Source organism: Pseudomonas sp. R151218B TE3479, assembly GCF_053629195.1.
In genome coordinates this window covers 4,525,745-4,582,788 of sequence record NZ_JBRJHV010000001.1, presented here as the reverse complement: position 1 = coordinate 4,582,788, position 57,044 = coordinate 4,525,745, and the positions used below count along the sequence as shown (strand labels likewise).

At 61.6% G+C, this 57,044-nt stretch carries 49 protein-coding genes and 3 pseudogenes (1 of these 52 cut by a window edge); 22 read left to right on the top strand and 30 right to left on the bottom strand.

The window, feature by feature from the left end; translation table 11 throughout:
- The 3 genes in view from AB7M32_RS19635 to AB7M32_RS19625 are tightly spaced (at most 17 nt apart) and all read left to right on the top strand, a layout consistent with a single transcriptional unit that may run on beyond the window.
- Positions 1-388, top strand: partial view of a SphA family protein gene (locus AB7M32_RS19635; RefSeq protein ID WP_454251032.1) — the 3' end only. It extends 545 nt beyond the left edge of the window; the window shows 388 of its 933 coding nt (coding positions 546-933); its start codon lies off the left edge, out of view; its stop codon occupies positions 386-388.
- 10 nt (positions 389-398) lie between these two features.
- Complete coding sequence (locus AB7M32_RS19630) at positions 399-1,655, top strand: MFS transporter (RefSeq protein ID WP_454251031.1); 1,257 nt, start codon at positions 399-401, stop codon at positions 1,653-1,655.
- Between the two features lie 17 nt (positions 1,656-1,672).
- On the top strand, positions 1,673-3,130 hold the full coding sequence (locus AB7M32_RS19625) for an amidase (protein WP_454251030.1): 1,458 nt from the start codon (positions 1,673-1,675) through the stop codon (positions 3,128-3,130).
- A gap of 175 nt (positions 3,131-3,305) precedes the next feature.
- Here the strand turns inward: AB7M32_RS19625 and AB7M32_RS19620 are convergent, their stop codons facing one another.
- Entirely contained in the window at positions 3,306-4,793 is a 1,488-nt protein-coding gene (locus tag AB7M32_RS19620; protein WP_454251029.1) for an aldehyde dehydrogenase family protein, read from the bottom strand.
- Between the two features lie 207 nt (positions 4,794-5,000).
- Between AB7M32_RS19620 and AB7M32_RS19615 the strand changes: the two are divergent.
- Both AB7M32_RS19615 and AB7M32_RS19610 read left to right on the top strand, forming a co-directional pair.
- Positions 5,001-5,663 (top strand): annotated as a pseudogene (locus AB7M32_RS19615) (PAS domain-containing protein); the annotation flags it as partial.
- Positions 5,664-5,768: 105 nt separating this feature from the next.
- Positions 5,769-5,960, top strand: a pseudogene (locus AB7M32_RS19610) (methyl-accepting chemotaxis protein); the annotation flags it as partial.
- Between the two features lie 150 nt (positions 5,961-6,110).
- Here AB7M32_RS19610 and AB7M32_RS19605 read toward each other — a convergent pair.
- The gene (locus AB7M32_RS19605) at positions 6,111-7,439 is read right to left on the bottom strand and encodes a hypothetical protein (protein WP_454251028.1); all 1,329 of its coding nucleotides are present in this window, start codon (positions 7,437-7,439) and stop codon (positions 6,111-6,113) included.
- A gap of 292 nt (positions 7,440-7,731) precedes the next feature.
- Between AB7M32_RS19605 and AB7M32_RS19600 the strand changes: the two genes are divergently transcribed.
- The 3 genes from AB7M32_RS19600 (at position 7,732) to feaR (ending at position 10,891) form a co-directional block, all read left to right on the top strand.
- Positions 7,732-9,231: an APC family permease gene (locus tag AB7M32_RS19600; protein ID WP_454251027.1), complete on the top strand. Its 1,500-nt coding sequence runs from the start codon at positions 7,732-7,734 to the stop codon at positions 9,229-9,231.
- Positions 9,176-9,796 carry a DUF3156 family protein gene (locus tag AB7M32_RS19595; RefSeq protein WP_454251026.1) on the top strand — a complete coding sequence of 207 codons (621 nt, stop codon included), beginning with the start codon at positions 9,176-9,178 and terminating at the stop codon, positions 9,794-9,796. Before AB7M32_RS19600 ends, AB7M32_RS19595 begins: the two co-directional genes overlap by 56 nt.
- Before the next feature lie 123 nt (positions 9,797-9,919).
- Positions 9,920-10,891: a transcriptional regulator FeaR gene (feaR, locus tag AB7M32_RS19590; RefSeq protein WP_454251025.1), complete on the top strand. Its 972-nt coding sequence runs from the start codon at positions 9,920-9,922 to the stop codon at positions 10,889-10,891.
- A gap of 169 nt (positions 10,892-11,060) precedes the next feature.
- Here the strand turns inward: feaR and AB7M32_RS19585 are convergent, their stop codons facing one another.
- From AB7M32_RS19585 to AB7M32_RS19560, 6 genes are all read right to left on the bottom strand, one after another.
- Positions 11,061-11,828, bottom strand: coding sequence for an SDR family oxidoreductase (locus AB7M32_RS19585; RefSeq protein WP_454251024.1), 768 nt, complete (start codon positions 11,826-11,828; stop codon positions 11,061-11,063).
- Positions 11,821-12,621 (bottom strand): SDR family NAD(P)-dependent oxidoreductase, encoded by an 801-nt coding sequence (locus AB7M32_RS19580; RefSeq protein ID WP_454251023.1) that lies wholly within the window; start codon positions 12,619-12,621, stop codon positions 11,821-11,823. The genes AB7M32_RS19585 and AB7M32_RS19580 overlap by 8 nt, the downstream gene beginning before the upstream one ends.
- Positions 12,614-13,435: a molybdenum cofactor biosynthesis F family protein gene (locus AB7M32_RS19575; RefSeq protein ID WP_454251022.1), complete on the bottom strand. Its 822-nt coding sequence runs from the start codon at positions 13,433-13,435 to the stop codon at positions 12,614-12,616. The genes AB7M32_RS19580 and AB7M32_RS19575 overlap by 8 nt, the downstream gene beginning before the upstream one ends.
- Before the next feature lie 79 nt (positions 13,436-13,514).
- Complete coding sequence (locus AB7M32_RS19570) at positions 13,515-14,174, bottom strand: helix-turn-helix transcriptional regulator (RefSeq protein ID WP_454251021.1); 660 nt, start codon at positions 14,172-14,174, stop codon at positions 13,515-13,517.
- Positions 14,175-14,226: 52 nt separating this feature from the next.
- Complete coding sequence (locus AB7M32_RS19565; RefSeq protein ID WP_053122428.1) at positions 14,227-14,592, bottom strand: cupin domain-containing protein; 366 nt, start codon at positions 14,590-14,592, stop codon at positions 14,227-14,229.
- Between the two features lie 44 nt (positions 14,593-14,636).
- A complete protein-coding gene (locus AB7M32_RS19560; RefSeq protein WP_060742161.1) occupies positions 14,637-15,935 on the bottom strand; it encodes an NAD(P)/FAD-dependent oxidoreductase in 1,299 nt (432 codons plus the stop codon).
- Positions 15,936-16,245: 310 nt separating this feature from the next.
- Between AB7M32_RS19560 and AB7M32_RS19555 the strand changes: the two genes are divergently transcribed.
- The 3 genes from AB7M32_RS19555 to hpaR (AB7M32_RS19545) all read left to right on the top strand — a co-directional run bounded on the left by AB7M32_RS19555 (position 16,246) and on the right by hpaR (AB7M32_RS19545) (position 19,118).
- Positions 16,246-17,415, top strand: coding sequence for a p-hydroxyphenylacetate 3-hydroxylase oxygenase component (locus AB7M32_RS19555; protein WP_454251020.1), 1,170 nt, complete (start codon positions 16,246-16,248; stop codon positions 17,413-17,415).
- Positions 17,416-17,472: 57 nt separating this feature from the next.
- The gene (locus AB7M32_RS19550; RefSeq protein WP_454251019.1) at positions 17,473-18,414 is read left to right on the top strand and encodes a p-hydroxyphenylacetate 3-hydroxylase reductase component; all 942 of its coding nucleotides are present in this window, start codon (positions 17,473-17,475) and stop codon (positions 18,412-18,414) included.
- A gap of 281 nt (positions 18,415-18,695) precedes the next feature.
- Positions 18,696-19,118: a homoprotocatechuate degradation operon regulator HpaR gene (hpaR, locus tag AB7M32_RS19545; RefSeq protein WP_454251018.1), complete on the top strand. Its 423-nt coding sequence runs from the start codon at positions 18,696-18,698 to the stop codon at positions 19,116-19,118.
- A gap of 42 nt (positions 19,119-19,160) precedes the next feature.
- Here the strand turns inward: hpaR (AB7M32_RS19545) and hpaI are convergent, their stop codons facing one another.
- The 8 genes from hpaI to AB7M32_RS19505 form a co-directional block, all read right to left on the bottom strand.
- Positions 19,161-19,958 carry a 4-hydroxy-2-oxoheptanedioate aldolase gene (gene hpaI, locus AB7M32_RS19540; RefSeq protein ID WP_454251017.1) on the bottom strand — a complete coding sequence of 266 codons (798 nt, stop codon included), beginning with the start codon at positions 19,956-19,958 and terminating at the stop codon, positions 19,161-19,163.
- Between the two features lie 14 nt (positions 19,959-19,972).
- On the bottom strand, positions 19,973-20,776 hold the full coding sequence (hpaH, locus tag AB7M32_RS19535) for a 2-oxo-hept-4-ene-1,7-dioate hydratase (protein ID WP_060742166.1): 804 nt from the start codon (positions 20,774-20,776) through the stop codon (positions 19,973-19,975).
- 12 nt (positions 20,777-20,788) lie between these two features.
- Positions 20,789-22,093: an MFS transporter gene (locus tag AB7M32_RS19530; protein WP_454251016.1), complete on the bottom strand. Its 1,305-nt coding sequence runs from the start codon at positions 22,091-22,093 to the stop codon at positions 20,789-20,791.
- Positions 22,094-22,144: 51 nt separating this feature from the next.
- Positions 22,145-22,537: a 5-carboxymethyl-2-hydroxymuconate isomerase gene (locus tag AB7M32_RS19525; RefSeq protein WP_454251015.1), complete on the bottom strand. Its 393-nt coding sequence runs from the start codon at positions 22,535-22,537 to the stop codon at positions 22,145-22,147.
- An 84-nt stretch (positions 22,538-22,621) separates the two neighbouring features.
- Positions 22,622-23,479, bottom strand: coding sequence for a 3,4-dihydroxyphenylacetate 2,3-dioxygenase (gene hpaD, locus AB7M32_RS19520; RefSeq protein WP_454251014.1), 858 nt, complete (start codon positions 23,477-23,479; stop codon positions 22,622-22,624).
- 219 nt (positions 23,480-23,698) lie between these two features.
- Positions 23,699-25,159 carry a 5-carboxymethyl-2-hydroxymuconate semialdehyde dehydrogenase gene (gene hpaE / locus AB7M32_RS19515; RefSeq protein ID WP_454251013.1) on the bottom strand — a complete coding sequence of 487 codons (1,461 nt, stop codon included), beginning with the start codon at positions 25,157-25,159 and terminating at the stop codon, positions 23,699-23,701.
- Between the two features lie 5 nt (positions 25,160-25,164).
- Positions 25,165-25,935, bottom strand: a complete 771-nt coding sequence (locus tag AB7M32_RS19510; RefSeq protein ID WP_454251012.1) for a fumarylacetoacetate hydrolase family protein — start codon at positions 25,933-25,935, stop codon at positions 25,165-25,167.
- Positions 25,932-26,609, bottom strand: coding sequence for a fumarylacetoacetate hydrolase family protein (locus AB7M32_RS19505; protein ID WP_454251011.1), 678 nt, complete (start codon positions 26,607-26,609; stop codon positions 25,932-25,934). Before AB7M32_RS19505 ends, AB7M32_RS19510 begins: the two co-directional genes overlap by 4 nt.
- A 185-nt stretch (positions 26,610-26,794) precedes the next feature.
- Here AB7M32_RS19505 and hpaA point away from each other — a divergent pair, with 185 nt between their 5' ends.
- Together hpaA and hpaR (AB7M32_RS19495) are read left to right on the top strand one after the other, a co-directional pair.
- Positions 26,795-27,700, top strand: coding sequence for a 4-hydroxyphenylacetate catabolism regulatory protein HpaA (hpaA, locus tag AB7M32_RS19500; protein WP_454251010.1), 906 nt, complete (start codon positions 26,795-26,797; stop codon positions 27,698-27,700).
- A gap of 62 nt (positions 27,701-27,762) precedes the next feature.
- Positions 27,763-28,185, top strand: coding sequence for a homoprotocatechuate degradation operon regulator HpaR (gene hpaR / locus AB7M32_RS19495; RefSeq protein WP_060742174.1), 423 nt, complete (start codon positions 27,763-27,765; stop codon positions 28,183-28,185).
- Positions 28,186-28,353: 168 nt separating this feature from the next.
- Here hpaR (AB7M32_RS19495) and AB7M32_RS19490 read toward each other — a convergent pair whose 3' ends face one another.
- The 6 genes from AB7M32_RS19490 to wecB all read right to left on the bottom strand — a co-directional run bounded on the left by AB7M32_RS19490 (position 28,354) and on the right by wecB (position 37,216).
- Entirely contained in the window at positions 28,354-28,641 is a 288-nt protein-coding gene (locus AB7M32_RS19490) for a phage infection protein (RefSeq protein WP_454251009.1), read from the bottom strand.
- A 200-nt stretch (positions 28,642-28,841) separates the two neighbouring features.
- Positions 28,842-29,624, bottom strand: a complete 783-nt coding sequence (locus tag AB7M32_RS19485; RefSeq protein ID WP_454252176.1) for a hypothetical protein — start codon at positions 29,622-29,624, stop codon at positions 28,842-28,844.
- A 177-nt stretch (positions 29,625-29,801) separates the two neighbouring features.
- On the bottom strand, positions 29,802-31,610 hold the full coding sequence (locus tag AB7M32_RS19480; protein ID WP_454251008.1) for an NfrA family protein: 1,809 nt from the start codon (positions 31,608-31,610) through the stop codon (positions 29,802-29,804).
- Entirely contained in the window at positions 31,607-33,721 is a 2,115-nt protein-coding gene (locus tag AB7M32_RS19475; RefSeq protein WP_454251007.1) for a glycosyl transferase family protein, read from the bottom strand. Before AB7M32_RS19475 ends, AB7M32_RS19480 begins: the two co-directional genes overlap by 4 nt.
- 12 nt (positions 33,722-33,733) lie before the next feature.
- Positions 33,734-35,947, bottom strand: a complete 2,214-nt coding sequence (locus AB7M32_RS19470; RefSeq protein ID WP_454251006.1) for a hypothetical protein — start codon at positions 35,945-35,947, stop codon at positions 33,734-33,736.
- 36 nt (positions 35,948-35,983) lie between these two features.
- Positions 35,984-37,216, bottom strand: a complete 1,233-nt coding sequence (wecB, locus tag AB7M32_RS19465) for a non-hydrolyzing UDP-N-acetylglucosamine 2-epimerase (protein WP_454252175.1) — start codon at positions 37,214-37,216, stop codon at positions 35,984-35,986.
- A gap of 893 nt (positions 37,217-38,109) precedes the next feature.
- On the opposite strand from wecB, the gene AB7M32_RS19460 reads away from it, so the two are divergent.
- From AB7M32_RS19460 to AB7M32_RS19450, 3 genes are read left to right on the top strand one after another with little or no spacing between them, the layout of a single operon-like run.
- Positions 38,110-38,664, top strand: a complete 555-nt coding sequence (locus AB7M32_RS19460) for a TRAP transporter small permease (RefSeq protein WP_454251005.1) — start codon at positions 38,110-38,112, stop codon at positions 38,662-38,664.
- Complete coding sequence (locus AB7M32_RS19455) at positions 38,661-39,941, top strand: TRAP transporter large permease subunit (RefSeq protein WP_454251004.1); 1,281 nt, start codon at positions 38,661-38,663, stop codon at positions 39,939-39,941. The genes AB7M32_RS19460 and AB7M32_RS19455 overlap by 4 nt, the downstream gene beginning before the upstream one ends.
- 50 nt (positions 39,942-39,991) lie before the next feature.
- A complete protein-coding gene (locus AB7M32_RS19450; RefSeq protein ID WP_454251003.1) occupies positions 39,992-41,011 on the top strand; it encodes a TRAP transporter substrate-binding protein in 1,020 nt (339 codons plus the stop codon).
- Between the two features lie 291 nt (positions 41,012-41,302).
- Here the strand turns inward: AB7M32_RS19450 and AB7M32_RS19445 are convergent, their stop codons facing one another.
- On the bottom strand, positions 41,303-42,091 hold the full coding sequence (locus tag AB7M32_RS19445; protein ID WP_092476613.1) for a transporter substrate-binding domain-containing protein: 789 nt from the start codon (positions 42,089-42,091) through the stop codon (positions 41,303-41,305).
- A 92-nt stretch (positions 42,092-42,183) separates the two neighbouring features.
- Positions 42,184-42,837 (bottom strand): TetR family transcriptional regulator, encoded by a 654-nt coding sequence (locus AB7M32_RS19440; RefSeq protein ID WP_454251002.1) that lies wholly within the window; start codon positions 42,835-42,837, stop codon positions 42,184-42,186.
- Positions 42,838-42,978: 141 nt separating this feature from the next.
- Between AB7M32_RS19440 and AB7M32_RS19435 the strand changes: the two genes are divergently transcribed.
- Positions 42,979-44,208 (top strand): arabinose transporter, encoded by a 1,230-nt coding sequence (locus AB7M32_RS19435; protein WP_454251001.1) that lies wholly within the window; start codon positions 42,979-42,981, stop codon positions 44,206-44,208.
- A gap of 57 nt (positions 44,209-44,265) precedes the next feature.
- Positions 44,266-45,135, top strand: a complete 870-nt coding sequence (locus AB7M32_RS19430; protein WP_454251000.1) for an SDR family oxidoreductase — start codon at positions 44,266-44,268, stop codon at positions 45,133-45,135.
- Positions 45,136-45,170: 35 nt separating this feature from the next.
- Here the strand turns inward: AB7M32_RS19430 and AB7M32_RS19425 are convergent, their stop codons facing one another.
- Positions 45,171-45,803: a response regulator gene (locus AB7M32_RS19425; protein ID WP_024619432.1), complete on the bottom strand. Its 633-nt coding sequence runs from the start codon at positions 45,801-45,803 to the stop codon at positions 45,171-45,173.
- A 31-nt stretch (positions 45,804-45,834) separates the two neighbouring features.
- Entirely contained in the window at positions 45,835-47,196 is a 1,362-nt protein-coding gene (locus tag AB7M32_RS19420; protein WP_454250999.1) for a cache domain-containing protein, read from the bottom strand.
- Between the two features lie 325 nt (positions 47,197-47,521).
- Here AB7M32_RS19420 and AB7M32_RS19415 point away from each other — a divergent pair, with 325 nt between their 5' ends.
- A complete protein-coding gene (locus AB7M32_RS19415; RefSeq protein WP_454250998.1) occupies positions 47,522-49,582 on the top strand; it encodes a carbon starvation CstA family protein in 2,061 nt (686 codons plus the stop codon).
- A gap of 15 nt (positions 49,583-49,597) precedes the next feature.
- Entirely contained in the window at positions 49,598-49,795 is a 198-nt protein-coding gene (locus tag AB7M32_RS19410; RefSeq protein ID WP_003182142.1) for a YbdD/YjiX family protein, read from the top strand.
- Positions 49,796-49,980: 185 nt separating this feature from the next.
- On the opposite strand, the gene AB7M32_RS19405 is transcribed toward AB7M32_RS19410, so the two are convergent.
- Positions 49,981-50,850, bottom strand: coding sequence for an AraC family transcriptional regulator (locus tag AB7M32_RS19405; protein ID WP_454250997.1), 870 nt, complete (start codon positions 50,848-50,850; stop codon positions 49,981-49,983).
- A gap of 113 nt (positions 50,851-50,963) precedes the next feature.
- On the opposite strand from AB7M32_RS19405, the pseudogene AB7M32_RS19400 reads away from it, so the two are divergent.
- Positions 50,964-51,229, top strand: a pseudogene (locus AB7M32_RS19400) (hypothetical protein); the annotation flags it as partial.
- Here AB7M32_RS19400 and AB7M32_RS19395 read toward each other — a convergent pair.
- Positions 51,134-51,469, bottom strand: coding sequence for a fructose-bisphosphate aldolase (locus tag AB7M32_RS19395; RefSeq protein ID WP_454252174.1), 336 nt, complete (start codon positions 51,467-51,469; stop codon positions 51,134-51,136). The pseudogene AB7M32_RS19400 and the gene AB7M32_RS19395 overlap by 96 nt on opposite strands.
- Positions 51,470-51,544: 75 nt before the next feature.
- Positions 51,545-53,341 carry a methyl-accepting chemotaxis protein gene (locus AB7M32_RS19390; protein ID WP_454250996.1) on the bottom strand — a complete coding sequence of 599 codons (1,797 nt, stop codon included), beginning with the start codon at positions 53,339-53,341 and terminating at the stop codon, positions 51,545-51,547.
- Positions 53,342-53,594: 253 nt separating this feature from the next.
- Here AB7M32_RS19390 and AB7M32_RS19385 point away from each other — a divergent pair, with 253 nt between their 5' ends.
- Positions 53,595-55,679, top strand: coding sequence for a TonB-dependent siderophore receptor (locus AB7M32_RS19385; protein WP_454252173.1), 2,085 nt, complete (start codon positions 53,595-53,597; stop codon positions 55,677-55,679).
- Positions 55,680-55,746: 67 nt separating this feature from the next.
- Here AB7M32_RS19385 and AB7M32_RS19380 read toward each other — a convergent pair whose 3' ends face one another.
- Positions 55,747-56,742 carry an acyltransferase family protein gene (locus tag AB7M32_RS19380; RefSeq protein WP_454250995.1) on the bottom strand — a complete coding sequence of 332 codons (996 nt, stop codon included), beginning with the start codon at positions 56,740-56,742 and terminating at the stop codon, positions 55,747-55,749.
- Between the last annotated feature and the right edge of the window lie 302 nt (positions 56,743-57,044).

Here is a 57,044-nt window from a genome sequence, read left to right as displayed (position 1 = left end):
CCACTGGACCTTCTCGCCAATCCTCAACTCCACGTACATCACCGACAGCGGCTTCGAGGTGTCTTCGAGTTTCGAAGCCGACATCAATACCCGCAACCACGCCACCGACTACAAGAACGGCGTCGAGTACCGTCACGAATTTGCCGTGGGCCAGCACGTCGGGCCATGGACCTTGGGCGTGGGCGGGTACTACTACCGCCAGTTCACTGATGACGACGCGCCGGGGCTGGAGACCGGCAATCGCGCCCGGGTGTTGGCCGTCGGGCCGGCGGTGAGCTACTTCAAGCCAGGCATCCCACCAGTGTGGCTGCACGTCTACAAGGAGCTTGATGCGCGCAACCGCGCCGAAGGCTACACCGCCGCGTTACGTATCTCTCAAAGCTTCTAAGGGGCTCGTCATGAACCAATCAAGTTCCGTTTCAACGGCTGGCGCTCCATTGCGCCAGGCCGGTCGAGGCGAAGGGCTGGTGCTGATGCTGGGCAGCAGCCTGACCATCATGGGCTCGGTGATGGTCGCGCCCATCCTGCCCCGGCTGGGCGCCGAATTCGGTCCCCTGGAGCCTCGAGCCGATCTGCTGGTGCCGTTGGCGATCACCGGGCCAGCCCTGGCGATAGCCTTGTGCGCGCCGTTGGCCGGCTGGCTGGCTGATCGGGTAGGGCGTAAGGCTTTGCTGGTGATTGCTACCTTGCTCTACGCCGTGCTCGGCGCGCTGCCGGCCATGCTCGATAGCTTGCCGTCGATTGTGGGAGCGCGGCTGTTGTTCGGTTGTACCGAGGCGGCGGTGATGACCTGCTGCGCAACCCTGATCGCGGACTATTGGCACGGCGAGGAGCGCCTGCGTTACGTCAACCGCCAGGTGGTGACCATCGGCCTGGTCGGCGCACTGTTTTTCGTGGTGGGCGGAGCGCTTGGGGAGCACTCGTGGCGTTCGCCGTTCCTGTTGTACTTGCTGCCCCTGTTGCTGGCGCCGGTGATGATGAAGGTGCTGTGGGAGCCACCCGTGGTGAAGCGGCGGGCGGTCGAGCAGCAGGTCGATGAATCCGGACCGGCCAAGGTCGCGGTGCTGCAACTGGTGGTCGGCTACTTGATGATTCTGGGCGGCATGGTGCTGGCCTTCGTCATGGCCATCCAGGCACCGACATTGTTGGTTGGCCTGGGCATCACCTCGAGCACGATGATCGGCATGGCGGCGGGGTTGAGCCTGTTGGCAACCTTGGGGGGGTCGTTGGCGTGGCCGCTGTTGCGCCGTCGCTTTGGCATCGCCGGTTGCAACGCCTTGTTGCTGGGGTTGATGGGGATCGGGCTGTGGCTGCTGATGCGCGCGCAAAGCTACAACGCGGTGCTGGTGGCCGCGCTCATCCAGGGCCTGGGTTCCGGCTTGCTGGTGCCTAACGTCATGGCGCCGGTGATGAATGCGTTGACCGCCCGCACCCGTGGTCGCGGCTTGGGTGGGTTCACCTCGTTTCTTTACTTCGGTCAGTTCGTCAGCCCGCTGGTGGTGGCCGCGGTGGCCGCGTTCACCGGTGACCTTCGCCAGGCCATCCAGTGGCTGGCGTTCGCCAGTCTTGCTGGGGCGTTGCTTTGGGTGACCGTTGGCCTGCGAGCGCGGGGCCACGACCAGGCCAATACCCTCGGATCACGTCAATCGTCATGAAATAAGGAACCTGAAGCATGGGTATGCAAGACATTCACCAATTGATGGACAACGAAGACGCCACCGGGCTGGCCGAGTGGGTCAGGCGCGGCGAAGTCCAGCCCGGCGAACTGCTGGAAACCGCCATCGAACGCCTGGAGCGGGTCGAGCCGCAGCTCAATGCGGTGGCCGAGCGCTTGTACGATTCGGCCCGGCAAGCAGCGCGCACGCCACAGGCTGGCCAAGGCCTGCTGGCCGGTGTGCCGACCTTGATCAAAGACCTGTTTTCGCCGGTCCACGGCGCGGCGATGACCAACGGCTCTCGTGCACTGGGCGACGTTCGGGCGGATTTCGAATCGGAAATCGTGACACGCCTGCGCCGTGCCGGATGCCAAGTGATGGGCACCAGCACTTCGCCGGAGTTCGGCACGTCGTACTCCACCGAGTCCGCGCGCTTCGGTGCCACCCGCAACCCTTGGAGCCGCGAGCACAGCGCCGGTGGCTCCAGCGGCGGCGCGGCGGCGTTGGTGGCGGCCCGCGTGGTGCCGTTCGCCCATGGCAACGACGGCGGCGGTTCATTGCGGGTGCCAGCTTCTTGTTGTGGTGTGTTCGGGTTCAAGCCCAGTCGCGGCCTGATGCCGTCGGGGCCGATAGTGGGCGAGGGCTGGGCGGGGATGGGTACACCCCATGCGATTACCTTGTCGGTGCGCGACAGTGCGGCGCTGCTGGACGCCACCGCCGGGATCGACCTGGGGGCGCCCTATGCCGCGCCGGTCCAGGCGTTGCCGTATGTGATGGCGGTGCAGGCTGATCCCAAGCCGCTGCGCATTGCCCTGGTCGAGCAGCTCGGCCCTTGGCCGACCGCGCCGCAAAGCCTCCAGGCCGTGGGCGAGGCGGCCCGGTTGTGCGAGGCCCTGGGGCATTGTGTCGAACCGGTGAGCCTGCCGGTGGGGTTGCTGGAGTTTCTCGACCATGTGTTCACCATCATTGGCGCCAGCTCTCGTCACTATGTCGACCTGCTGGGCCAGATGCGTGGGTTTGCCGTGCAGGCCGAAGAGCTGGAGGTGCGCACCCGGATCATCTTGCGGGACAAGGGCAACGTCAGCGGTGCCCAATATGCCGCGGCGGTGGAATGGATTCATGCCCTCGGCCGGCAGTTGGCGGTGTTCATGCAGGATTACGACGTGATCCTGACCCCGGTCCTGACCCGCGAGCCGGTGCTGATTGGCGAGCTGGACCTGCAGGATGTGTGCATGAGCCTGGAGCAACTGATCGAGCGCTACCACAGCTATTCGCCGTTCACCGCGCTGTTCAATGCCAGCGGCCAGCCGGCGATGTCCGTACCGTTGTCCTGGAGTGCCAATGGGTTGCCGATGGGGGCGCATTTTGCCGGGCGCTTTGGTGAGGAAAACACCTTGCTGGCCCTGGCCGCCCAACTGGAACGCGCCCAACCCTGGCGCGGCCGAGTCCCAGCGGTCAACGCCTGCCGGCGGTGAACCTGTGGTGGTCGCGGATACCTTGGACGACTCGGAAAAACTGTGAGAGCGAGCTTGCTCGCGATGGCGTTGTGTCAGTCGGCATCATCATTGCTGACAGTCCGCTATCGCGAGCAAGCTCGCTCACACAAAGGGGGGCGAGGGCTCTTGGGTGTTGCTCCAGAGCCCTTTTTGCTCAGTAGCGGATCATCACCGATTTCAGTTCGGTGTAGTCGTCGATGAATGCACTGCCGAACTCGCGGCCCACCCCGGAAGATTTGCTGCCACCAAAAGGCACGGCCGGGTCGAGCAGGGTGTGCATGTTCACCCATACCGTGCCGGCTTCGATGGCGGGGACCATGCGCAGGGCCTTGCCCAGGTCGTTGGTCCAGAGGCTGGCACTCAGACCGTAGGGCGTGTCGTTCATCAGTTCCAGCAATTCTTCCTCAGTGTCGTAAGGGAAGAACGTGGCGATCGGGCCGAAGGTTTCTTCGTTGAGCAAGGCGTCGTCGCGGCGATTGGCGAGGATGATGGTCGGCTCGACATAGCAACCCGGCCCATCGATCAGCTTGCCGCCGTGGACGATGGTGTTGTTCTGCGCGCGGGCCTTGGCGAAGAATTCCGCGAGTTTGTGCTGGTGCTGGCGGTTGGTTACCGGGCCGAATTCGGTGCGTTCGTCCAGGGGCGAGCCGATGGTGAGTTTGCCCAGGCGCTGGGCCAGTTTGTCCATGATCGACTCGATCTGCGAGCGGTGGACGAAGAACCGTTCCGCCGCCGCGCAGATTTGTCCCGAATGCAGAAAGCCCGCCTCGATGATGCCGTTGACCGCCACCTCGGGGTCGATGTCACGCAGGAACCCCGCCGCATTCTTCCCGCCCAGTTCCAGGGTCGCCCGGGTCAACCCTGCGCCCATGGCCGCCTGGCCCACCGCCAGGCCGGTGGGCACGGAACCGGTAAATGAAACCTTGTTGGTGCCCGGGTGTTCGATCAGCCCTTTGCCCACCTGGCTGCCGCCCGTCAACACATTCAGGGCCCCGGCCGGCAGGCCGGCCTCCATGGCCAGTTCGGCGATGCGCAGAATGGTCAGGGGCGTGAACTCGCTGGGCTTGATGATGACGCTGCAACCGGTCACCAGGGCTGAGGCCAATTTCCAGATGGCGATCATGGTGGAGAAATTCCACGGCACGATACCGACCACCACCCCAACCGGTTCGCGCAAGGTGAACGCGGTATAGCGTTCGCCAGCGAAGGAGGGCAACGAAGGGGTGATCGTCTCGCCATTGATCTTGGTCGCCCAGCCAGCGTAGTAGCGCAGGAAATGTGCCGCCTGGTCGACTTCGAAGGCCCGGGAGATGTGGATGATCTTTCCCGACTGGCAGGTTTCGATCTGCGCCAGTTCTTCGCGGTTGCGCTCCAACAGGTCCGCCAACTTGAGCAGCACATGGCCGCGCACCGCCGGCGCGGTTTGAGACCATTGCTTGAAGCCGCGACGGGACGATTCCACGGCCGCATCGATGTCGCTGGGGTTGGCGTCGCTGACCTGGGCGATGACTTGGCCGGTGGCGGGGTTGAGGACGTCCAGCGTCTGGCGGCTCTGGCTTTCGACATAGCCTCCGTCGATGAACAGGGCGTGGCGTCGACCGAGAAAGGCTTCGACCTGAGGCAGCAGGGCAATATCGCTCATGAGGGTTTCCTGATCGCGAACAAGGGAAAGCCCGAGAGTAATCCCGGCACGACCGCCCGGCTTGACTGTGCCTGCCTCGCGGTATGTCTGTGGCTGCCAGCCCGCGGGGCTGGCAGCCTGGAGCAAGGCCCATGCAGGCAGGGACAAGCCAGCCTGGCCGGTTTGCGATCAGATCCGGTTTCGACTTGATAGGCAAAGGGGCGGGCGATGTTTCTCCAGACCAACAAACAGAAACTGGCGTTGATCGCACAGGTGCAGCGTGTGCTGGCCGGCGAACCGGAGGGCACGCCGACGCTTGACGCCTATCCGCCACTGCGGGCCGTCCTTGAGCAGCACGCGGAGCAAATGACGAGCGTCACTGCGCAGTTGCACCAGGCCGAGACACAAGTGGAAGCGCAAACCCTGCGCTGGCAGCAAAGCGAGCAGGCGTTGCACCTGGCTCGCCAGCAACTGGAGCAAGCCCGCGAGCGTGAGCAGGTGCTTGAGCGTCGTCTGGACGAACACAACCAGCAGCTGCAGCAACATCGCCAGGATGCGCAGATCTGGGAGTTGCTGCAGTCGACCCTGACGGAAGGCTGCTGGGACATTACTGTGGTTGATGGTGATCTCCAGCACCCGGCCAGTGCCATGCGCTTTTCCAGTCAGTTTCGTTCGCTGCTGGGTTACGAGCCCGACGACTTGCCCGATGGCTGGGATGCCCAGGTTGGCATCACTCACCCGGATGACCTGCCCAAGATCATGGCCATTTTCGACCGGGAGATCCTCGGGCCCCAGGGCAGCGGTGAATATGTCTTCGAATACCGCATGCGCCACAAGCGCCGGGATTACATCTGGTGCCGCGAGCGCGGGCGGGCGGTACGCGACCCGCACGGGCAACTGGTTCGGGTCATCGGTGCGGTGCGTGATATCAGCGATGAGCGCTCGGCCCAGTCCACCCATCAGCGCATGCTGGAGCAGAACCAGGTGACCTACGCCCAGATTGCAACCGTGGTAGGGGTGATCAAGGGCATCGCCGACCAGACCAACCTGCTCGCCTTGAACGCCGCGATTGAAGCGGCCCGGGCCGGTGAGGTCGGGCGTGGTTTTTCGGTGGTGGCCGATGAGGTGCGCAAGCTGGCGCAAAGCACCCGTCAGGCGACCCATCAGATCCAGACCATGCTGCACCAGCACAGATAAACAAGGTAATCGCTACCCCGTAGGAGCTGACGAGCGGAGCGAGGCTGCGATCTTTCCCCCGGGCGCTTGAGTCTCAAGCGAATCGAGTCCCAAGCGAAAGATCAAAGGATCGCAGCCTGCGGCAGCTCCTGCGGTTGGTTGTCAGAACGGAACCGCCACCACCAACTGGCTGTAGACGTTGGTGCCGTTGCCGCCGACCTGGTTGCCACCGCTGTCCGCATCCTTCTGCGGCTTGTACAAACCTACCAGCGGCGTGACGATCAGGTGTTCGTTCACCGCCCATTCCACGTACAGGTCCAGTTCCTGCGCGTCGAGGTTCAACGCTTGGCGGCCGTGCAGGGTCTGGTAGTCGAAGAACAGCGCACCAATGGTCACGGTTTCTGCGGGCTTGAGCTTGAGGCCGACGTGTTGGATGGCGGTGTTGCTGTTGAACGGGCCGGCATAGTTGCCCGCCACTTCACCCTGGAACCAGGTGCCATAGCCGCGGCTCTGGCCGTTGAACATCGAGTCCCAGTCTTTGGAATAACGGCTGTAGCGATAAGTCAGGTCCGGCGTCCAGGGCAGGTCGGCGAAGGTGTAGCCGGCTTCGGCGTACCAGGCTTTCTCCGGGCCCGCGTCCTTGTCCTGCCAGGCGTACTCGAAGGCGAAGTGGGCATTTTCGATGCCAGCATTGCCGGCGCCGCGCAGGCTGTAGATATCCATGCCTTCGCGTTGCTTCTGGAAATCGCTGGCATAGCGGTCGTCGACATCGATGCCATGGATATAGGTCAGCCCCAGGGTGCCAGGCGCCGCGGTGTACTCCAGGGTGCCGGCGGCCATTTCGGTGTTGGCCTGGGCGCGGTTGTCGGATTTGAGCCACATCAGGCTGCCATGCACGCCTTCCTTGCCGCCCAGGCGCAGCACGGCGGTCTCGTCGAAGGCATGCCGGGCCGCCAGGTAATAGGCGCCACCGCGGTTGAACTCGCCATCGGCCACGCCTTTGCCCAGGTTCAGGCCATCGTCGTTGATGATGAAACCATCGCCGAGGGTAATCACTTGGCGGCCGTAGGACAGGTCAACGCCGTCCTTGCCCAACACCGGGAACAGATCCCCCGAGCGCCAGCCCGCGAACGCTTCATCAAACTTTGTGGTGCGTTCGGAGCCATCGCTCAGTCCGGCCGCATCGCCGTCGCCCCAGGTCCCGGAACTGACCAGGTTGGCCGTCCCGTAGACACTGCCCAGGCCGCCCAGCGTCTGGTCGATACTCAGGCCATACTTGATAAAACCTTCGCGCCAGCTCGAACCACCGGCGGTGCCGTCGTAGTTCTTGCGGCTGTTGAACAGTCCGTAGACCGCCAGGAAGTTGCCGGTGACGGTGGTGTCTTCGTCGGCGTAAAGCTCATAAGCGTGAGCCGATGAATCGGCGACCAGCAGGGCGATGCCCAGGCCGATGGCATTGCGCAGCAAAGGTGTACGGCGTGTGTGCTCCATGGTGGATTCCCCAGTGAGATAGGACAGCAGAGCGCGCATTAAAGGGAGCGACACCCGGGGAAGTCTTTCACCTGCCTGCCATGGAGTTGATCCAGGCCGCCAGCGCGGCAGCGTTGGCAGGCAGCAACAAAACCGGCGGCAGACACGGGCAAGACGGCCGGGGCGGGCGCGGCGCAGAGTAAGGCTGCACGCAACGCCGTTTCGATCAGGGACCGGTTGGGGAAGGCATGATCGCCGGCTCCTGGACGGCTGTGGCATCCATACTAAAAATCCGCTTTCGAGGATCTGCACGATGTCGATCAATGACAGGCTCACCGAGCACTTGAACCGGGGTTCGGTGGGGTTTCCCACCGCGTTGGCCAGCACCATTGGCCTGATCATGGCAAGCCCCGTGATTCTTACTGCGACCATGGGCTTTGGCATCGGCGGCAGCGCCTTTGCCTTGGCGATGCTGATCGCCGTGGTGATGATGCTGGCCCAGGCGACGACGTTCGCCGAGGCGGCGTCGATTCTTCCGACCACCGGCTCGGTCTATGACTACATCAACTGTGGCATGGGGCGTTTCTTCGCGATCACCGGCACCTTGTCGGCCTATCTGATTGTCCATGTGTTCGCCGGTACCGCCGAGACCATCCTGGCCGGGGTCATGGCCCTGGTGAACTTCGAACACCTCAACACCCTGGCCGAATCGGCAGGTGGTTCCTGGTTGCTGGGCGTGGGGTTCGTGGTGGTGTTTGGCGTGCTCAATGCGTTCGGTGTCAGTGCTTTTGGCCGAGCCGAGATCATCCTGACGTTCGGCATGTGGACCACCTTGATGGTGTTCGGCGTATTGGGCTTGATCGCGGCGCCGGCGGTGGAGCTGGAGGGCTGGTTCGGCGCTTCCGTGGCGGGCACCGACCTGGTCACGGTGCTGTCGCTGGTGGGCATGGCCATGTTCATGTTTGTCGGCTGCGAATTCGTCACGCCGCTGGCACCGGACCTGCGCCACTCGGCCCGGACCATGCCCCGGGCGATGATGCTGGGCTTGTTCAGCGTTGCCACCTGCATGTTCATCTACGGCGCGGCGATGAAGCGCCAGGTGGAAAACGTGCTGCTCGATGCCACCAGTGGTGTGCATCTGCTGGACACCCCCATGGCGATTCCACGGTTCGCCGAACAGGTCATGGGCGATATCGGCCCGATGTGGCTGGGCATTGGTTTTCTGTTTGCCGGTGCGGCGACCATCAACACCCTGATGGCCGGCGTGCCACGGATTCTCTACGGCATGGCGGTGGACGGCGCGTTGCCGAAGGTCTTCACTTATCTGCATCCACGCTTCAAGACGCCGTTGGTGTGCATCCTGGTGGCGATGCTGATTCCTTGCCTGCATGCGCTGTGGCTGGGCGGCAACCCCGACAACATCATGCACCTGGTGCTGGCCGCGGTGTGCGCCTGGAGTTTTGCCTATCTGTTGGTGACCGTGTCGGTGGTCAGCCTGCGGATTCGTCGCCCTGATCTGCCGCGGGCCTATCGCTCGCCGTGGTTCCCGTTGCCGCAGATCCTGTCCAGTGTCGGCATTGTGTTGGGCATGTGGTTCATCACCCCGCCCGGCATGAATCCGGCGGACATCTACGTGCCCTTCGCGGTGATGCTCGGCGGCACCGCGGCGTATGCCTTGTTCTGGACTCTGGTGGTGCAGAAGGTCAATCCATTCAAGCCGGCGTCGGTGGAAGACGTGCTGGCCAAGGAGTTTTCCCATGAGCCAGGGCAACCTGCGGGCGAGTTTATCGACCCTGCTGCAAAAACTGTCTGAGTTGTTCAGCGCCCGACGCGCCCCGGCCGGTTATAGGCCCGGGGTGACCCTTGAGCACCTGCGGCGCAACCTCGCATTGGCGCGATTCGAGGTGGCGGGGCCGGCGATGGCGACGGCTGCCACCGACGACGGCAGCTTGCAGTTGGAGATTGTCGAACACACCGAGTCGCAGTTGTTGATGCACTTGGTGATGACCGAGTTCGTCCTGCGCGTGCCTGCTTCCCGAGAGGGCACGGCACGCCTGGAACTGCACCACGGCGGGGCTCTGCGGCGCAGCGGCATTCGTTGCCGGCAGCGGGACGGGCGCAGTGACCTGGCGGCGCGGTTGCAGGCGGCCGTGGAGAAGGATCCCGCGCTGTATCAGGCCCTCATGCCGCTGGATTTCAAACGGCTGCGCATTGATCTGCAGGGGCGCCAGTGGTGCGTGCGCCTGGAACACATGGGCGGTAGCGAAGTGGTCAATCGCATGCCGGCCTTTCGGCGCTATATCCCGTTGAGCCGCGAGCAGCGCGGCGTCTTGCTGGCAACCTTGAACGGCCTGCAGCGGGTACTGGCAACGCTCTGATCCTGTTGTGCGGTCCTGGCATCATTCCTGCTACTGCTCTGGCGATCAGGTACTTGTTGCGCGCATATAGATAACATGTTAACTATTGCCGCACAAAAACAAAAAGCCACTGCGGAGAATGCCATGAGCATGCAACAGGTTGGGCAGGACGGTCTGGACACCTGGAACCGGGATCTGCGGGCGACTTGCGGCCACTTCGAGACCGAGCTGGCCTTCAATCGCGCGCTGTTCATTGGTGAAGTATCGAATTTCCATCGGGGTGGCCTTGCCCTCGCGAACCTGCGCACCAATGCCGGTAGCATCAAGCGTCACTCACCCAACGCCGATCACGATGATGACCAGGATTGCCTTCTGGTCAGCCAGCGCAGCGGCTACTGCCGCATTACCCAGAGCGGTCGGAGCATCCAGTTGGCGCCCGGTGAATTGTTGTTGATGGACTCCGTTGGGGCGCTTGAGATCACCCCGTTCGGCCTGATCGAGCATGCGGTGCTGTCCTTGTCTCGTCAGGAGGTGTCGCGACAACTGGGCGGGGAAACCAAGACTTTCGGCAAGGTGTCGTCCAGCAAGGCGTGTGGACGGATGCTGCATGTGTTGATGGACCAACTGTGCAAGGACACACCGGACGGCGAGGGCGCGGCGGGCGAGGGTGAAGCCTTGCAGAGTGCTTTCGTTTCACTGTTGGGCTCGGCCCTGGAACAGGGGAGCGATGGCCGTGACGAAGGGGTGGCCTTGCAGGGCAGCCACCTGCGCAGCTACGTGCAAAAGGTCATCGACGAATCACTGACCCAACCCGGCCTCAGCCCGGTGGGCCTGGCCAATCGGCTGAATATTTCGGTGCGGCATCTGTATCGTTTGTTCGAAGAGCAGGATGACAGTGTTTGCCGCTACATCCAGCGGGCCCGCCTCAAGCGCAGCGCCGATGACCTGACCAACCCGTTCCTGCGGGACGAGTCCATTACGTCCATCGCCTACAAGTGGGGCTTTACCGATTCGGCGCATTTCAGCCGTTCGTTCAAGAAGCAGTTCGAGCTGTCGCCCAAGGAGTTTCGCTCCAGCCGTTTGCAGGTGGGGCAGGTGGGGCAGGGGGTGGCGTGAATGAGGTCGTCGTTGATTGGACGAACGCTATCGCGAGCAAGCTCGCTCCCACAAAGGGATTTGTGATGAATATGCTTTTTGTGGGTGACACTGGAAAGTGTGTGAGCGAGCTGCTCGCGATGACGGTAGTCCATCCACCCTCACCGCAAGCTGACTCTCCCACTCAGCCTCAGACCTCCGGCAACGTCGAACCCCCATCGACCACCAACGTCTGCCCGGTCACATAACTGGCCAGGCTCGACGCCAGGAACAGCATGGCGCCAGCGATGTCGCTCGGTTGGCCCAATCGACCCAGCGGCACCCGGCGGGCAATGTCCTGGTTGACTTCATCGTCGCCCAGGTTGGCCATCGCCGGTGTCGCGATCATGCCCGGCTCGACCCCGTTGACGCGGACATTCTCGGCCGCCAGTTCCAGCGCGGCGTTACGAATGAAGCCGTTGACCCCGGCCTTGGAGGCCGCGTAGTGGCTGAGCCCCGGATACGCCACCCGCGGACCGGTGACCGAGGAGGTCACCAGCACGCAGCCTCGGCCCTGGCGCCGGAACATCGGCAGCGCCGCCTGGGTCAGCCAGAACAGCGCCGACAGGTTCACCGCCAGCGTTCGTTCAAGTATCGCCGGGGTGATCTCGGCGAACGGCGTCAGTGGAAAATACCCGGCGTTGTGCACTAGGGTATCCAGTCTCCCCAAGCGCTGTTCCAGCGCGGTCATCATTTCGAAGATCGCTGTCGCGTCGGCCAGGTCAACGCCCACCGCCTGTACCTGACAGCCCACGGTCGCCAGTTCGTCAGCTACCGCCTCGGCGCGGGCCAGGCTCAGGTCGGCAATGACCACACGAGCCCCGTGCAGGGCAAACGCTTCGACGATGGCCCGGCCAATGCCCTGGGCGCCGCCCGTGACCAGTACGGTCTGGCCGCTGAAATCCAGATCCTCAGACATCGCTGGCCTCCATTCGGCTGAAGGCCAGTGTCGGCACGTCGACGATGCTGGAGCCACCATCGGCCACCAGTGTCGCCCCGGTGATGATCGACGCATCGGGCGAAGCCAGGAAGCGACAGACGTTGGCGATTTCCTCCGCACTGGCCGCTCTGCGCAACGGTACATCGGCGCAGACCCGGTCATAGGCCTGTTGCAACGTTTCGCCATGGAACTGCATCAATGCCTGCATTTCTTCATCGGCCATGGGCGTGCGGACCCAGCCTGGGCAGACCGCATTGACCCTTACGCCGTGAGGCCCGTAATCCCTTGCCAGGGAGCGGTTGAGGCCCAGCAGTGCGTGCTTGGCGGTGGTGTAGCCGCACACGTGGGGGCCTGCCGCCAATGAAGCGATGGAGGCGATCAGCACAATGTTGCCGGCGCTTTCCTGCAGCAGTGGCAGGCACGCCCGGGCGCTGTAGAAGGCGCTGTCGAGGTTGCTGCGCAGTGCCGCTTCCCAGGCCGATGGCTGAGTCTCAGTGGCGCTGCCCATTCCCAAGCCACCGGCACAGGCGAGCAGCACGTCGAGTCGGCCATAATGCGTGCGAATCTGCTCGACGAAGCTGTCCCAGGTGTCTGGACAGGCCGCGTCGCCCACCAGCACCAGGCCGCCGATGTCCTCGGCGAGTGCTTCCAGGGGTTCGCGACGACGGCCAATCAGCACCAGGTTGGCCCCCTCGGCGGCATACAGGCGGGCGCAGGCGGCACCGATGCCGGTACCGGCACCGGTGATCACGACGGTGCGTGATTCAGGCATCGGGATACTCCGTCTGATTGAGCACTTGGCAGTAGGAACTGACCGGGAAATTGGAAAACTCATCGAAGGACTCACCGGCATAGCCGAAGATCTTGCCGTCGCTGCGGTGCTGCTGCAGGTCGATCAGCACCAACCCCAGAGTCGGGATGATCTTTTCTCGCCACACGAACAGGTACAACTGATCGGCGATCTTGTAGGTGTCGCAGCGATCGGTGTCGCACAGGCCTTGCTCGACGCCTTTGAGGCACTGCCACGAGTAGAACTGATCGTTGAGATAAATGTGTTCGTAGACTTCGCTCGGGCTGTAGCGATACAGGTTGCGCAGCCCCACCAGCTCGGTGGTCGGTGCGTGCGAGCACAGGCCTGGCTGCCAGGGACGGTCGAGGCTGCCGTGCAGGAACTGCGCTTGAACCGAGGTCAGTGGCTTGCCGGCCAATGCCCGGCTATAGAGGCCTTCGCCGGTCTCTGGCTGGCTCGGCATGCGGCCGATCACGGCGGTGAAGGCGGCGCTGGCGGTATCGAGCACAAGGCTTACCGACGAGGTCAGCTCGCCTTCGCGCTTGATGAAGTCCACCAGGTACAGGCCCGGGCGCACGGATGTGGCCCGGTAGGTCGCGGTGCCGCTGGAGTGCCCATCGGCGGCGTTCCAGGTCAGGGTGTCCTGCTCGAAGCGATGCTCGATCTGCCAGCCATTGGCGAAATGCAGGGTGAACGTCTTGCCGTCCAGGTCGGCCAGATTTGGCAGGATGAAGGCTTCGGGGGCAAAGCCATCGGCCAGGGCGCCGACGGTGATCCAGTCTGTAGATGTGCTCATTTGCAAGGCTCCGGTGGTTGAATTAGCCACTCGGATCATGCGGTGCCGGGCAGTGGCGGCCTATCAACCGAATGGTTGATTAGAGGAACAGTGCGCTAACCAGCTCGGTACGACTGCTCACACCGACTTTGCGGAACAGGTGGATCAGGTGAGTCTTGATGGTCGGCAAGCCAACCCCCAGTTCCCGGGCCAATTGTTTGTTACTGACGCCTTGACGTAGCAGCCAGGCAATCTGGCGTTCCTTGGGCGTCAAGTCGCCCAGGGCATCCTCATGGGCCGGCAAATGGGCCACGGCCAGTTGCAGCAAGGCCTGCAACGCGCTGAGTTGGCTCAACTGCTGACAGGTGAAGACGCCTTGCTCGGCGGTGCGCAACAACGAAATCGCGGCTTGGGGCTGGCCATCGCGATGGGCGAAGACTTCCACCACGTCGACCACGCCGTAGCGTTGCAGGAAGTCGCGATAACGATGGTTGTCGCGCAACGGTTGGCGGGCCATCGCCACGTCCAGCGGCACCACGGCCAGTTCGCTGGACGCGCAGTGGCGCGGGTGCAGTGGGTCGAACTGGCGGTAATTGTCCAGGTAATCGCGGTGCATCTCGCCGCTCATCCCATGGAGGCTGAAGTCGTGGGCTTGCAACTGCCGATCCACGCAGTAGAACGCCGCCCGGCTGACGGGAACCAGTTGGGTGAAGGCGTGCAGGCAATGGCCGGCGATGTCCTGGGTAGGGATGACGTTCATGGTCGCTACCTGCGCAAGGGGGGCCGCCGGTGGGGCCGGCAGCCCTGTCCGGTCAGACTACCGCGAAGTAGTGCTTGACGAAACTTTCGCTGACCACTTCCCACAGCACCGGCGTGCCCTTGGTCACGAACCAGCTGTCGCCGGCCTTGTAGCGAGTGCTCTGGCCGGTGGCTTCGTCAGTGAGGACCACTTCACCGGTGACCACGGTGGCTTGTTCGGCGAAGGGGTAGACCATCCGGAACTTGCCTTGAGTGGTACCGAAGTAGGCGCTGCTGACCGGGTCGGTGGGGGCGCCGAAGGTCATCTTGCCGAAGGCCTTGACTTCGCCTTCGAGAATCTGCGAACCCAGGTCGGCGACGGTGCCCCAGGCGTCCAGGTCGGACAGCTGGATGTCTTTTTCGAGGGTGATGAGGGGCATGGCAGGTGACTCCTGATGATTGAAAGAAAGAAGGAGATTGGCCGTTAGCGACGGCCGTTCCAGTAGCCCGACAACTGATGCCAGGATTTGCCGGCAGTCAGCAGCAATGGACGAATGGCGTCTTTGCCGATGATGGTCGGGCGGTGAATTGAACTGACCAGATCGTAGCGCGCCGAGCCTTCGCTCATGCCTTCGGCCAGCACCTTGCAGATGATATGGCTCGGGGTGACGCCAAAGCCTGAGTAACCCTGGACGAAAAACGCGTTGCTGCGCCCCGGCAGGGTGCCGATCTGCGGGAACAGGTTCGGGCTGCAGGCCATCGGCCCGCCCCAGGCCAGATCGATCTTCACGTCCTTGAGGTACGGGAAGATCTTCAGCATCAAGCGCCGGTTCCAGGCCTTGAGATCCTGGGGAATGTGTTCCACCAGTGGCGTGGCGGCACCGAACAGCAGGCGGTTTTCGTTGGTGACACGGTAGTAGTCGATCACCGGGCGAATGTCGCTGTAGGCACCGCGAATCGGGCTGATGCGCTGGATCAGTTCGTCCGACAGTGGCTCGGTCATCATCTGGAAGGCGTAGGTGTTGATGGTCGAGCGGTGCAGTTCCGGTTCCAGCTTGTTGAGGAAACTGTCGCAGGCCCAGAGCAGCTTGCTGGCCCTGACCGAGCCGCGTCCGGTGCGCACGGTGATGCGTTCGCCATAGCTGACTTCCAGGGCCGGGCTGTTTTCGAAAATCCGCACGCCGTGGCTGACCACCGCCTTGGCTTCACCCAGCAGCAGGTTCAGCGAGTGCACATGCCCGCCGCCCATGTGCAGCAATGCGCTGCTGTAGGCCTTGGAGCCGATGATCTGCTGCACGTCGGAGCCGCCGAGGAAGCGGATCTCATGTTTGCTATTGATCGACTTGAAGTCTTTTTCCCAGGCTCGCAGGGTTTTTTCCTGGCGGGCGTTGAATCCCATGTAGCCGTAGCCGTGGCAGAAGTCGGCATCGATGGCGTACTTGGCGATACGGTCCTTGATGATGTCGGCGCCCAGGTCGCTGATTTCGAAGACCTGGCGCAGGCCGTCTTCACCGACGTCCTTCTTGATCTTTTCCAGGTCATGCCCGATGCCGGCCATGATCTGCCCGCCATTGCGCCCGGTGCCGCCGAACCCAAGGTAACGTGCCTCCAGCACCACGATGTTGGTGATGCCTTTTTCGGCGAGCTCCAGCGCGGTATTGATGCCGGAGAAACCACCGCCAATGACCACAACGTCGGCTTCCACGTCCTGTTCCAGCGTGGGGAAGCTGAGGTTGTATTTCTTGGTGGCCGTGTAATAGGTGGGCGTTTCGATATTGATCATGACGCAACCTGACAAATGGAAGGAAACTCCGTTGCCACGCCTACGCAAGGCATTGCAAGGGATGGCCTTATTAAGGGCCTTGGCGAGGTACTTGTCTTGATCATCCGTGCCGGCATCTTTGACCGAGCGCGCCATGGCGCCGAAACCTGGCCCATGAAAAGTACAATCTTGGATCTGGAAGGTGCATTTTTCACCTGCCCGCGATTGCCCATACTGGACCGGCCTTAATCACTGATCCCGCTGTTTGCGCAACCTGAGGTTGCCGGTCAGAGGCGGGGTCGGCAGACGCCCATAATAAAAGAGCCCGTCCATGAAAAAGCCAAACCCGCTGCTCGAAGACCTCAAACCCCTCCTGCCGGTCATCGCCGCCCATGCCTTCCAGGCGGAGAAAGACCGTAGCGTGCCTGCCGAGAATATCGCCCTGCTCAAAAGCATCGGCATGCATCGGGCCTTCCAGCCGAAACCCTACGGTGGCCTGGAAATTTCCCTGCCGCAGTTCGCCGATTGCATCGCGCTGCTGGCCGGCGCCTGTGCCAGCACGGCCTGGGCCATGAGCCTGTTGTGCACCCACAGCCATCAGTTGGCAATGTTCCCGGCCAAGGCCCAGCAAGAGGTCTGGGGCGATGACCCGGATGCCACCGCCAGCAGCAGCATCGCGCCGTTTGGCCGCACCGAGGAGGTCGACGGCGGTGTGATGTTCAGCGGTGAAATGGGCTGGAGCAGCGGCTGCGATCACGCTGAATGGGCGATCGTGGGTTTTCGCCGGAAAAACGCCGAAGGCACCCAGGATTATTGCTTTGCGGTGCTGCCGCGCAGCGACTATGAAATTCGCGACGACTGGTTCGCGGTGGGCATGCGCGGCAGTGGCAGCAAGACGTTGATCATCGACAACGCTTTCGTGCCGGAACACCGGATTCAGAAGGCCAAGGACATGATGGAAGGCAAGTCCGGCGGATTCGGCTTGTACCCCGACAGCAAGATTTTCTACTCGCCGTACCGGCCGTACTTCGCCAGTGGTTTCTCCACTGTCAGCCTGGGCGTGGCCGAACGCATGCTGGAGGTCTTTCGCGAGAAAACCAGAAACCGCGTGCGGGCCTACACCGGCGCGGCCGTCGGTGCCGCCACCCCGGCGTTGATGCGCCTGGCCGAATCCACTCACCAGGTGGCGGCGGCCCGTGCCTTCCTCGAGAAAACCTGGCAGGAGCACGCCGAACATGGCGAGCGCCACGAATACCCCAGCCGGGAAACCCTGGCGTTCTGGCGGACCAACCAGGGGTACGCCACCAAGATGTGCATCCAGGCTGTCGACCGCTTGATGGAGGCGGCCGGCGGCGGCGCCTGGTTCGAGAACAACGAGTTGCAACGGCTGTTCCGCGATGCCCACCTGACCGGCGCCCATGCCTACACCGACTACGACGTCTGCGCGCAGATCCTCGGTCGTGAGCTGATGGGGCTCGAACCCGATCCGTCCATGGTTTGACCGCCTGTCCTCAGAACAATAATCGAGGCCGTCCCTTGAGGCGGCCGGGAGTCTTGCATGTCCAGTCTTTGTGATACCGCTTTCGACACCCGCGCGTTCCGCCGGGCCCTGGGTAACTTCGCCACCGGCGTGACGGTGGTCACCGCCGCCTCTGAAGATGGCCGCAAGGTCGGTGTGACGGCCAACAGTTTCAACTCGGTGTCCCTGGATCCGCCGCTGATTTTGTGGAGCATCGACAAGCGCTCCAGCAGCCATGAAGTGTTCGAAGCCGCCAGCCATTTTGCGGTGAATGTGCTGGCTGCCGACCAGATCGACCTGTCGAACAACTTCGCTCGACCCAAGGAGGACCGTTTCGCTGAAATCCAGTTCGAGACCGGCGAAGGTGGCGCCCCGGTGTTTGTCGATTGCTCGGCGCGTTTTCACTGTGAAAAATTCCAGCAGGTCGATGGCGGCGATCATTGGATCATGATCGGCAAGGTCGTGGCCTTTGACGATTTCGGACGCTCGCCCTTGCTCTATCACCAGGGCGCCTACTCGATGGTGTTGCCCCACACTCGCATGACCAAACGGGAAGAGGGCCAGTCCCCCAGCAGTCATTTCCAGGGCCGCTTGAGCCATAACCTGTACTACCTGATGACCCAGGCGCTGCGGGCTTATCAGGCCAGCTACCAGCCGCGTCAATTGTCCACTGGGTTGCGTACCAGCGAAGCGCGGATGTTGATGGTGCTGGAGAACGACGCCGGGCTGAACCTGTGCGACCTGCAGCGGGAGGTGGCGATGCCGGTACGCGAGATCGAAGAGGCTGTGGCCAACCTCAAGCGCAAGGGCCTGGTGAGCGATGAAGGCGAGCGGGTACGCTTGACCGCCAAGGGCATCGATGAGACCGAAGGGCTCTGGGCCATCGCCAGGGAACAGCAGGACAAGGTTTTCGGCCAGTTCAGCGAAGAACAGGTCGAGCATTTCAAACAAGTGCTCAAGGGTGTGATCAAGGGCGCTTGAGCGACATGACTGGCATCCACCCTGCTCAAGCCGATGCATTTCTGTGGGAGCGAGCTTGCTCGCGATGGTCGTGGCCTTGTCGATACTGATGTTGACTGACAGGCCCCTATCGCGAGCAAGCTCGCCCCCACAGGGTTATGTGCGCAGCCCAGCGGGAGCAAGCTCCCTCGCCACAAGGGCCATCGCTGGATCCAGATTCTGTGAACGGATAGTCCGATATGGATTGGAAACTGTTAAGATTTAGTTAACTCATTAACTAAATCTTCTCGCGAACCCAATCCATGCCCAAGCCGCGCCAATCCTTGACCCTGACCCTGCTACAGGCCCGTGAAGCGGCCATGGGGTTTTTCCGGCCTTCCCTCAATCAACACGGCTTGACCGAGCAGCAATGGCGGGTCATCCGGATTCTCAGCCAGCACGACGAGCTGGAGATCAATCGCCTGGCCGAATTGGCCTGCATCCTCAAGCCCAGCATGACTGGTGTGCTGGTGCGCATGGAAGCGGCGGGCATGGTGGTGCGGCGCAAGGCCGAACAGGACCAACGGCGGGTGTTGGTGCGCCTGGCGCCGCAAGGGCAGGCGAGCTTCGATTCGATGAGCCAGAGCATGGAAGAGAACTACCAGCGTTTGCAGGACAAGTTAGGGGAGGAAAAACTGCAGACGTTGCTGGGGTTGCTCAATGAGCTGAAGATGATCAGGCGCTGAGATCCGCAAGCTCCCTCGCCACAGGGTATCCGGCAACGTCAGTCAGTACACGCCCCCAACCGCGGGCTTCGCTATGTCCTTGAACGTCGCCGCCAGTGTCTGCAAGCCCCGCATCAACACCGTCGTATCCACGCCCACCGCGACAAACGCCGCGCCGAGTTCGATGTAACGGCGAGCCAGTTTTTCATCTGCGCTGAGAATCCCGGCGGCCTTGCCGGCCTGGCGAATGCGGGCGATGGCGTCTTCGATGGCCGCTTGTACCTCCGGGTGGCCGGGATTGCCGCGAAACCCCATGGACGCGCTCAGGTCCGCCGGGCCGATAAAGACCCCATCCACACCTTCCACTGCGGCAATGGCATCCAGGTTGGCCAGGCCTTCGCGGCTCTCGATCTGCACCAGCAGGCACATCTGTTCATCGGCTTTGTCGAGGTAACCGGGGATGCTGTTCCAACGTGACGCCCGGGCCAGCGCGCTGCCGACGCCACGTACACCCTGGGGCGGGTAGTGGATGGCGCGCACCAGTTCGCGGGCCTGGCCGGGGCTTTCCACCATTGGCACCAGCAGGGTTTGAACGCCGATGTCGAGCACCTGCTTGATCAACGCCGTGTCACCGACCGCCGGGCGTATCACCGGCTGGCCAGGGTAGGGCGCCACGGCCTGGAGCTGGCCGAGCAAGGTGCGCAGGTCGTTGGGCGCGTGTTCACCGTCGATCAGCAGCCAGTCGAAGCCGGCATTGGCCGCCAGTTCCGCACAGTAGGCATCGGCCAACCCCAGCCACAGGCCGATCTGTGCCTCGCCGCTGCGCAGGCGTTGCTTGAAGGTATTGATGGGCATGTCCATGAGGCGGTCTCCGATCAGACGAAACGGCAGGCGATGGAACCGAGCATGTCGTAGTCGACATGGAAGGTATCGCCGGGGTTGGCGGCCACGGGGCGGGTGAAGGAGCCACCGAGGATGATCTGTCCCGGTTGCAGGGTGACGTCATAGGCCGCCAGCTTGTTCGCCAGCCAGGCCACGCCTTTGGCCGGGTGATTGAGCACCGCCGCCGAGACACCGGACTCTTCGATCACACCGTTGCGATAGAGCACTGCCGGCACCTTGCGCAGGTCGATCTCGGTCGGGCGTACGGCGCGGCCACCCATGACCACCCCGGCATTGGCAGCGTTGTCGGAAATGGTGTCGAACACCTTGCGGGTCGCCTTGGTCTGCGGGTCGATCTGCTGGATACGCGCATCGATGATTTCCAGCGCCGGGATCACCCATTCGGTGGCGTCGAGCACGTCGAACACCGTCACATTCGGGCCTTTCAAGGGCTTGCCCAGGATGAACGCCAGCTCCACTTCCACCCGTGGCACGATGAAACGCTCGAACGGAATATCGGTGCCTTCGTCGAAGAACATGTCGTCCAGCAGCGCGCCGTAGTCCGGTTCGGTGATGTTCGACGACACTTGCATGGCCCGGGAGGTCAGGCCGATCTTGTGGCCGACCAGCTTGCGCCCGTCCTGGATTTTTTGTGCCACCCAGGCACGCTGGATGGCGTAGGCATCCTCAATGGTGATGTCCGGGTGATCCAGGGAAAACTGCCGTACCTGTTCGCGGGAGCGTTCGGCACGGTCGAGGCGGGCAGCGGCTTGCTGGATGAAGGTCTGGTCAAGCATGGCAAGGGTCTCTTATTGAGGATTGACGATGGCCGCCCGGGTGCGCAGCACCAGCAAGCCGCCAAGGGTGATGAACAGGGCCAGTACGTACAGGGCGAGGCTGGCGCTCTGGGTGGTGTCGCGCATCCAGCCGATCAGGTAGGGCGCGAAAAACGAGGCGATGCTGCCGAAGGAGCTGATCAGGGCAATGCCGGCGGCCTGGGTGCCGTTGGACAGGAAGGCCGGCGGCAATTGCCAGAACATCGGCAGCGCCGCACTGGCACCCATGCCGGCGACGATCAGGCCAGTCAGCACCAGAGTCGGGTTCGCGGGTGAGAGCCCGGCGACGGCAATGCCTGCCGCAGCCATCAACAGCGGCACGCAGAGGTGCCAGCGGCGTTCACGGTTGCGGTCGGAGGAGCGCCCGCAGCCGATCATGAAAAAGCAGCCCGCCAGGTAGGGCACCGCACTGAGCAGCCCGACCTTGCCATCGCTGCCGATGCCGGCGCCGTGGATCAGCGTCGGCATCCAGAAGGCCAGGGTGTTCACCGCCAGCATCACCGCGAAATACACCGCCACCAGCAGCCAGACCTGTGGGTTGTTGAGGATCGCCGAGAACGAGGTAATGGATTTGCGCTGTTCTTCAAGGCTCAGTTGTTCACGCAATTGCTGCTTGGCGTGCGGTGTAAGCCAGTTGACCGTCTCGAAACTGTCCGGCAGGCACTTGAGCACCACGAGGCCGAGCAGGATCACCGGCAGCCCTTCGATAACGAACATCCACTGCCAGCCGCGCAAGCCGCCAAGGTCATGGAAATGCTCGAGAATGCCGCCGGACAATGGCCCGCCAATCACCCCGGCCATCGGCACGGCGATGGCAAACAAGGCGGTCACCTGGGCCCGGCGCCGGGCCGGATACCAGCGATTGAGAAAGACCAGGATGCCAGGAAAGAAACCAGCCTCGGCCACGCCGAGCAGGAAGCGCAACACGTAGAAACCCGCGGCGCTCTCTATGAGGAACATGCCGGTGGACAGGGCACCCCAGACCACCATCAGCGTGGCGATCCAGCGTCGCGGACCGACCCGGTCCAGGGCCATGTTGCTGGGCACGCCAAACAGCGCATAAGCGATGAAAAACAGGCCGGCGCCGAAGCCGTAGACCGTATCGCTGAATTGCAGGTCGGCGCTCATCTGCATCTTCGCGAAGCCGATGTTGATGCGATCCAGGTGGGCGAAGAGGTAGCAGACCAGCAGCAACGGCATCAGCCGCCAGGTGATGGTGGCATGGGTGCGGTCGTGGGCGACGGTGCCGGCAGTGTTGGCGGTATTGGCTGTGCTCATGATCTTGTACTTTTTGTCAGAGAGGCCGATGGGACGAACGGGTAGGCAGGCTTAGCTTGTCTGGGCCTTGAGGAAGGCATGGACATTGTTGGCCTTGAAGTTGAGTTGCTCGTGCAGTTCGATCATTTCGAACGACAGCGCCAGCAGACGCTCGGTCTGGAGTTCGTCGAAGTGCGCGGTGATCATTTCGAAGAGTTTTTCCGCGACGTTCTGGCGGGTGGCCAGGTCGCGACCATGGCCGATTTTCAAGGTCATGTGCACGAAGGCGTAATCATGCTTGCCGTCGGCCATGCGCCAGGTGTCCAGGCGCACGCCGCGGCTGCGAATACCGCCCAGGGGGAACACGCCGCTGTCGCCCAGCAAAGCGTGGACCTTTTCAAACAGGCCGGGCAGGTCGGCTTGTCGTTCGATGTTGTCGGTGTATTCAGCGATGAAATGCGGCATGGGAGCCTCCTGCGTCGGCAGCTTCGAGTGGTGAGCTACAAGCGGCAAGTTGCAAGCGATCCGCTTGCAGCTTGTGGCGGTTTCTTAGACTGGGAAAATGGCGTTGATCTGGCCGGTGCCGGAGCTGCCGAAAGGCTCAGTGATGATTTCGGCGGGCTTGTCGTAGTCCGGTCCGCCGAGCAACCCCAGCAGCATCGCCGTGTCATGCATCTTGCCTTCGCCGAAGCAGTGTTCGGCGTAGTCCGGGAGCATTGCGCAGAACTCTTTCCAGCGACCCTGGCGCCACATCTCGACGACGTGCAGGTCGACCTGCTTGTCGAATTCCCGTGTCCAGTTGTGGATGTTGGCTTCAGCGTTGCGATCATCGGAGAAACGGTGCGACAGCGAACCGGATGCCAGCACCAGCACCTTGCGGTCGCTTTTCTCGATGGCCCGGCGCACGGCGGCGCCGAAGGTGAAGCTGTCTTGCAGGCGATGCCAGGCGCACCAGGCGGCAATCGAAACGACGTTGAATTTCTGGTCCTGCGGGACATCCATGTGCATGTAGCGCATGGGCACCAGCGTGCCGTATTCCAGTTCAAGGCTTGGGATGTTGTGGGCCAGGGTGCGCACATCGACGGCATTGGCCTCGGCGGCGATCAGCTCGCCCAGTTCCGGGGCGCCTGAGTATTCGTACTCCATGTTCTTGATGAAGTGCGGCAGCTCGTTGCTGGTGTAGACGCCCTTGAAGTGCTCGCCGCTGTTGACGTGATAGGCGCTGTTGACCAGCCAGTGCACGTCGAACACCACGGCGGTATCGGCCCCCAGCTCACGGGCGCGACGGCCGATTTCCTTGTGGCCGGCAATCGCGGCGGCGCGGCAACCGTGGTGCTTGCCGGGCAGCTCCGACAGGTACATCGAGGGAACGTGGCAGATTTTCGCGGCCAGGACGACTTCGCCCATGATGATTCTCCTGAAAAATTGTTCTTGTTGAATCTCGGATAATCGGTGAATCGGGTCTTGCTTGTGTTGGCGCTTTTGTGGCGAGGGGATTTATCCCCGCTGGGCTGCGTAGCAGCCCCAATATTTGAGAAGTCGGTGTGCCAGGTCTACCGAGGGGGGGCGCTTCGCGCCCCAGCGGGGATAAATCCCCTCGCCACAGCGTTCATCACTTACCTTGGGTTAAACACCCCACCGCGGTATGTGATGACTGCCCATGGAAATGCACACGTTCTTGATCTCGGCGAACACTTCAAAACTGTACTGTCCACCTTCGCGACCGGTTCCGGAACCCTTTACGCCGCCGAAAGGCTGGCGCAGGTCGCGCACGTTCTGGCTGTTGATGAACACCATGCCGGCCTCGATGCCGTGGGCCAGGCGATGGGCCTTGCCGATGTCCTGGGTCCAGATGTACGAGGCCAGGCCATATTCGGTGTCGTTGGCCAGTTGCAAGGCCTCGGCTTCATCCTTGAACGGGATCAGGCACACCACCGGGCCGAAGATTTCTTCCTGGGCGATGCGCATCTTGTTGTTGACGTCGGCGAACACCGTCGGCTGGATGAACTGGCCGCGGCTCAAGTGCGCCGGTAGGTTGGCCGGGCGTTCCAGGCCACCGGCCAGGAGGGTGGCGCCTTCTTCGAGGCCGATCTTGATGTAGCCGGTGACCTTGTCGTAATGGGCCTGGGTGATCATCGAACCGACCTGGGTTTTCGGGTCTTGCGGGTCGCCGACGATCAGGCGTTTGGCGCGGGCGGCAAACTCGGCCGCGAATTGCGGGTAGACGCTTTCCTGGATGAAGATCCGGCTGCCGGCGGTGCAGCGTTCGCCATTGAGAGAAAAAATGGTGAACAGTGCCGCGTCGAGTGCCCGTTCCAGGTCGGCGTCTTCGAAAATCAGCACCGGCGACTTGCCGCCCAGTTCCATCGAGTACTTTTTCAGCCCGGCGGTCTGCATGATTTTCTTGCCGGTGGCGGTGCCACCGGTGAAGGAGATCGCCCGTACGTCCGGGTGGCGCACCAGCGCATCGCCGGCGGTGGCGCCGTAACCCTGGATCACGTTCAACACGCCATTGGGAATGCCGGCCTCGACGGCCAGGCGCCCCAGCTCGTTGGCGGTCAGCGGTGACAGTTCGGACATCTTCAGCACGGCCGTATTGCCCAGGGCCAGGCACGGCGCGGTCTTCCAGGTCGCGGTCATGAACGGCACGTTCCAGGGCGATACCAGCGCGCAGACACCCACCGGTTGGTACAGGGTGTAGTTGAGCATCTGGTCGTCGACCGGGTAGGTATGGCCGTCCATCCGCGTGCAGACTTCAGCAAAGAAATCGAAGTTGTGGGAGGCCCGCGGGATCAGCACGTTCTTGGTCTGGTGAATCGGCAAACCGGTGTCGAGGGTTTCCAGTTCGGCCAGCTTCGGCACGTTCTGCTCGATCAGTTCACCGAGCTTGCGCATCAGCCGGGCGCGTTCCTTGGCCGGGGTGTTGGCCCATTTCGGAAACGCTTCCTTGGCCGCCGCGACCGCCAGGGCCACTTCCTCGGCGCCGCCGCTGGCGACTTCGCCGATGGCCTCACCGGTGGCCGGGTTGTAGTTGACGAAGACGTCTTTGCTTTCGACCTCACGGCCGTCGATCCAATGATTGATCATGCTGCTCAAGCCTCTTTACGGGATGCGAAGAACTCGGCTTCGCTGACAATTCGATTGACCAGGCGACCGACGCCTTCCACTTCCACCACCACTTCATCACCCGGCACCACGTCCGCCAGGCCTTCCGGCGTGCCGGTGGCGATCATGTCGCCGGGCTGCAGGGTCATGAAGCTGGACAGGTATTCGATCAGGTAGGGGATGTCGAAAATCATGTCCTTCGTGCTGCCTTCCTGGCGCAATTGGCCGTTGATCCAGGTGCGCAGCTTCAGGTTGCTCGGATCCGGCACATCGGCCACGTCGACGATCCATGGGCCGACGGGCGTCGTCGCGTCACGGTTCTTCACCCGCAGGTTGGGGCGGTAGTAGTTTTCCAGGAAGTCGCGGATCGCGTAGTCGTTGCACACGGTGTAGCCGGCCAGGTAATCCAGCGCATCCTCGCGCTTGACGTTGCGCGCGGCTTTGCCGATGACCGCCACCAGTTCGCACTCGTAATGCATGTAGGCGACGTTGTCGGGACGCCAGGTCACCTGGTTATGGCCGGTGTAGGTCCCCGGCGACTTGATGAACGCCAGAGGTTCGGTCGGTGGCTTGAACGCCAGTTCGGCGGCGTGATCGGCATAGTTCAGGCCCAGGGCGAACATGCTGCCGGTGGCCGGTGGCAGCCACTGGACCTGGTCCTCGGCCAGCAGGCGACCGTCCGCCAGGCGTACGGTGTTGTGAGCTTCGACGGTGACGGCGTGATCCTGGCCTTCAAAACGAATGCGCGCGTGTTTCATGAACCTGCTCCTGTTTCCTCGGCCACGACGGTATTGACCAGACGGCCCAAGCCGCTGATCTCCACTTCGACACGGTCACCGGGCAATACGTCGACCCGACCCTCAGGTGTACCGGTGATCAGGACGTCGCCGGCGTGCAGGGTCATGAACTCGCTGATTTCGGCAATCAGCTGGGGAATGTTGCGAACGAAATTGGCTGTGCTGTTTTGCTGGCACACCTCGCCGTTGACGTACAGCGTGATCGCCAGGCTGTGGGGGGCGCTCACCTGGGCGATCGGTACCAGTTCCGGGCCGATGGCGCAGAAGCCGTCCCGGCACTTGGCCTTGACGGCGGGGCGGTAATAGCTGTTTTCCGGGAGGCTGAATTCATTGACGACGGTGTAGCCGGCCACGTAGTCCAGGGCTTCGGCGGCGCTGACGCGGCTGGCCGACTTGCCCATCACCACGCCAAGGGCAGGGCCGGGTTGCAGCCTTTCGCCATGACTTGGATGAACCACATCGGCGCCGTGCCAGTTGCGGGTATTGGGCGTCTTGATGAACAGCACGGGCTTGAGCGGCGGCTTCTGGTAGGGCGGTTGCTCGAACTCGGCGAGGCGCTGTTTCAGCAGCCCCTGGTAGTTCAGCGCGACCCCGAACAGGGTGCCGGTCGCGACGTCATGCAGGGCACGGCTCATGCTTGTCTCCTGGCGATGGCAGAGTGATGAGGGCTCTGCGGCTATTGTTAATGTGTTAACAGTTATAATTAAGATGTTAACTATCGTCAAGCGTGACAGAATGACTGGCACTGGTTGCCTTGCCGGATTCGGTGCAGGATGAGTGCGACAGGTACCTGAAATAGAATAAAAACGAGCCTTGCGTGATGACCGACCGCCCGCCGATCCCGAACATCAACATTGGTCAGGTGTATGACCAGCGCTACAGCGACGCCGAAGTGCATTACGACCGGCTCGCCAACCTGGCGGGTTTTTTCGGCCGCAACATGCCGGTGCATCGCCACGACCGGTTCTTCCAGGTGCACTACGTCAAGAGCGGCACCGTGCGCGTGTACCTCGATGACCAGCAGTACGTCGAATCCGGCCCGATGTTCTTCCTCACTCCGCCGACCATTCCCCATGCCTTCGTGACCGAAGCCGACAGTGACGGGCATGTGCTGACGGTGCGCCAGCAATTGGTGTGGCAGTTGATCGACGCCGACCCGAGCCTGGCGCCGGCTGGCGTGCAAATGCCGGCCGCCTGCGTGGCCTTGGCGCAACTGGGGTCTGGGCAGGCGGGGGAGGTGCGACGGTTGGAATACTTGTTCGAGGAACTGAGCGAGGAAGTAGTGGCGGGACGTCCGGGGCGCAGTGGGGCGCTGGATGGGTTGACGCGGTTGATCATGATCAGCCTGTTGCGGCTGTGTTCCAATTCCCTGGAAGCCAGGCCGGCACGGCATGAAGACCTGAAGATCTTTCATCGCTTCAATGAGCTGATCGAAGCCCACTACCTGCAACATTGGCCACTGTCGCGCTACGCCGAGGGCATCGGCGTGACCGAGGCGCGCCTCAACGACGTGTGCCGACGCATCGCCGACCTGCCTTCCAAACGTCTGATCATGGAGCGGCTGATGCAGGAGGCCAAGCGACTGCTGTTGTTCACCGGCAGCTCGGCCAATGAAATCTGCTACCAGCTCGGGTTCAAGGACCCGGCGTATTTCAGTCGGTTTTTCCAGCGTTACGCTCAACTCACGCCGGGGGAGTATCGCCAACGGCAATCAGGGTTGCGTTGAGCGCTTGCAGCGCTGTGACCGCGACACTAAGCTGCCGACTCGCCCATCCACACAGTTCGAACATGGCCAATCCCAGACCTTCTTTGACCCTGACGTTGTTGCAAGCCCGCGAAGCGGCGATGGCTTTTTTCCGCCCGGCGCTGAACCAGCATGACCTCACGGAACAGCAGTGGCGAGTGATCCGCATCCTCCATCAGCAAGGTGAGCTGGAAAGCCACCAGCTCGCCCATCAGGCCTGCATTCTCAAGCCGAGCATGACCGGTGTGCTCAGTCGCCTGGAGCGTGACGGCCTGGTACGTCGGCAGAAGTCCAGCCAGGACCAGCGGCGGGTCTTCGTTGGCCTGACCGAACGCGGCCAGCAGTGCTTCGTGTCCATGAGCGAGGGCATGGAAGGCAACTACCGGCGGATCGAAGAACAGTTCGGCGAGGAAAAGATGCAGCAACTGCTGGCCTTGCTCAATGAGCTGAAGAACATCAAGCCCTGAGCCATAAGCTTTTGTAGCGAAGGGGCCTGCTCCCGCGGGTGAAACCCATAGGAGCTGTCGAGCGAAGCGAGGCTGCGATCTTTGCACTGCCAATCAAGATCAAAAGATCGCAGGCTTCGCCAGCTCCTACAGCGTCGAGCGGGAGCAATCTCTGGCCACACAATCGCCTCACACCGCGCTGCGTTCACGCAGCTCCTGCAACCGATCAGCCCCGCCTTCAGCCACGCGATTGTCGATCAAGCGATCCGAGCCGCCCTCGGCCACGCGATTCTGGATCAAACGATCGGAGCCGCCCTCGGCCACGCGATTCTGGATCAAACGATCGGACCCGCCTTCAGCCAGTTGATGCGCAGCCTGGGCTGGGGCGTTCTTTGCCGAGGCAACGTTCGACAGGCCGACGCCGCCAACCAGTGTCAGGGCGATTGCCATAGACGAAAGTTTCGAGAAGTTGAACATGGTGATTCTCCTTGCGCTTGATTGAGTGGGCCGGTGGCAACGAATGTGTTGCTGTCCGGTGATCACAGTTAAACGCGCGGATGTATCGACGATGTGTGCCAGGAGGGGGCGAAATCCATCATTTCGTATCAGCCCGCATTTTATATACAGACCGATACAAACTCAGTAAACGAGGGTGAGCGGATAGCTCAAATGCCTGATCAGGGCTGGGCCAGGGCTTGCTTCAGCCGGTCCACCAATGCCGGGGTCATGTAGTGCGGGCCATCGAACAGGTAGAGCGGGTAGCCCGAATAGGCCGCCAGTTGTGGCTTGAGCTCGGCGACGGTGGCGGCGCGGAAACCGCCGCCGTATTGGGGGCGGAAGGCTTCGACGATGATCCGCACGCGGTCCTTGCCAAGCCGATCGCGCAAGGCATCGGCATAGTTCCGGGCCACCGGGGCAGTGCGGGCGTAGACGCCGACGCCGTCCTGGAAAAACACGCCGATATCGTTCGGCAGCCATTGCTTGAGCCAGTCTGCGGTGGCGGCAGGGCCGATATTGGCACCGTCGTAGACACTGATCCACAGCGGCCGCGGCAGCTTGGCGAGCAGGGCCGGCAACTCCGTGGCGCCTGACCAGCTGGGGTCGACTTCAGCCGGAAAATACCAACCGGTGACATGCAATGGCGTGGGCAACCCAGCGATGCGCTCCGACAGCGCCGCCAGTTGCTCGATATCGTCCCGAGAGCGGTTCTCGCTGAAATAGCCGGCCAACCCGAGGATGACATCCTGGGCCCAGGGCGCCTTGGCGATGCGCGCCCAATCCGGCAGTACCGGCACGCTGGTCAGGCCGGTGCCGGGCACGAAGGCCTGGTCGTCCACCACCGTCCATTGCACCAGCAGTTCGTGCACGCCCAGTTTTTCCCAATTGCCGCTGATGCCGACGGTCTGGTTGTCCGGCTGCCAGACGATGCCGACGATGTTCGGTGCCGCGCGGGTGGTCATGTAGTACGTCCCTGTACCTGCGGCGAGGAGCGCGGCCAGTAACAGCGCCGCGACAGTCTTGCGATGGATGAACGTTGCGAAGCTTTTCAAACAAGTTCCTTCTGGATGCAGTGTAGTCGCGGCTCGGCAAGACGAGCCGCTTTTCGTAGCGATGGACCGACTGGCACACCCACCGGATCAATAGGAGTAGGTCAAGCGCGCGAACACCCCTTTGGCGCGATCCTCGCCAAACACCCTGGCTCGGTATTGCAAGGAAAAATCCACATAGGAACGTGGCGCGTTGTAGGCGTCTTCCCGGAACCAATAGCGTACGTTGTTTCCTATCCCGATCCCCCCGGCGTCGCCGGAAGAAAAGCCGCCACCGGCTTCGCTCTTCATCTTCGAATCGTAGTCGATCGCCGCCACGACATGGGGGAAGGTCACCCAGCGCGAACCGGTCCCGCCGATGGCGTAGCTGCGGCCTACTTGCCATTCGCTGTTGAAGTAATTGCGCGAGTCGTTGAGGTAATGGCCGACCTCGGCATACAACTGCGAGGTCCACCAGCTCGGCACATCGACCCGCAGGTCGGTACCGATGCTCGAACCGTAGCCCAGGCGCACCAGCCAGTCGCCGTCGACATTGGACGATCCAAGGGGGAAGGTGCGTTCAAGGGCGGCCATGATGTTGACGGAACTGAAGGGTTTGACCCGTACGCCAACGGCGCCTTGCAGGGCATCGGCGCCGGTGTCCGAATCACTGTTCTTGCTCCACAGGGTATCGGTGATACGCCCGTAGAGTTCGACAAAGCGGGCGTTGCGATAACCCAACGGGCGCCAGGACAGCTCGGTGCTGTTTTGCAGCAAGTCATTGCTTTGGCTGCCACTGCTGCCGGTGCTCGGCGCGGCGCTCAGGCCACTGGAGCTGTTGCCGCGATAGCTGGTGGTGCTGGTCAGGCCCATCCGGCGCGAAACGTCACCCACGGCGCGACGGGTATCGAACAGTTGTTGCGCGGACATGGGTGTTTCTGCAGTTTTTTGCCCGTCGATCACGCGTTTGAAGTACGCGACGGCTTCGTCGTCTTCATTGACACGCATGGCGTTGTAGGCCGCGTCCTGGGCAGCCGCCGGCTTCAGTGGCTCAGTGGCGTCGGCCTTGCGGAACGCGGCGTGGGCCGCCTCGTCATCGCCGCTGCGGACCGAATCATAAGCAAGCTGCAGATCGCTCACCGGTGCCCGCTCATAGGTGTTAACCGGCCGGGTGGCGCACGTCAGGCCGAAGGCGCTTTCCTGACACTCCAGGACCGGTGCGTCGGAATCATTGGCATCGAGCAATGCACTATCGAGCAGTTGCTGGTTGGCGGCGATTTCCGGAGCCCAGGCTACGGCTTTGCGGGCCTTTTCCACAGCCAGGGCGCGGTTGCCTTGCTGCAGGGCGCGGTAGCCCTGGACCGCCAGCGGTGCTGCCAGTTGGCGGCGAATTTCTTTGCGCCGCATCAGCAACGAGGTGTCATTGGTGAAAACCCCTAGCGCATCGGTAACGGCTTGGTCGGCTTCTTCCAGGTGTTGCTGGCGTTGCAGGGCGTCGACCAGTAACAACCGGTATTCCCGGCGTCGGGGTGCCTGGGTGATGGCCTTGCGGGCCGATTGTGCGGCCAGGCCGAATTGTTTGCGATCATAGGCTTTGAAGCCCTGGGACGCGGCGGCGAAGCCCGGTGCTGCCGCCACGGCGCGGGATGATCTGGCTGTCCGCGGCTGGTCGCGCAGTTTCTTGTCCCGTTCGGCCAGTTCGATCAGCGTGTTCAGGCGCGTCACGTCGGCACGTAGGCGAAGGGCTTCGCGCGCCTTGGCGATGGCCAGGTCGTAGTCCTTGCGCTCGTAGGCGCTGTAGGCCTCGTTGGCGGCGGTGTAGGCCGGCCCCGTCAACGGCAGCGGTAATGTCTCGGCAGGCGCCAGCACGGGAATCAGGCTCAGCCCCGCGGCCAAGAGGGTCAGAAGGGGGCGGTTCATGCCGGAAGCTCCATTGGATAGCGGCTGTGCTGGCGTGCCACCACCTGTTCGATCGTTGCTCGGGGCAACACGCCGCTGTCGACCAGGTAATCGCCGATCCGGCCGTGATGCTGCGGACGATACTGCAGCATGGCGCGGCTGAACTGATCGCGATCGAGCAGGCCCATTTCGATCAGCAGGTCGCCCAGCAGCGGCGCGCTGGCATTCGGTACGGCATGACCATTGTTCGCCGGCAATTGGCGCAACAACGCGAGAATTTCACTCTCCCGGGCGATCAATTGCACCGGCTCGCTGCCCAATTCGGCGCTGACCTGTTGCAGACCTTCATCGGAAAGCGGGTTGGCGACGGCGATCTGTTCACGCCCTTCGCCATTACGCCCCAGGGGAATGACGCGCCAGCGCAAGGCAAACTCGCTGGCCAGCGCCGAGGTTGAGGCTGCGGCTTTTTCGGCCACGTCGAAGACCCGCGGCAAGTCATTCTGGAACGCGATGGCTTCGGCCAGGGTTTCGTCGTCCAGCCAGCCGTTATTGAGCAGAATTCGACCCAGCGGCACATTGCGCGACTGCTGTTCGTCGAGGGCGCTTTGCAGGTGGGTGTCGGTAATGGCTTGCCAGGACAGCAATACACTGCCCAGGCGGCGTGGTGCGGTGGCGACCAGGTCGGTGGACGGGAAGTCATGCATGGTCTTGTCCCAGACCAGCTTGCGGTTCATGACCTTGCCCACCAGGAACATGCGCCAAGCGCGAGAGGCGGCCATGAAGTTGACGAAGTTGCCCACCAGCATGCGCGGGATCGACAGCAAACCGTGCTGCCAGCCGTACAGTACGGTGGTGAAGTAATAGCGGTGCAGGATGCGCCAGGCCAGGGCAACGCCGTTGGCCAGTAACAGGTATTTGATCACGTCGTTGGTTTCAAAAGGCGTCGGGAAGCTGACGTCCCACAAACCACTGTTACGCAGGATAATCAGGCCCAGCAGCTGTACCAGAATCACGTAGGCAAGAATGCTGATGAACGCTGTCACCACACCTTTGCGGTCGCGAAACAGCAGGTATCGGTTGGCCAGCGAGCCATTCCAGCCCATCTGTTCCCAGCCTTGCAGGCCGATGCCCAGGGTCCAGCGCGCCTTTTGTCGAAAGGCGGTGCGGAAGGTGTCGGGGAAAAACTCGCGCACGCACAAAGGCATCGTCAGGGTCGATTCATAGGGCTTGCGGAACCAGGATTTGCGCAGCACCCGGAATTGCACCGGGAAGCGTACGAAAATCGCGTTCATACCGACCTTGGCCAACCGCGCACCGACGTCGTAGTCTTCGGTGAGGCTGTCGGTGTTGAACGGCTGGTTTTCGGTTTCGCCGGCCAGCACCCGCAGGGCACGATGGGAAAAACAGGTGCCGACGCCGGCCGAGGGCACGGTGTCGGTCATGCTTTCACGCACCACCAGGTCCTTGCCGTGCCATTCGGCGAACTCGTCCATGTAGACGCCCGCCACCCATTCGTACCAGTTGCGCTCCAGCGAGACCACCGGCAACTGGATCATGTCCTTGCGCGGCAACAGGTAGTTGAACAAGCGCAATTCCAGCGGATGCAGCACGTCTTCGCTGTCGTGCAGCACGACGCCGGCGAAGGTCATGCCATGGGTTTTCTCGTGCAGGAAAATCGCCTGGATCACCCAGTTCAAACAGTCAGCCTTGCAGGTCGGCCCGGCATGGGGCACTTCCACGCGGTGCAGCTGCTTGTAGCGCCGGCGCATCCGCTCGACTTCGTCGATGGTGCGCTGGTCGTTGATATAGGTGCCAACGAAGACGACGTAGTTCTGGTAGTCGAGCGTCGACACCATGTTCTCGATCATCGGCGCGATGACGTCGTATTCCAGCCAGGCCGGGACCATGATCGCCAGGGGCTGTTCGTCCCGGGCCAACAATTGCTCGACGGTCAGCGGCCGGTATTTGCGGTCCACGGTGAACTTGCGGTAGAGGCGACGAGACCAGTACCACACGTCGATGATCAGATCGTCCAGGCTGGAGATCAGGATCAGTACCGCGACCACAATGGTCGCGACTTCCAGGTAGTTATAGTAGTGGGCCAGCCAATAGGGCCAATAAAGCGACGTCATCAAAGGTTACCGTTACTGGCGATTGCGACGGGCGCTACGGCCAGCCAGCAACAGGATAAGGAACAAGGCGATGCCACCGGGGATCAGCCAAAGCAGCGAAGGTTTGCGCCAGGCATCCAGGCCCTTGGGTTCTTCCTCGCCGATCAACTGGCTGCCGTTGGGATCCTGGGTATCGAAGATCGCCACGGCACCGTTGTCGCCTAGAATCGCCACATCGCCACGGGTCAGTACGACCGGCTTGGCCAGGCTCGGGGGCTGGTCGCCCAGGGCCCGATAGACCAGGCCGTGCTGGCCCGAGGTCTGCACCACTTGCAACGAAGCCAACTGGTTGAGGCGCTGCACATCCAGCATCACCTGGTCCTTATGATTGATCCGCAGGTGACCCTGCTCGTCGACCTGAACCGACTCCTTGCTGTCCTTGAGCGGCAATTCGAAAGCCAGGAACGCTTTGTCCGGGCTGACGACGGCTTTCGGATCGGTGTTGACTTTCAACTGTGCGCGCAGCGGCGAGACACCCGAGGCATCTGCCACCGGGATCACCTGGGCCAGGCTGCTGGCCGGATGGTCAAGGTAGGCCTGGGGAACGAGCACTTGGGTGTCTACGGCAAAGCGTGCGGCGATGCCGGCGAAATCGTCACCCAGTGAGGTTTTGTCCAGCACGATATGGCTGGTAGGCAGTACGGACACCGGGAATGCCTGAGGCGTTTCGAGGCAACGGTCGCTGACCGGTTGGCGCTGGAACGAGACGCGCAGTACGTTTTTCGAGCCCAGGGCGTAGCGCGGGATGTGAGCCTGGATGCGTTGGGGTTGGCCATCGGTGGTCAGTTGCTGGGCACCGATCAGGAAGTCATTGAAAAACAGCGAGGCCACGGGCGCGGTGTCCGAAGCGCCGGGTGCGGCGGAAACGTCGACCACTGCCGTGACAGGCAGGCGACCGTCATACGCCACGCTGCCCAGAGGGAACGAAGTGCTCCAGTCGAATCGCGAGGCCACGTCGAAGTTACCGGGAGCGCCGCCCAGTCGCGACAGGGCCACGCGGCCATCGTCGCTCAACGGCGTTTGCGCTTCGTTCACGGTCAACTGGCGGCTGCGCGCCAGTTTATTCCATGCAGAACCGAACAAGGACAAGGCTTTGCCGGTCGCATCCGGGGCGATCGTCAGCACCGGACGAGTGCCCAGCAGCGCCAGGCGCACGTTGTCAGTGCCGGTGCCTACCAGGGCGGCGTTGACGTGCGCATTGCGCCATTGGGTCAAGGCCGCTGCCGCCGTGGCGTCGACGCCTTGGATCTGGCTCTGCAAGGCATCCAGGGACTGGTTGATGGCCTGGAGCAGTTGCGGGTCGCTGATGGCCAGGTCGGCCTGTAGATTCGGCACTTGGCCAAGCATCAGCAGCGCACCGATTTCGGCCGGGTTGGTCAGGGTATGCTGGCCCTTGCCGTTGAGGCTGGCGAAGGCGGGAATGTTCAACAGTTCAGCCGGGACGCGCAGGTTGCTCAGGTCGACGCTGTCCTGCAGGGCAGGGAAGGGCAGGATACGGGCATGCTTGCCGATCCGCTCCAGGGCCACGCCCAATCGCCAAGCGGCATCATAGCTGCCGGCCGACAACGAGCCCGGTGCGACCAGGATGCCGGGGTTGGCGGGCAGTGTCGTCCAGGCGGCGCCGACATCCTTCAGTTGGCTGGCATCGTAGCTGTAGTTCAAGCGGGTATCAGGCTGGATGCGTAGCACGTTGCCGATGACCCGGTCGTCTTCGCACAGTGGCCGGGAGACCACCGACGACCAGGCAATGCCCAGGCGTACCAGGCCGTTGTCCCGTGGGGCCTGGTCTACGCCCAGTTTAACGCTGGCATCGCCCTGCGCTTCGCTGAGGCCTTCGGCACGCACCGGGTAACCATCGAGCGACAGCAGCATGGTATTGCGGCCGCCTTCGCCATTGAGATAGCTGGCGTCCAGTTGCAGTGTCGCATCGCTCAGGGTCACGCCAGCGGGTACCGGCAAATACAGTTCGCGTCGAGCGTCGCTGGCACCCAGCAGGATTGGCGCGGTGATGCCCAGGTCGCTCAAGCGGATCTCCCGCTCCTGGCGGGTATCGGCGTTGAGTCGATGGATTGCCTGGGTGAGCGGGCTATCCGCAGCCAGGGCAAAGTTTGGCATGAGCACGAGCAGGCTCAGGCCACAGGCAAGGGCGCTGAGCGCGCCCGTAGGGATGGCAACGGAAGGCTTCATTCAGGCAAATCTCGATCTGATAAGAGTGGGTAGCGGTTATGAGGTGAAATCGGCGAGCAACTCGCGTGGCTCGGGCAGCGGCGTGTGTAACGGCTCGTGGGCCGGTTGCACCTGACCCGCGATAAAATCGTCGACCGTACGCCCCATCAGGGTGTCGACGATGCGCTGGCTGGCCTTGCCATCGCCGTAGGGATTGACCGCCTGAGAGGTACGACGCCACAAGGCCACGTCGTCGAACAGCGCGTTCACGCCAGCAATGATCGAAGCCGGGGACGTGCCGACCAGGCGCACGGTGCCAGCGGCCACGGCTTCGGGACGCTCGGTGACGTCGCGCATCACCAGGACAGGTTTGCCCAGGGACGGCGCCTCCTCCTGCACACCGCCGGAGTCCGTGAGGATGACATGGGCATGTTGCATCAGGCGCACGAACGCCAGGTAATCCAGGGGCTTGATCAAGTGCACGTTGAGCAGGTCTCCCAGTTGTTCGGTCACCGGCCCCAGTACGTTGGGATTGAGATGCACCGGGTAGACGATCTGGATATCCGTGCGCTGAGCCAGCTCGCGCAAGGCCTTGCAGATGTCCAGGAAACCCTCGCCGAAGTTTTCCCGACGATGACCGGTCACCAGCAGCAGCTTGCGTCCGGTTTGCAGGAACGGGAACTGTTGGTCCAGATCACCGCGCAACTGGGCATCGTCATTAATGCGTTGCGCAGTCAGTTGCAGTGCATCGATCACCGTGTTGCCCGTCACCAGGCAGCGGCCCTGCAGGCGTTCGCCCCGCAGGTTGTCGCGGGATTGGCCGGTAGGGGCAAACAGCAGGTCGGCACTGAGGTCGATGCAGCGGCGGTTCATTTCTTCCGGCCATGGGCTGTAGATATCACCGGTGCGCAGCCCGGCTTCGACATGACCTACGGGGATGCGCCGATGAAAGGCGGCCATCGAGGCCACCATGGCCGAAGTGGTGTCGCCATGGACCAGCACCCGATCCGGCCGGGTCTGTTCCAGAACCGGGTCGATGGCGCTGTACAGCGCGGCAGTCAGGGAGTTGAGTGTCTGGTGCGGCGTCATCACGTCAAGGGTGAAATCAGCCTTGAGATCGAACAGATCCAGCACCTGCTTGAGCATGCTTTGATGCTGGCCGGTGACGCAGATCAGCGATTCAATGCCTGGTTCGGAAGCGAGGGCCTTGACCAAAGGAGCCATCTTGATGGCTTCGGGACGGGTGCCGAAAATCGACAGGATCTTGATTCGTGGGACTTGAGTAGCGATGACGCCCTTCCTCGCGCAGTTTGCTGCGCCGCACAACAGTTCGCCCAAGTGCGGGCACGCACTTGAGTAAGTGATTTAAGTTAAGTGTGGTTCCAATATCCGAAAGGGGTTTTGCGCGTAAAAAAAGTTACGTGGTGGCACCTTGGTTTTTGGCTCGGAGATTAATAGCATCAAAGTGCGCGGCCGCAAAGTTTTTTATATGAAGTTTCATTAATATTTTTTTAAAGGCTTCGCTGAGGATGGCGGGAGGGCTGTTAATTTGCTGCATTATTGTTCTTTTATATTGATTTTAAAGGGTTTTATTTTTGTTTTTTATTTCGGAGGAACGAGGTATGCCGTTATTAATTATTGGCGCCTGAAAAAACAAGATGGAATTTAAGCATGCCGTTAGACTGGCGCCGGTATGTTGTCATGGGCCGTATTAGTGGCTTAAGTTGAACTTTTCATAAGGCCCCTTGACGGGGTTTTGTTCATTTTATTTTTATTAATTATGACGAACGGTTAATAAATAACTTTTAATCGGGCGTGCTGCTGTTCTTCATCCAAGGAAAGTTTGTGCCTGGTTTCGCCGGTATGGGGAGGGTAGACCTGTAAATGCGTAGCCGATAATCGCCCGTTTTGTCATGGGTTCGTGCCTGGGATATTGACCGTACTAACCGGTTGGTACATTTTAGGCGGCACATACGTCTTGCGACGCATTGCCAAGACCATAATAAAAATAGAGGAACACCTCATGCGAACCTGTCTGCAAACGCCCGACGCCTTTCTCTCGATCTGGCGCTTCTGGCCTGAAGCCCCTCGGAACACCTCCACTTGGATTCGATAGCGGACACCGCTGCCGTTCTATCGCGCCGGTTGGAACCCGGCACTCGACAATCCGAGAGGTATTCAAGATGGCAAAAGTCGTCGACTTGTATTTCAAGCTGCTGAAGCTGCTGATCGTGCTATGCATGCTCGCAATGATCGTGCTGGTGTTCGGCAACGTGGTGCTGCGCTATGCCTTCAACTCCGGCATCAGTGTGTCGGAGGAGCTGTCGCGCTGGTTCTTTGTCTGGATGATTTTTCTCGGCGCCCTGGTGGCGCTCAAGGACCGTGCCCACCTGGGCATGGACAGCCTGGTCAAGCGCTTGCCGTCGGCAGGCAAGCGGATCTGCCTGGTCATCGGGCATCTGCTGATGTTGTACATCTGCTGGCTGATCTTCAGTGGCAGTTGGCAACAGGCGGCGATCAACCTGAACGTAGTCGCCCCGGCGTCGGGATTGTCCATGGCGCTGTTCTATGGCGCCGGCCTGGTGTTCGGCGCCAGTGCCGCACCGATCCTGCTCTATGAGCTCTACCTGGCGCTGTTCGGCCAGCTCGAGGATGACGAGCTGGTCATGGTCAAGGACAACGACGCGATCACTCATAACCCCAGCACCCCTGATTCCATCAAGAGTACCCGCCCATGACGCTGGTTATTTTCCTCGGGTCCTTGATCGGCAGCATGGCACTGGGCATGCCCATCGCGTTTGCGTTGCTGGTGGTCAGCGTGGCGTTGATGGTTTACCTGGATCTGTTCGACGCACAAATCATCGCCCAGAACCTGCTCAACGGCGCGGACAGTTTTCCGCTGATGGCCGTGCCGTTCTTCATGTTGGCCGGCGAAATCATGAACGTCGGTGGCCTGTCCAAACGCATCGTCAACATTGCCATGGCGCTGGTGGGGCATAAGCGCGGAGGTCTTGGCTACGTGGCGATCATCGCTTCCTGCCTGCTGGCGTCGCTGTCCGGTTCGGCCGTGGCCGATGCGGCGGCTCTGGCGGCGTTGCTGGTACCGATGATGGTGTTGGCTGGGCACAACCGAGGGCGCTCGGCCGGGCTGATCGCCGCCGGTAGCATCATCGCGCCGGTCATTCCGCCGAGCATTGGCTTCATTGTGTTTGGCGTGGCCTCCGGGGTGTCGATTTCCAAGCTGTTCCTGGCCGGTATCGTGCCGGGGTTGATGCTGGGGGCTGCGCTGGCCGTTGCCTGGTGGTTCATCTCCCGCAGCGAGAACGTCGAGACGCCGCCCAAGCGTTCCCGTGCCGAAGTGCTGCGCACGTTGCTCGACGGCAGTTGGGCGATGGGCCTGCCCTTGATCATCATCCTGGGCCTCAAATTCGGCATCTTCACGCCCACGGAAGCGGCGGTTGTCGCGGCGGTTTACTCGCTGTTCGTGTCCCTGGTGATCTACCGGGAAATGAAGGTCAGCCAGTTGTACGAAGTGATCCTGTCCTCGGCCAAGACCACCTCGGTGGTGATGTTGCTGGTGGCGGCGGCCATGGTTTCATCGTGGCTGGTGACCATCGCCGACCTGCCGGGCCAACTGGCGGAGCTGCTGGCGCCGTTCATGGACAACCAGACCCTTCTATTGCTGGTGATGATGGTGCTGATCATCCTGGTAGGGACGGTGATGGACATGACTCCGACCATCCTCATCCTCACCCCGGTGCTGATGCCGGCCGTCATCCAGGCGGGGATCGACCCGGTGTACTTCGGCGTGCTGTTCCTGATCAACACGGCCATCGGCCTGATCACGCCGCCCGTGGGCACGGTGCTCAATGTGGTCTGCGGGGTGGCCAAGCTGGATTTCGAGGAAATCGTGCGCGGGGTGTGGCCGTTCATGTTTGCACAGTTTGTAGTGCTGTTCCTGTTGGTCCTGTTCCCGCAATTGGTCCTGGGGCCGTTGAAATTCTTCACCGGATAACACCGGTGCTGTTAGCTCGACCTTAAAAACAATAACGATTGGAGAGTGACATGGGAAAACTGATGAAAACCCTGCTGGCCGGGGCGTGCGCGACGGGCTTGCTGTTGACCGGGGTGGCCAGCCACGCGGATGAAATTCGCGAACGGACCTTGCGATTCGCCTTCCAGAACGTCAAGGAACACCCCCAGGGCCAGGGCGCGCAGAAGTTCGCCGACCTGCTCAGCGAAAAGAGCGGCGGCAAGATCAAGGTCCGCCTGTTCCCCGGCGGTACGCTGGGCGGTGATGTGCAAACGGTGTCGGCGTTGCAGGGCGGCACACTGGACATCACGGTGCTCAACTCCGGCATCCTGGCCGCCCAGGCACCGGATTACGCCATGCTCGATTTCCCGTTCCTGTTCAACAACGTCGAGGAAGCCCATGCGGTCATCGATGGGCCGGTCGGGCAGAAACTGGCGGCGCAACTGGACAGCAAAGGACTGGTAGGGCTGGGTTATTGGGACCTGGGCTTTCGCAACCTGACCAACAGCAAGCATCCGGTGACCAAGCTTGAAGACATGCAGGGCCTGAAGATTCGCGTGATCCAGTCGCCGATCTACCTGGAGACCTTCGCCGCCCTGGGCGCCAACCCCGTGCCGATGGCATTCCCCGAGGTTTACACCGGCCTTGAGCAGCACACCATCGACGGCCAGGAAAACCCTTTCACGGTGATTGAGGGCAACAAGTTCTACGAGGTGCAGAAGTACCTTTCCGTCACGGGGCACATCTTCAACCCGCAATCGTTGATCATCAGCCAGAAAACCTGGAACCGTCTCAACGACGATGAAAAAGCGATGATTCGCGCGGCCGCGGCCGAGGCGCAAACATTCCAGCGTGAAGTCACGGCGGCGAGCATGGACAAGGCCAAGGCCACGTTGGCTGCTGCGATGACCGTCAATGAAATCACCCCGGCCGAGAAAGATCGCCTGCGTGAGCGGGTGAAACCGGTAGTCGACAAGTTCGCCAAATCCTTGGATGGCGACCTGGTGAAGACGATGTACGAGGAAATCGCCAAGGTGCGCGCGGCGCAGTGAGGTGACTGGGCCTGTCCGGAACAGACCCCATCACAGGAGGTCCCCTGTGGGAGCGAGCTTGCTCGCGATTGCAGTGGGTCAGCCAACCTCAATATGGCTGACCTGACGCCATCGCGAGCAAGCTCGCTCCCACAGTTGTTTTGGGGTAGCCCCAGGATTCGCATACGCCACAGGTCTCCTGTGGGAGCGAGCTTGCTCGCGATTGCAGTGGGTCAGCCAACCTCAATATGGCTGACCTGATGCCATCGCGAGCAAGCTCGCTCCCACAGGGATTTATGTTTCGGCCAACGGTTATTCGGCTGGAACGGCCAGCCACTGGCCAATCACCTTCTGGTAGCTGCCATTGGCCTTGCTCAGGTGCAGCCACTGATCCACGTACATCTTCCAGGTGTTGTCATCCCGTGGCAGCAGGTAGGCCTTCTCGCCATATTGCAGGTAGCGGGTCGGGTTGACGGCGCACAGGCCGGGCTTGAGTTTCTGTTGGTAGAGCGCTTCCGAAGCGTCGGTAATCATCACATCGGCTTTCTTGTCCAGCAGCTGCTGGAAGATGGTCACGTTGTCATGGAAGCTGAGCTGGCCGTTGGGCAGGAACGCCCGGACGAAGGCTTCGTTGGTGCCGCCGGCCGGCTCGACAAGGCGCACCGAAGGCTGGTTCATCTGTTCGAGGGTCTGGTAGCGCTCCTTGTCTTCGCAACGCACCAGGGGAATCTTGCCGTCCACGTCCAGAGTGGTGCTGAAATAGGCTTTCTTCTGACGCTCCAGGGTCACCGAAATCCCACCCATGCCGATGTCGCATTGGCCTGCAACCATATCCGGCATCAGGGTTTTCCAGGTGGTCTGCACCCATTGCACCTTGACGCCGAGGCTGGCGGCCAGGGAGCGCGCCATGTCGATGTCGATGCCTTCGTATTCGCCTGCTTCGGTTTTAAAGGTATAGGGCTTGTAGTCGCCGGTGGTGCACACCTTCAGTTCGCCGCGTTGCAGGACCTGGTCCAGCAGCGAAGGTGCCGGTTCGGCCAAGGCGCCGCAAGAGAGCGCCAGCAGGCCACAGAACGTCATCGAGCTTGTTATGGTTTTCATCGTGAAGGGACGTCTCGTAGCGGAGGGAAACAAGGTCAGGGAGTGTAGTAAAAGTGTTGCCAGGCTGTCACTGGAGTATGGCTGACGAACAATCAGCAGACAGCGGTCTCAAAGGGACGTCGCTGCAAGCTTCCAAGGTAGGCGCAGAACATATCGGCCATGGCGTCGCTGTAAATGGCTACGTCCTCGGGAGAGCGGGGCGCTGATGAAAAGCGCTTACCCACGGCACTGAGCGTGCTGATGACCAGGTCTCCTGCAAGGGCGCGGGCCTGTGCCGGGGCGTCTGGCAATGCTTGCAGCATGAAAGCGTCCACCGACTGTTGCACCGACATCCGCGCCGCCTGGTGCTCAGGGGCGTCACGGTAGAGAGGGGCGGCGTCGTTGAGGGCGACGCGTATCTGAGCCTCGTCGCATTCGGACTGGATGAACGCCTGCACCAAGGTACGCAGGCGCTCGAAGGGTGGCTTGAGGTTGTCTTCAAGAATCTCGCGCAGCATGTCGCTGGTTTGCCGCCATTCGTCACTTTGCAGACGGAACAGGATCGCCGCTTTGTTCGGAAAGTATTGATACACCGAGCCGACGCTGACGCCTGCTCGCTCGGCAACACGGGCCACCGTGAAACGAGCCGCGCCCTGGGTCGCCAAAACCTGAACAGCCGCTTCCAGAACTGCAGCGACGAGCTCGGTGGAGCGTGCCTGTTTCGGCTGTTTGCGCGAGGAAATCTGCGGGCTTGAGCGTTCGGACATGTGGGCATGAACCTCGGCAGGGAATGCGAATAGGAAACGCGACGGATTGTTCGTATCTTGAATGCGACGAATTGATCGCATTCTAGTCGGCTCCACAGGCAGCGTTCAACGTCACATCGCATCCTTTCCGTAGGTAGGGTTATGACACAAGACAATATTCATCTCGGTGCTTCTTCGGCGCCTCAGGCAGCCGTCGAGGCCAATCCGGCGCTCAAGCTGTTGCCGCTCACGCTGACCGTATTTATCGGTTTCCTCACGATTGGCATGCAACTGCCTGTCTTGCCCCTCCATCTGCATGACACGCTGGGCATGGGCACGCTGGTCATCGGCCTGGTGGTCGGCGCGCAGTTCGCCGCGGCGCTGTTGTCACGGGCCTGGGCCGGCAATTTTGCCGACATGCGCGGTGGTAAACGCGCGGTCATGGCCGGGCTGGTGACAGCCGCGGTTTCAGGGCTGGTCTATCTGCTTTCCCTGGCGTTCGTTGCCGCGCCGGTCACGTCGGTCTGGCTCTTGTCGGGCGGTCGGGTGCTGCTGGCAATTGGCGAAAGCCTCATTGTCACCGGTGCGCTGGGGTGGGGTATCGGCCTGGTGGGGGCGCAGCATGCCGGCAAGGTCATGGCCTGGAATGGCATCGCCATGTACGGCGCCTACGCATTGGGCGCTCCGCTCGGTGTGACGCTCAACAGCGCCTGGGGGTTTATCGGTATCGCCATGACCTCGATGTTCATTCCGTTGCTGGCCTTGGCGATTGTCGCAGGCGTGCGCGCTGTCGCTCCTACGGCGACCCGGCGTACACCGTTCTACACGATGCTCGGTGCTGTATGGGTTCCCGGCATGGGATTGGCGTTTTGCAGCGTCGGCTTTGGTGTCCTCACGGCGTTCATTGCCCTGTTGTTCGCGGCCAGGGATTGGGGCAACGCTTCCTTGGCGTTCACGGCATTCGGTGTGGCTTTCATCGCTGCGCGCCTGCTTTTCGGGCACCTTCCGGACAAGATTGGCGGCGCCCGCGTCGCGCTGGTTTGCGTATTGATCGAAACCGTTGGGTTGCTGCTGATCTGGAGCGCCGACACCGCGACCATGGCTTATTTGGGCGCGGCTTTCACCGGCTTCGGTTATTCCCTGGCGTTTCCCGGCTTCGGCGTGGAAGCGGTACGGCGTGCGCCACCGCAGGCACGCGGTCTCGCCATGGGGGCCTACGTCGCGTTTCTCGATATTTCCCTGGGCATCACCAGTCCGCTGGCCGGTTTGTTGGCGAGTGGCTGGGGTATCGGTGCGGTTTACCTGGGCGGCGCCATTGCCGTTGGGCTGTCCTTCGGGGTGGCCCTGATGCTGCTGGGAGGACAGGAAGCACAAGTTCAATACAAATCCTGAGTTTTCGATGGGTTATAAGATTTTCGGTCTCGGTTTTTTAGAACAGGAGCGTTGCATATGCACGTATTCGTTACCGGTGCCACGGGCTGGGTTGGGGCGTCCGTGATACAGGATCTGATCGCCGCCGGGCATCGGGTCACCGGCTTGGCCCGATGCGAAGAAAAAGGCGCCGCACTGGCTGCGACAGGCGCGAAGGTGATTCCAGGCACTTTGGATGATCTCGAAATCTTGCACAACGCAGCCTCGGCGGCGGACGCGGTGATTCATACGGCGTTCAATCATGACTTCTCCCGGTTTGCCGAAAATGCCCAGCAGGACCGCCGCGCCATCGAAACGTTGGGCGATGCCTTGCGGGGCTCCGACCGGCCGTTGCTGGTGACGTCGGGCCTGTTTGGATTGACGCGGGGCGCGAGTGAACTGGAAGTGGTGAGCCCGGCCTCGCCCCGCAAGTCCGAAGCCGCCGCCCGGGACCTGGCCGAGCGAGGGGTGCGTGTGGCGACGGTGCGGCTGGCGCCCTCGGTCCATGGCCTCGGCGACCATGGGTTCGTGCCGATCCTGATTCGCCTTGCCCGGGAAAGCGGCGTATCGGCTTACCCCGGTGATGGCAGCCATTGCTGGTCGGGTGTGCATCGACAGGATGCCGCGCGGGTTTATCGGCTTGCCCTGGAGCAGGGGGTGACGCAATCCGTCTACCACGCCGTCGCCGACGAGGCCGTGCCGTTCAAGGATATTGCCCAGGCGATCGGTCGTGGCTTGGGGTTGCCGGTCGAATCCCGAGACCGCGAGCATTTCGGCTGGTTCGCCCACATGGCGGGGGCGAGCATGGCGGTGTCCAGCGAATACACCCGTGCCTTGCTGGGCTGGACGCCAAGCGGCCCAGGTTTGTTGGATGATCTTGCGTTGCCGGGTTATTACCACGCCGATTGAAATGAATGACCTGTGGCGAGGGAGCGGTGTGGGGCCTAGCGGGAAATGATCCCGTGGTCGATCGCGTATTTCACCAGGGCCGCGGGCTTGTCGATGTTCAGCTTGCGGCGGATGCTCAGGCGATGGGTTTCGACGGTGCGTACGCTGATGTCCAGTTCACGGGCCATTTCCTTGTTGTTCAGGCCCTGGACCATTTTGTACAGCACCTGGCTTTCCCGCGGCGTCAGCTCATTGTCGGTGTGCGGGTCGGTGGCGAGCCGCTGGGCGATCTCGGCACTGTAGAAGGTGCCGCCGCTGATGATGGCTTCGATGGCCGCGATGATTTCCCGCGATGGCGCGTTCTTGAGCACGTAGCCGCTGGCGCCGGAACGCACGGACTCGCTCACGTACTCATAATTGTCGTACATGCTGAGGATCAGGATCTTGAGGCTGGGGTATTGCTTGCCCAGCAGCCGGGTCAGTTCGAGTCCGTTCTTATCCTTGAGGCCGATGTCCATCAGCAGCAGGTCCGGTTGGCAGCGACCGACCATTTCGATCGCTTGCGCACCGTTCTCGGCTTCGCCCACCACATCCAGTTGCGGCATCACCGACAGCAGAGCCCTGATGCCGTCGCGGACCAGGGAATGGTCATCGACCAGGGCGACGCGAATCACGGGAGGCAGGTTCATCGACGAGTGCTCTTGTTGGAGTGGGCGCACATCAGTTTTCCGTGACCGAGAGGTTCATGGGCAGCAGGATGTCCAGTTCGCTGCGGCCCGGCACGGACGTCACTTCCAGGCGTCCGCCGAAATGCTCGACCCGCTCGCGGATATTACGCAGGCCGATGCCGGCATGGCCGCGTTCCACTTGCGGGACGTTGAACCCCATCCCGTCGTCGACCACTGTCAGCCGCAAGGACTGGCTGGAGCCGAACAGGGTAATGCCGACGCTTTTCGCCCCGGCATGGCGCTCGATATTGGTCAGGGCTTCCTGGGCAATGCGAAACAGCGAGACAGGGGCGCCATTTTCGAGGCGGCAATCGAACTCGTTGCTTCGATAGGATACTTCCAGCCCGCTGCGCTGCTGGAATTCGCTGGCGAGCTGGCCGATGGCGGCGGGCAGGCCCAAAGTGTCGAGCAGGGACGAGCGCAAGTCGTGGGAGATATTACGGATCTCGCCGATGGCTTCGCCGAGTCGGTCGGTGGCGTTCTTCAGGATGCCCAGGCCATTTTCCTGGCCATTTTCCAACACGTGGCTGGCCAGTTCGAACTGGAATTTTATCGACACCAGCAGTTGGCTGATACCGTCATGCAGCTCGCGCGAAACCCGCGAGCGTTCTTCTTCCTGCAAGCTGACGATGCGCTGGTTCAAGCGTTGCAGTTTTTTGTCGGCCAGGCGATGTTCGCTGACATTGAGGGTCATGCCGCCGGCAAACACCAGCAGAACCGCCACCAACGCGATTGCGGCGATGGCTTGCATGGTGGTGTGGATGCCGTGGGCGACTTCGTCACGGGCTTGCTGGGTGGCGCGCTCTACATCTTCCAGGTAAATCCCGGTGCCGAGCATCCAGCCCCATTTGTCCAGCATCACGACATAGGCCAACTTGTCGGTCACCTGACCGGAGGAGGGCTTGTTCCAGGCATAGCGCTGGAACCCTTCGCCTGACTCGGCGCTTTTGATCAGCGCCTGGATGACCGGCAGGCCGTGGGGGTCCTTCATATCCCAGAGGTATTGCCCCACCAACTCCGACTGGCGTGCATGCATGAGGCTGCGGCCCTGACGGTCGTAGACGAAGAAGTAACCGTTGATACCGAAGCTGAGCTTGCGCAGTTCTTCCAGGACCTGCTGTTGCGCGCGCTCGTCGCCCTGGCCGTCGTTGTACAGCGGTGCGATCAGGCTCTGCGCCATCTCGACATAGTTCTTCAACTCGGCGCGCTTGCTCGCCAGGATGCTGTCTTCGATCAGTTGCGCCTGTTGATCGCCCAACTGGCGGTTGAGCGAGATCACCAGGGCGCAGATGACGGCGATGGCCAGGGCCAGCGGCAAAATCCCGAGGGCGACGATTTTGTGTTTGAGCAGCATCTGTACTCCTGTCCGGGCTCGGCGGGGAGGCGAATGGCGGCATCATATGCCAAACCCATGGGGGAGGCATAAAACCTGTGGCAGCGAGCTTGCTCGCGATGATGTCGGATCAGCCTGCCTGGATGTCGCCTGACACAATGCCATCGCGAGCAAGCTCGCTCCCACAGGGCATGGGTGTCTACGTAGAACTACGTAGATGGCCCGTACGTAGTACTGCGCATTTATTTATTGACGACTTGCAGGGATATTGGGCCGGCTCCGAATAGCCGGGGCACACTATAAAAACAATCGCCGCAATCCACTGGATATCGGCAGGAGACACGCAATGACAACCCGTCTGGTTAAACACCTCGCCTGGTTTGCCGTGGCTGTTCTGGGAGCTTGTGCGTTGAGTGTCGTGGCCTTGCGCCGCGGCGAACCTATCAACGCCCTCTGGATCGTCGTCGCCGCCGTGGCCATTTACCTGGTCGCTTACCGCTACTACAGCCTCTTCATCGCCAACAACGTGATGCAACTCGATGCGCGCCGGGCCACTCCCGCCGTGCTCAACAACGATGGCCTGGACTACGTCCCGACCAACAAACACATTCTCTTCGGCCACCACTTCGCGGCCATTGCCGGCGCAGGGCCGCTGGTCGGGCCGGTGCTGGCGGCGCAGATGGGCTACCTGCCCGGCACGCTCTGGCTGATCGCCGGCGTGGTGCTGGCCGGTGCGGTGCAGGACTTCATGGTCCTGTTCCTGTCCACCCGTCGCAACGGTCGCTCCCTGGGCGACATGGTGCGCGAGGAAATGGGCCGCATCCCCGGCACCATCGCGCTGTTCGGCTGCTTCCTGATCATGATCATCATCCTCGCGGTGCTGGCGCTGATCGTGGTCAAGGCCCTGGCCGAGAGCCCGTGGGGCATCTTCACGGTAATGGCAACCATCCCGATCGCGATGTTCATGGGCATTTACATGCGCTACATCCGCCCGGGCCGCATCGGTGAAATCTCGATCATCGGCGTGCTGTTGCTGCTGGGTTCGATCTGGCTGGGCGGGCAAATCGCGGCCGACCCGGTCTGGGCCAAGGCTTTCACCTTCACCGGGATCCAGATCACCTGGATGCTGATCGGCTACGGTTTCGTCGCGGCAGTACTGCCGGTGTGGCTGATCCTGGCACCGCGGGACTACCTGTCGACCTTCCTCAAGATCGGCACCATCGTCGCCCTGGCTATCGGCATCCTGGTCACCATGCCCGAGCTGAAAATGCCGGCGCTGACCCAGTTCACCGACGGCACCGGGCCGGTGTGGAAGGGCGGGCTGTTCCCGTTCCTGTTCATCACCATCGCCTGCGGCGCGGTCTCGGGTTTCCATGCGCTGATCTCCTCGGGCACCACGCCCAAGCTTTTGGATAACGAAACCAACGCCCGCTACATCGGCTACGGCGGCATGCTGATGGAGTCCTTCGTGGCGATCATGGCCATGGTCGCCGCTTCGGTGATCGAGCCGGGCGTGTACTTCGCCATGAACAGCCCGGCGGCGATCGTCGGCGGTGACGTGGTGGCCGTGGCCCAGACTGTCAGCAGTTGGGGCTTTGCCATCACGCCCGAGGCGCTGCAGGCGGTGGCCAAGGACATCGGCGAGACCACCATCCTGGCCCGTGCCGGCGGTGCGCCGACCCTGGCGGTGGGGATCGCGCAGATCCTGCACTCGGTGCTGCCGGGTGAGAACACCATGGCGTTCTGGTACCACTTCGCGATCCTGTTCGAAGCGTTGTTCATCCTCACGGCCGTGGACGCCGGCACCCGTGCCGGGCGGTTCATGCTGCAGGACTTGCTGGGCTCGTTCGTGCCTTCGCTCAAGCGCACCGAATCCTGGCCGGCCAACCTGATCGCCACCGCCGGTTGCGTGGCGCTGTGGGGCTACCTGCTGTACCAGGGCGTGATCGATCCGCTGGGCGGCATCAACACCCTGTGGCCACTGTTCGGCATTTCCAACCAGATGCTGGCCGGTATCGCCCTGATGCTCGCCACCGTGGTGCTGATCAAGATGAAGCGCCAGCGCTACGTCTGGGTCACGCTGCTGCCGGCTTCCTGGCTGTTGATCTGCACCACCACTGCGGGCCTGATCAAGCTGTTCGACGCCAACCCGGCGATCGGCTTCCTGGCCCTGGCGCGCAAATACAACGATGCCCTGGCCGCCGGCCAGATCCTGGCCCCGGCCAAGAGCATCGAGCAGATGCAGCACGTGGTGTTCAACGCCTACACCAACGCAACGCTGACGGTGTTGTTCCTGTTCGTGGTCTTCAGCATCCTGTTCTATGCGCTCAAGGTCGGCATCGCTGCCTGGGGCACCAAGGAACGCACGGACAAAGAAGCCCCATTCCAGGCCCTGCCGGACGCTTGATAGAGGATTGCAACGATGTTCAATGACTTGAGTCGCCTGGGTAAATACCTCGGTCAGGCCGCCCGCCTGATGGTCGGCATGCCCGACTACGACAACTACGTCGAGCATATGCAAACCAAGCACCCGGACAAACCGATGATGGACTACGAGGCGTTCTTTCGTGAACGCCAGGAGGCCCGTTACGGTGGCAAGGGTGGGCCCAAGTGCTGTTGAACCGCTGATTGCCAGTGGATGATGTAACCCTTGTGGGAGCGAGCTTGCTCGCGATGGCGGAGTGTCAGTTAACGATGATGTCGACTGATCCAACGCCATCGCGAGCAAGCTCGCTCCCACAGTTGTTTTGGGTTGGGTCTCAAGATGTGCATACACCACAGATGAGTTGAAAGCTGCCTGTTCCATCATTGCAGCGGAATATAGACATCCGTTTGCCATTGATCCTGCGGTGTCTCGGGATAAACGCTCAGGTAGTGGAAGAACAATGGATGGTCTCGCAGCTCCTCCCCACTGGTAGGCAGCCAGTCGCGGTAAATCGGATAGATCGTTTCACCGATATGGTCCGGTGACCCTGTGTGCCGTACCACAGCGCAACGACCGCCGGGAATGACGCGCTCTTGCACGCTGGATTCATTTGGCTCCACGGCTTCGTGAATCTCGCCGCAGATGGCGAAGCGAAAGTCTGGGGGAGGTGTCGTATCGGGGTTGTTATAGGGAATGCCAAAGGTGCGACTCGAAAGTACTGGCGACTGTCCGCTCTGTATGCGCCACTCGATGAACTTGCGCACGCTTTCATTTACCTGCCCGCCGGGCCCGCAATGCTCTAGCGCAGCGACTCTGACTTCGGGGAATTCCACGATTCGTACTTGCATGATGATGTTCCTGGAAAAGTGAGGGATGGTGAACACCGCATTCCAGACTTGCCAGTTCGGCTCCTTCCTGAATGCACTCGGCGTCATGCCGAACGCCCGCCTGAACGCCCTGCAAAATGCCTCGGGACTTTCAAACCCTGCACCGAATGCGGCGTCCAGTATCGAATGATCCGCGAGGGCGGCCAGGCGATGGGCTGCCCGTCGTAGCCGCATCAGTTGCACATAACGTGAGACCGGCACGCCGACGAAAGCGGTGAATTGACGGTGGAAGTGAAAGGCCGAAAAGTTCGCCACACGGCTCAGCCTCTTGACCGACAGGTCACCTTCGAGATTGTCATCGATGTAAGCGAGCACCGCGTTGAAGCGTTCGGTATAAGCAAGGGGCGTGGATGTGTCGGACACTGGCAAGGGCTCTTGGAAGTACGGTCGGTCATAAGATCGGCGATAACGATGGGAGGGTGCCTAGCCGGGTTTGCTCAACTCCTGGCCAGCAAGACCGACTGGGAGGCCACCATCGCCCTGGCAGCCTGCAATGGCCGTGCAACGATGCCGCACCGGACGGCACGCCGACCATGCACATCGAGCAGTGCGTGTGCGGAAAAGGACGTTTCATGCTCACTGGCTAGTGCGCACTGAAGAGAAGGTCAACGGCCGCTATCCGCTGCCGCTGACCACCGGGCGTATCCTAAGCCAGTACAACGTCGGCGCCCAGACCCGGCGCACCGAGAACGTGGCCTGGCACAAGAAAGACCGCCTGGAAATCCATCAGACCGACGCCGAGTACGTCTGCCATATCTTGCACCAGGATCCGGGCGACATTGGTGATGGTGTTGATGTCGCTCGTTTCCGAATCTCGCAGGCTGGTGCAGGCCACCAGCGTCAGGTAATCGAGTGTGGCGTGCAGGCGTTCGCTGACACAGGCGTGGCGTTCGGGCAGTGGGGCTTGGGGGTCGATCAGCAGGACGGGGTGGGTAGCTGCGTGTGGGTTCGCAGACCGGGCATGCGGAGGAGCCTGGCAGATCCGAAGATCTCCCACAGTTGTTTTGGGGGAGTTTCAAGAGGTGCATACACCACAGATCCCTTTTTGAGTGCACCCTCACTCCGCCAACAACACCGCCGCATCGAAGCCCACCCGCAAGTTGCCCCAATGGCGGCCGCTGAAGAAGAACGGTACGTCGATCTCGGTCATGATTTCCCCGGTATCGCGCAGGTAGGTCTGCAGCAGGAAGCGCTGGACGTTGCCCGCCGCGCGCAGGCCGATCGGGTCGTTGAAGATTCGCTTGTTGCGACACACCGGCAAATCCACCGCCCGGTCGCCGGTTGGCGGCTTGGAGACCCAACTGTTGTTCACCGGGCAGTAGCCCTTGCTGTCGACAATGAACGAAACCTTGCCCCCCGGCGTGCTGCGGGTGAGTTTGTCGCATTCTTCCTGGCAGACCTGGGCAAAGCGTTCGGTGTAGCTGGCCATGTACTGCTTGGGATCGGTACCGGGTATCAGTTGGTAATTCTGATCGAACAGGTTCAGACCTTCGCGTTGCAGCGCCTCCAGGCGGACCTGAAGCGTGTCGCGGCACTCGCTGGCACGGGTGATGGCGGCATCCAGCTTGCCGTGGCCGAGCACGAACCGGCCCAGCAGCGCCTGGACCTTTTCGGCCACGCCAGACAGGTCGCGAGTGGCCGTTGCCGAATGCTGCATGCGTTGGTCGATCAACTGGCTGTCGGCGTGAATCTGGGTCACCCGGTCGTTGATTCCGGTGTTGCTGTCGGCGAACTGTTGGATGTGGGTCGCGATGTCCGCCAGCTTGCCGTTGGTGGATTCGAAGTCGACGATCATGCTTTCGAAATGGCCAGAGGCGCGCTCCACCACTTTCTGGGTTTCCCGGGCGCTGTGGCTGATCTGCGTGGTCTGTTCGTGGGTGGAGCTGACTTCCTCGAGCATGGCGTCGATGTTGCGTGAGATATCGTCGGTGGCCCGGCTGACATTCTGTGCCAAGGTGCGCACTTCATCGGCCACCACCGCGAAGCCACGGCCACTTTCGCCGGCCCGGGCGGCTTCGATGGCGGCATTGAGGGCCAGCAGGTTGGTTTGGGCAGAGATCTGCTGGATCAACCCGACAATCGACTTGATGCTTGAGGAACGCTGGTTCAAGGCGCTCACCAGGGTCGCAAATTCACCGAGGTTGCTGGAAATTTCACTGATGTTGCCGGTTACTTCCAGTAGCTCGGCGTAGGAGTCGCGGGCCATGCTCAGGTTCTGGGCGGTGGTGCTGGAGATGCCCTGGGTCTGGCGCGAGACTTCTTCGATGCGGCCCACGGCGGTGTTGCTCTGGTCCATCACTTCCTTGGCGAAGCGGGCCTGGTGGGTGGCACTGTCGCTGGAGTCGCTGATGTTCTTCAGCGAGCGGGCCGACTCGACGGCGATGTGCACAGTCAGCGCTTGGACATTGCTGATGATCTCCCGCTGCTTGGCCAGGAATCGGTTGCAGGTGCCAGCCAACACGCGGATCTCGTCGTGGGTCACCAGCGGCAGGTCCTTGGACAGGTCGCCTTCGCCGTTGGCGATCTCTTCCAGGGCCTTGGTCATGGCGGTGACGGGGCGCACGATGAGGTGGCGGAAATACCAGACCATGAAGCTGATCATGCCCAGCGTCAGGACCGCACCGAAGAGCAGGGCATGGGTAAGGCTGTCGAGCCGGCCTTCGATCTGCCCCAACAAGGCACCGTCCAACTGTGCGTTGCGCAACAGCAGCAGGATCTCGGCACGGGCGCTGACCGCCACCCAGTACAACAAGCCACTGACCAGCACCAACAGGAAAAGACTCGAGAGCTTTTTGGTGAGGGTATCGAAAAACTGCATTTCGATAGACTCGTACAAGTCCTTCAACGTCTGCATGCCGCTGCTCCTGGGCAAAAAAATCTCTTAATGGAATACATTCGACCGCGAGCGCCAAAGCTTTAGGGCGATGGGGCAATTTGATATCAGTCTGTGGGAGCGGGCTCGTTCCGACAGACGTTTGGGGTGATCATCATTTGATACAAAAGATTTACTGGGAATTATTCTCAAAGTATATTCGCTCTCATTAACGACCCTTCCATGAGTGCGCGTCTTGAATCGTTCCACCCCCCTCGCAAATCGCAACGTCTTCATTAAGTGTGTGTTGCCAACCCTGTCCTGCTGCTTCATTGCAAGCCCTTTGTGGGCACAGGACGCTGTCGAACTGCCGGCCACGGATATCCAGGGCAGTCGTGTCACTCAGGATGAGGGCTATACGACGTCGCAAGCCAGCACGGCGAGCAAGAGCGATGTACCGATCAAGGAAGAGGCGCAGTCGATCAACGTGGTGACCCAACAGACCCTGGCGGACTACCAGGTACGCTCGCTGAACGACGCGATGAAGTTCGTCAGCGGCGTCAGCCAGGGCAACACCCTGGGCGGCTCGAGGGACTCGTTGGTCAAGCGCGGGTTCGGCACCAACGACGACGGCTCGATCCTGCGCGACGGCGTGCGTTCGAACCTGGGCCACAACTTCAGCGCCACCACCGACCGCGTCGAAGTGCTCAAGGGCCCGGCCTCGATGCTGTACGGCGCGCTGGAGCCCGGCGGCCTGATCAACGTCATCAGCAAGAAACCGGAATACACCCCAAGCACCACGCTGAGCGGCTCGGCCTACAGCGAAGGTGGCGGCACCATGGCCCTGGACACCACCGGGCCGCTGGGCGATACCGGCCTGGCCTATCGCCTGATTGCCGAGCGCGGTCACGAGGACTACTGGCGCAACTATGGCGTCAATGAGAGCACCCTGGTGGCGCCGTCCCTGGCTTGGACGGGTGAGCGGGCCTCGTTGAACCTGAGTTATGAGTACAACGAATATTCCAATCCGTTTGACCGGGGCACGGTGTTCACCAACGGGCATCCGGCCGGTATCGATTATGACAAGCGCCTCGATGAGCCTTGGGCCAAGAGTGTCGGTATTCGCGAAACGGCGACGGCGCGGTTTGAGTATGAGTTGAGCGACGCGTGGAAAACGCGGGTTACCTATGGTTGGAACAATGATCGGTACAGTCTTTCGATTGCGCAGCCGAGCCTGTCGAAAACCGGTGTTTTTCAGCGAGCCGCCAATGGCGCTCATTACGACGACGAAACTCGTTATGCCAGTTGGGATTTCATCGGCAAGCAGGAGTTGTTCGGCCAGCGCCATGACCTGTTGGTTGGTATCGATAATCAAGTGTCAGATCAGTTTCGTGGCAAGACCTACCGTGGGGATGCGCAAGGAGGGTTCGACATCACTGCGCCGGTTTATGGTGGGTTGGCAGAACCCAGCAAGCTGAATGCAAAACAGAGCAACCTGAGTAACCAACTGACCTCCAGCTCCATTTATCTCAAGGACAACTGGCATCTGGATGATCGCTGGATACTGGTCTTCGGTGGTCGCTACCAGCATTACGACCAATTCGCCGAACAAGGCATGATCCAGCGAGAGGGGGTTCGCGACGATAATGGCGACGCCTTCGTTCCATTCCTGGGATTGGTCTATAAAGCTGCCGAGACCCTGTCTCTTTATGGTAATTACAGCCGTTCATTCAAGCCTAACGATACCGTCGACGACAACCTCAGCACCTTCAAACCGGAAGAAGGGCGTAGCTATGAAGTGGGTGCCAAATACGACCCGATCCCTGGGCTGAATATCAATCTCGCCTTGTTCGATATCGTCAAAAAGAACGTGGTAACGACCACTGTAGTCGGCGGAAAGAACATTGCAGAAGCCGCTGGCAAGGTGGGTTCCCAGGGCCTGGAGCTTGACATCACTGGCCGCCTGGCCGACCGCTGGGACCTGATCGGCACCTACGCCTACACCCACACGGAGATTCTCGACGATCCGGATGACGAAGGTCACCGTCTCTCCGACGCGCCTAAACACACCGCCAGCCTCTACCTGTCCCACCACCTGAACGTACCCGCCGAATTCGGCGCCTGGCACGCCGGTGCCGGCGCTCGTTACGTCGGCGAACGCGCCGCCAACAACGCCAACGATTTCTGGCTCAGCAGCTACACCGTCGCCGACGCCTTCCTGCGTTGGGACGCGCCGGTGATGGGGCACAAGACCTCGTTGCAGTTGAACGTGGACAATCTGTTCGACAAGCAGTACTACCCGTCCTCCACCGGCAGCCAGTTGCAGGTCAATGTCGGCGAGCCGCGTACCGCCAAGCTGAGCGCCAGCGTGACGTTCTGATTCTGCTGCGCTGAAACACAAAATGCCCGGGACCTGCGTCCCGGGCATTTTGTATTCCAGCCATAGGCTAAGCCGCCGTGCTGCCAATGGGAGCCGTGGCACCGTACTTAATGCCCGCCCTGAGGGCATGACGAAGCTTCAGCGCCGGTCGCTCGACCCCATAGTACGAAACGCCACTCAACGTGAACGACAGCACCAGCACTGCCGTGATGATCAGGGTGCTGTACGCCACCGGCCAGAACGCCCGCAACACATACATCACCACAAAATGGTTGAGGAACACGCCATAGCTGATGTTGCCCAGGAATTCATCAAGCCGGTGATGCTTCATTCTGCCGAGCAGAAACACCGCAGGCAGGCCCAGGGCGATGCCCAGGGTCACCTCGGCGTTGAACGGCCGACGGGGAATGATCCCCACGACAATGGCCAGGAACATCAAGGCGGCAACGAGCAGGGTGATGGACACGATCCACAGCCCTTTGGCCTGCGCCCGATACAGGTAGCTGCCGCAAAGGAAAATGAACAGCACCCCCGGCAGCAAGCGGTAGCCGTAGATGTCCGTGTCGAGGTAGCCCAGCGAAGCGACCATGAACACCGTCACGGATACGGCAAAGGCAACACCCCGTGTTTTATAGAGGATCAGGAACGGGATCAGCAGGTAAAAGCACATTTCCAGTCCCAAGGACCAACCGGGTGGGAGGATCTCGGGCACGGTGATGCCGAACATGTAGAAACCCAATGGCAGGATCGGCAGGCTGGTGGCGATGTTTTCCAGGGTCAGGGCGGCTGCCTGGGGCGTTCCCGGCAATAGGAAATGGATCACCGCGCAGGAAATAACGAAGTACACCAGGAACTGTGGGTACAGCCTCAACAATCGATCGATGTAGAACAGGCCGATCTGGCCTGGCGTGTTGTACGTCCTCTCGATCAGCGAGGTCATCACGAAGCCGCTGATGATCAGAAAGGACACCACGGCCACGACGCCGGGGTTCAAACCCATGAACGTCACGCCCATATGAGAAACTGCCACCAACATGGCCAGCAGCAACCGATAAACCCCCACGCGCATCATCCTTAATCAGAGTTGATCCGTTTGCGCGGTACGTTATGCGGCTTTGCGAGCCGTTAATAGGGGGTTGCGCGGCGGCGGCGGGGTAGTGGGGATAATTGTCAGATTTGACACTGTTGTTTCGGGTGGATGCCTATCCCCAGCAGGCTCGCGATGACGAACGACCCAGCGAAACGCCGGCACCACCTGCTGGATGATCGTCCGCGGCATGAGCAGGGTTGTGGCGCAGCACCATCAATTGCGGACGCGGCACATCAGAATTGTTGTCCAGGGCCGCCTGGAAGGAGACCGAAGGC

Bases quoted from the DNA above. Each gene is read 5' to 3' on its own strand.
- AB7M32_RS19620 (WP_454251029.1), bottom strand. From the start codon at position 4,793: ATGAGCGATATTGCCCTGCTGCCTCAGGTCGAAGCCTTTCTCGGTCGA.
- AB7M32_RS19530 (WP_454251016.1), bottom strand. From the start codon at position 22,093: ATGAGCACAGCCAATACCGCCAACACTGCCGGCACCGTCGCCCACGAC.
- AB7M32_RS19560 (WP_060742161.1), bottom strand. From the start codon at position 15,935: ATGATCAATATCGAAACGCCCACCTATTACACGGCCACCAAGAAATAC.
- AB7M32_RS19460 (WP_454251005.1), top strand. From the start codon at position 38,110: ATGGCAAAAGTCGTCGACTTGTATTTCAAGCTGCTGAAGCTGCTGATC.
- AB7M32_RS19450 (WP_454251003.1), top strand. From the start codon at position 39,992: ATGGGAAAACTGATGAAAACCCTGCTGGCCGGGGCGTGCGCGACGGGC.
- AB7M32_RS19505 (WP_454251011.1), bottom strand. From the start codon at position 26,609: ATGAGCCGTGCCCTGCATGACGTCGCGACCGGCACCCTGTTCGGGGTC.
- AB7M32_RS19605 (WP_454251028.1), bottom strand. From the start codon at position 7,439: ATGGAGCACACACGCCGTACACCTTTGCTGCGCAATGCCATCGGCCTG.
- AB7M32_RS19490 (WP_454251009.1), bottom strand. From the start codon at position 28,641: ATGTTCAACTTCTCGAAACTTTCGTCTATGGCAATCGCCCTGACACTG.
- AB7M32_RS19550 (WP_454251019.1), top strand. From the start codon at position 17,473: ATGTCCAGTCTTTGTGATACCGCTTTCGACACCCGCGCGTTCCGCCGG.
- hpaR (WP_060742174.1), top strand. From the start codon at position 27,763: ATGGCCAATCCCAGACCTTCTTTGACCCTGACGTTGTTGCAAGCCCGC.
- hpaE (WP_454251013.1), bottom strand. From the start codon at position 25,159: ATGATCAATCATTGGATCGACGGCCGTGAGGTCGAAAGCAAAGACGTC.
- AB7M32_RS19455 (WP_454251004.1), top strand. From the start codon at position 38,661: ATGACGCTGGTTATTTTCCTCGGGTCCTTGATCGGCAGCATGGCACTG.
- hpaD (WP_454251014.1), bottom strand. From the start codon at position 23,479: ATGGGCGAAGTCGTCCTGGCCGCGAAAATCTGCCACGTTCCCTCGATG.
- AB7M32_RS19485 (WP_454252176.1), bottom strand. From the start codon at position 29,624: ATGACCACCCGCGCGGCACCGAACATCGTCGGCATCGTCTGGCAGCCG.
- AB7M32_RS19435 (WP_454251001.1), top strand. From the start codon at position 42,979: ATGACACAAGACAATATTCATCTCGGTGCTTCTTCGGCGCCTCAGGCA.
- hpaH (WP_060742166.1), bottom strand. From the start codon at position 20,776: ATGCTTGACCAGACCTTCATCCAGCAAGCCGCTGCCCGCCTCGACCGT.
- AB7M32_RS19415 (WP_454250998.1), top strand. From the start codon at position 47,522: ATGACAACCCGTCTGGTTAAACACCTCGCCTGGTTTGCCGTGGCTGTT.
- AB7M32_RS19555 (WP_454251020.1), top strand. From the start codon at position 16,246: ATGAAAAAGCCAAACCCGCTGCTCGAAGACCTCAAACCCCTCCTGCCG.
- AB7M32_RS19630 (WP_454251031.1), top strand. From the start codon at position 399: ATGAACCAATCAAGTTCCGTTTCAACGGCTGGCGCTCCATTGCGCCAG.
- AB7M32_RS19410 (WP_003182142.1), top strand. From the start codon at position 49,598: ATGTTCAATGACTTGAGTCGCCTGGGTAAATACCTCGGTCAGGCCGCC.
- AB7M32_RS19420 (WP_454250999.1), bottom strand. From the start codon at position 47,196: ATGCTGCTCAAACACAAAATCGTCGCCCTCGGGATTTTGCCGCTGGCC.
- AB7M32_RS19595 (WP_454251026.1), top strand. From the start codon at position 9,176: ATGAGCCAGGGCAACCTGCGGGCGAGTTTATCGACCCTGCTGCAAAAA.
- AB7M32_RS19440 (WP_454251002.1), bottom strand. From the start codon at position 42,837: ATGTCCGAACGCTCAAGCCCGCAGATTTCCTCGCGCAAACAGCCGAAA.
- AB7M32_RS19525 (WP_454251015.1), bottom strand. From the start codon at position 22,537: ATGCCGCATTTCATCGCTGAATACACCGACAACATCGAACGACAAGCC.
- feaR (WP_454251025.1), top strand. From the start codon at position 9,920: ATGAGCATGCAACAGGTTGGGCAGGACGGTCTGGACACCTGGAACCGG.
- AB7M32_RS19625 (WP_454251030.1), top strand. From the start codon at position 1,673: ATGGGTATGCAAGACATTCACCAATTGATGGACAACGAAGACGCCACC.
- AB7M32_RS19580 (WP_454251023.1), bottom strand. From the start codon at position 12,621: ATGCCTGAATCACGCACCGTCGTGATCACCGGTGCCGGTACCGGCATC.
- hpaI (WP_454251017.1), bottom strand. From the start codon at position 19,958: ATGGACATGCCCATCAATACCTTCAAGCAACGCCTGCGCAGCGGCGAG.
- AB7M32_RS19575 (WP_454251022.1), bottom strand. From the start codon at position 13,435: ATGAGCACATCTACAGACTGGATCACCGTCGGCGCCCTGGCCGATGGC.
- AB7M32_RS19475 (WP_454251007.1), bottom strand. From the start codon at position 33,721: ATGACGTCGCTTTATTGGCCCTATTGGCTGGCCCACTACTATAACTAC.
- hpaR (WP_454251018.1), top strand. From the start codon at position 18,696: ATGCCCAAGCCGCGCCAATCCTTGACCCTGACCCTGCTACAGGCCCGT.
- AB7M32_RS19570 (WP_454251021.1), bottom strand. From the start codon at position 14,174: ATGAACGTCATCCCTACCCAGGACATCGCCGGCCATTGCCTGCACGCC.
- AB7M32_RS19565 (WP_053122428.1), bottom strand. From the start codon at position 14,592: ATGCCCCTCATCACCCTCGAAAAAGACATCCAGCTGTCCGACCTGGAC.
- AB7M32_RS19390 (WP_454250996.1), bottom strand. From the start codon at position 53,341: ATGCAGACGTTGAAGGACTTGTACGAGTCTATCGAAATGCAGTTTTTC.
- hpaA (WP_454251010.1), top strand. From the start codon at position 26,795: ATGACCGACCGCCCGCCGATCCCGAACATCAACATTGGTCAGGTGTAT.
- AB7M32_RS19430 (WP_454251000.1), top strand. From the start codon at position 44,266: ATGCACGTATTCGTTACCGGTGCCACGGGCTGGGTTGGGGCGTCCGTG.
- AB7M32_RS19425 (WP_024619432.1), bottom strand. From the start codon at position 45,803: ATGAACCTGCCTCCCGTGATTCGCGTCGCCCTGGTCGATGACCATTCC.
- AB7M32_RS19445 (WP_092476613.1), bottom strand. From the start codon at position 42,091: ATGAAAACCATAACAAGCTCGATGACGTTCTGTGGCCTGCTGGCGCTC.
- AB7M32_RS19600 (WP_454251027.1), top strand. From the start codon at position 7,732: ATGTCGATCAATGACAGGCTCACCGAGCACTTGAACCGGGGTTCGGTG.
- AB7M32_RS19470 (WP_454251006.1), bottom strand. From the start codon at position 35,947: ATGAAGCCTTCCGTTGCCATCCCTACGGGCGCGCTCAGCGCCCTTGCC.
- AB7M32_RS19510 (WP_454251012.1), bottom strand. From the start codon at position 25,935: ATGAAACACGCGCGCATTCGTTTTGAAGGCCAGGATCACGCCGTCACC.
- AB7M32_RS19480 (WP_454251008.1), bottom strand. From the start codon at position 31,610: ATGAACCGCCCCCTTCTGACCCTCTTGGCCGCGGGGCTGAGCCTGATT.
- AB7M32_RS19585 (WP_454251024.1), bottom strand. From the start codon at position 11,828: ATGTCTGAGGATCTGGATTTCAGCGGCCAGACCGTACTGGTCACGGGC.